Source organism: Pollutimonas rozaliensis (genome assembly GCF_048751585.1).
Taxonomy (GTDB): Bacteria; Pseudomonadota; Gammaproteobacteria; order Burkholderiales; family Burkholderiaceae_B.
Genome location: NZ_JAZHOB010000003.1, coordinates 341582 through 397714, shown reverse-complemented (window position 1 = coordinate 397714; position 56133 = coordinate 341582). Strand labels below are relative to the sequence as shown.

Here is a 56133-nt window from a genome sequence, read left to right as displayed (position 1 = left end):
ACGCGGGCCAGATTGGCCCGGGCGGCGTCCGGCGAGAGATCCGCTATGCCGACCAGGTGAACCCCCGGTGTACGCGGAATCTGCGCAAGATACATGGATCCGAACTTGCCCGCCCCTATCAGGCCCACGCGTATGGGCTTGTTATCGGCGGCGCGTTGCCGCAGCTGTGCGTAAAGACTCATGTGCTCCTCTCTCTTTGCATAACGGCGCCGCGTTCAGGACGGGAGCCTGGGTTTGGTTTTTCTCTTGCCTTGGCGCTTGATCTTGATGACCGGCTCCGGCGTGCCCGACCACGTCAGGCGACATGCCGCGTCGCGGCGCACATTGTTGACCAGGGCGGGACGAAAGCACGCCAGGTTGATGCCTCCGGCCCGCCGAACGCTAGGGTACACCACGCCCAGCGATCCGTTTTCCAGCAACAATTCAGCCAGCGCCTGCGAGGCCACATAGCTTTTGGGATCCAGGCACTGCTTGAAACCCGACGCCTGGCGCAGATCGTGGAACTGGCCGCTGAAGTCGGCCAGCATAAGCTGGTAATCGACACTGTCGTGGAAATAGCCGATTTCCGCATACTCCACCGTCTTGTGAAAGACGATTTCGGCGATGGCGGTGTCCAGGTCGAAAGCGCAATACCAGGCGCCCCGAAGGCCGCTGTTGAAGCGGCTGCCCTCGGGGCGCGGATAGGCGTAGGCGGCATTCACGATGCGAAAGTTCGGTACCCCGAAGACCAGCTCGTCGATGCCTATGCCAGGCAACAGGCCCCGTTCGGCGGCCAGCCGCTGATTCGTGGCATTGTCCAGCGCGAACAGGTCGGCCAGGTGTTCCGGGCTGCCGGCCAGCGGGGCCAGCACGGAGTCTTCCGCATCCGCAAAGCGCGATGGCAGCAGGCGGCAGGTATCCAGTTGCCTAATCTGCGACAGCGGCGGCAGGCGCACTTACATCCCGCCCCGGCGCGCGTCCAGCAATTGCCGAACCGTTTGCATGGCCAACAAGCCCCCTTCCTGCATGTATTCCAAAGGCGTTTTGCCCTTGAAGATAATGTTGCGATTGGGCATGCCCGCCCACTGGTCGGCCAGTTTGTCGCCGTACAGGATATGCAAGGCCTTGTAGATGCCCAATAGATATGAAATACGCGTGATGCGATCGACCTCGAGCACGCGGTCGGGCTTTTTCTTCCATTCGTAGAACGCGCTGCTGGACAGCCCGCCCAAGAGGTTGCAGGCCTCTTCGTCGCGCAGGTTCCAGGCCTCGGACAGCTTGAAAAACCCCTTCAGGGCGGAGCCGGACAGGCGCTCGCGCGTGGGCTTGTCGTTCAGGTCGACAAGCGGAGCCGGTTCGAAGCGGCTAAGGGGATAAGCGTAGGCCAGGCTCATGGTGTTCTCCGTTTATGGACATTTTACACTCCATTTATGGAATTTCATACCCTGCTTCCAGAGAAGCCCGTGTTGATGGCGATATTGGTCTTATAGCCGCCAGGCATTATGCGCGCCGCTTATAAACATGGACGAAAGAAATCGTTCTATTTCCGATCTCCAGTCCGTAGTCTAGAGCCTGATCAGAAGCCACTCATAAACAAAGGATGCAAGCATGGCATTACCCGCTATTCTGAAAACCCTCATCGTCGCCGGTTTCTTCGCCGCCCAGGCCGGGCAGGCGGCGGAGATTTCGCTGTTGAATGTTTCCTACGACCCCACCCGCGAGCTCTATCAGGAATTCAACCAGGCTTTTGCGAAGGAATGGCAGGCCAAAACCGGCGATACCGTCACCATCAAGCAGTCGCACGGCGGATCAGGCAAGCAGGCGCGCTCTGTCATAGATGGGCTGCAAGCCGATGTCGTGACGCTGGCCCTGGCCTCGGATATCGACGCCATAGCGGCTCGCGGCGCCATCAGCCCGGACTGGCAGAAGAAATTCGCCCTGAACAGCTCCCCTTACACGTCGACCATTGTCTTTCTGGTGCGCAAGGGCAATCCCAAGAACATCAAGGATTGGGACGACCTGATCAAGCCGGGCGTGGCCATCATCACGCCCAATCCCAAGACCTCGGGCGGCGCGCGCTGGAACTATCTGGCGGCGTGGGGCTATGCCCTGGGCCTGCCGGGCGGAAATGAAGAAAGCGCCAGGAAGTTCGTTGGCCAGCTGTTCAAGCAGGTGCCGGTACTGGATTCCGGCGCACGCGGATCGACCACCACTTTCGTCGAGCGGGGCATAGGAGACGTGCTGCTGGCCTGGGAAAACGAAGCGCTGCTGGCCATCAAGGAACTGGGACCGGACAAGGTCGAGATCGTAGCGCCGTCGGTCAGCATCCTGGCCGAGCCGCCGGTGGCCATCGTGGACAAGGCCGTCGATAAAAAAGGCACCCGCAAAGTGGCCGAGGCCTACCTGCAATACCTGTATTCGGACCAGGGCCAGGAGATTGCCGGCAGGAACTACTACCGTCCCACTTCGGAAAAAATCGCTGAAAAGTACTCGGCGCAATATCCCAAGATCAAGCTGTTCACCATAGACGAAGTGGCGGGCGGCTGGACCAAGGCGCAAAAACATCACTTTGGCGATGGCGGGATCTTCGACCAAATCTACCAGCCGGCGGCTAAATAAGCCTATGTCCGGCATAGCCCTTCCACTGGCGGGAAGCCCCAGGCCTTTCCGGGTCATACCCGGTTTCGGCATCACCCTGGGCTTCACCCTGCTCTACCTGGCCCTGATCGTCCTGATTCCCCTGTCGGCCGTCTTTCTGAAGACCTTCACCCTGACGTGGGAAGCGTTCTGGCAGGCCATCACCTCGCCCCGGGTCGTCGCCTCGTATCGCCTGAGTTTTGGCGTCTCTCTCCTGGCCGCGGCGATCAATCTGGTTTTCGGCGCCATCGTGGCCTGGGTATTGGTGCGCTACCGCTTTCCCGGCAAGAAGCTGGTGGATGCCTTGGTGGACCTGCCCTTCGCCCTGCCCACCGCCGTCGCCGGGATCGCCCTGACGGCGCTGTACGCGCCCAACGGCTGGCTGGGCCGATATCTTGAACTGGCTGGCGTGAAGGTGGCATTCACCCCCTTGGGCGTGATGGTGGCGCTGACTTTCATAGGGCTGCCGTTTGTGGTGCGCACCGTGCAGCCGGTGCTGGAGGAGGCGGAGCAGGAACTGGAAGAAGCCGCGGCCAGCCTGGGCGCCAATCGCCTCCAGACTTTCCTGCGGGTGATTTTCCCGGCCATACTGCCGGCCTTGCTGACCGGCTTCGCCATGGCGTTCGCCCGCGCCACTGGCGAATACGGCTCGGTCATCTTCATTGCCGGGAACATGCCCATGATTTCGGAGATCACCCCGTTGCTGATCGTGACCAAGCTGGAGCAATACGACTATGCGGGCGCCACCGCCATCGCGGTGGTCATGCTGACGATTTCCTTCGTCTTGCTTCTTGCCATCAACCTGCTGCAGGCCTGGACGCGCCGAGGCAAGCAGACGGCCAGGAGCTGACATGAGCACCCTTCCCGCCGCGATGGCCGCCGACGAACAGGCTGCTAAGGCGCCCTCCGCTTCAAGCCGCGGGGCTGCGCAAGCGCCTTCGGCCACTCAGGAGCCGCCCTGGGTGCGAGGCCTGTTGATGCTGGCCGCTTTTCTTTTCCTCGGATTATTCCTGTTCGTGCCGCTGTTCGCCGTCTTCGCCGAGGCCTTCCGCAAAGGCTGGGATGCCTACATTGCCGCCATCGTCGAACCCGATGCGCTGGCGGCCATCAGGCTGACCCTGCTGACCGCCGCCATCGCGGTGCCGCTGAACCTGGTGTTCGGCGTATCCGCCGCCTGGTGCATCGCCAAGTTCGAATTTCGCGGGAAAAACCTGCTGATCACCCTGATCGACCTGCCCTTTTCGGTGTCGCCCGTGATTTCCGGCCTGATCTATGTGTTGATATTCGGCGCCCAAGGGTGGATGGGCGAATGGCTATACCAGCATGACATCAAGATACTGTTTGCCGTGCCGGGCATTGTGCTGGCCACCGTCTTTGTCACCTTTCCCTTTGTCGCCCGCGAACTGATACCTCTGATGCAGTCGCAAGGCAGCGAAGAAGAGGAAGCGGCCCTGGTACTGGGCGCGACGGGCTGGCAAACCTTTCTTCACGTTACGCTGCCCAACATCAAATGGGGGCTGCTGTACGGCGTGATTCTTTGCAATGCCCGCGCCATGGGCGAGTTCGGGGCGGTATCGGTGGTGTCAGGCCATATCCGCGGCTTGACGAACACCATTCCGCTGCACGTGGAAATTCTCTACAACGAATACAACTTTTCGGCCGCCTTCGCCGTGGCATCGCTGCTGGCGATGCTGGCGCTGGTGACGCTGGCCTTGAAATCGTGGGTCGAATGGCGAGCCCACGCCGCCACGCCCTTGCATGCAACCCGGGAACATTGATCATGAGCATAGAAGTACGCAATATACAAAAGCGGTTCGGCGGCTTTACGGCCCTGGACGACGTGTCCCTGAAATTTCCCGACGGCAAGCTGACGGCCCTGCTGGGTCCTTCGGGCTGCGGCAAGACCACATTGCTGCGCATCATCGCCGGCCTGGAACATCCCGACTCCGGCGACATACTGCTGGACAATGAAAGCGCCACCGAACGCCATGTGCGCGAGCGCCAGGTGGGGTTCGTGTTCCAGCACTATGCGCTGTTCAAGCACATGAGCGTGTTCGAGAACATCGCCTTCGGCTTGCGCGTGAAGCCGCGCAAAGAACGGCCGTCCAACGCCGCCATCCATGAAAAAGTCAGCCGGCTGCTGGAACTCGTACAACTGGACTGGATCGCCGACCGCAAGCCCTCCGCCCTGTCGGGCGGGCAGCGCCAGCGCATCGCCCTGGCGCGGGCCCTGGCCGTGGAGCCGCGCGTGCTGCTGCTGGATGAACCCTTCGGCGCGCTGGATGCCAAGGTGCGCAAGGAATTGCGGCGCTGGCTGCGGCGCCTGCATGACGAACTGCGGGTAACCAGCATCTTCGTCACGCACGACCAGGAAGAAGCGCTGGAAGTGGCCGATGAAATCGTGGTGATGAATCAAGGCAAGGTGGAACAGGTCGGCGCGCCCGCCCATGTCTATAACGAGCCCGCGACACCGTTCGTCTATGGCTTCCTGGGCCATGTGAACCTGTTCCATGGCCGCCTGCGCGACGGCCTGCTGGAAACAGGCGACACCGCGCTGGAAGCCCCCGGCCATGGTGAGCCGGGCGGCGCGCAGAGCACCGCCTATGTGCGGCCGCACGACATCGACATCGATCGCTATACGCCGGATGCCCAGGGCATAGTCGTGCACCTGGAACACATCCACGCCATAGGTCCGCTGGCGCAACTGGAGCTCAGGCGCGCCGATACCTCGGAGCGGATCGAGGCTGTGATTTCAGCTGAGCGGTTCTCGCAGTTGAAACTGAAGGAAAAAGAAACCCTGATAGCCCGTCCCCGGCAATTGCATATCTTTGCCGAGCGGACCGCCTGACGGGCCCCGCCCGGCGTGCGCGGCCGGACATAAGGATTCGCCGTCCTATTGCGTCAGCAGCACCACGCCGGCGACGATCACGGCGCAGCCCAGCACCCGCGCGGCCGATGCCTTTTCCTTCAGTATGAAAAATCCCGCCACGGTCGCGATCATCAGCGACGTTTCGCGCAGCGGCGCCACCAGGCTGACCGGACCGCCCAGCTGCAAGGCATAGAGCACCAGAATGTAGGCCATGGGCGACAAGGCTCCCACGGCCAAGGCATAGCCCCACTTTCCCCGCATTTGCGCCACCATGTCCGCCCGGCGCACCCAGGCCCGGGGCGCCATGATCAGCGCATTGCCGGTCGCGGACAGCCAGTCCAGTATGACCGGCGCAACCAGCAGAACCTTCACGCTGTACGCATCCGCCACGGTATAGGCGGCAATGAACAGGCCAATGAAAAAACCCCAGCGCACGCCGGCCCAGGCTTGCGGATTGGCGAAACGGCGCAGATTGCCGCCGGAAGCGATCAGCAAGATGCCGGCCACCACACAGACTATGCCCAGCACGCCGAATGTGGACGGCCGCTCGCCCAGCAAAATGAAGGCCGCCAGACTGGACAGCAATGGCCCCGTGCCGCGCGCGATGGGATACACCACCGACAGGTCGGCGGCCTGGTACCCCCATTGCAGGCAAAGGCTGTAGCAAAGGTGCAGGATGCTGGACAGGGCAATGAACAGCGCCGCCGTCAATGTCCAATCCATGCCGTCCGCCCAGAAAATATAGATGACCCAGGGCGCGTACAGCAGGGAAGACAGCAGCCGGTAGGAAAATACAAAATGGCCCGCGGCGGCGGAGGCTTTTTTGGAAAGCAGATTCCATGCCGCGTGCAGGATGGCCGCGGCAATGACCAAGGTAAAGGTCTCCAGCGTCATGGGACCCTTGGCCCAAGCCTGTCAGCGTTGACGGACCGCGCTGTTCCCGGCTTCATTGATGCTGCTTAAAGGATTTCGTCGACTATCGTGGCCGGCCGGCAAAGACGCGTGCCCTTGGCCGTTGTGACGAAGGGCCGGTTCATGAGCACGGGATGCTGCGCAATGACCTGCAGCAACTGCTCATCGTCCAGTTCCGGATCGTCCAGCTTCAACTCCTGGTACAGCGGCTCTTTGCCGCGCATCGCCTCGCGCACGTTCAGGCCGGCGGCGGCAATGAGGGCGGCCAATTGGTCGCGGGACAGCGGCGTTTTCAGATATTCCATGATTTCGGGCTGCATGCCGCGCTCTTGCAAGGTTTGCAATACTGTTCGCGAGGTGCCGCAGCGGGGGTTGTGATAAATCGTGGTCATTGCTGTGGACTGACATAGGCTTGTAACGAGAATGACATAGTAGCCGAGTTTGACAGCGGTTCTTGTGGAAACGCGTGGACTGGATGAAAATGGCTATTCCATCGCTGACGGCTCGCGCCGCGAGCCCGCATAGACAGCTTGAAGGAGTAAATCATGACTCATTTTCGCCGGGCCGCCCTGGCCGCATCCACCGCGCTGGCTCTTTCCTGCCTGGCCCCGCCCACGGCACATGCGCAATTGAAGGCTGGCGATCCGGCGCCCGCCTTTACGCTGGACGCCACGATGGCCGGAAAGGCCTTTCCTTTTTCCCTGGAGCAAGCCTTAAGCAAAGGCCCTGTGGTGCTTTACTTCTATCCCGCGGCCTTCACCAAGGGCTGCACCATCGAGGCACATAATTTCGCCGAGGCCATCGATGAATACAAACAGTACGGCGCCACGGTGCTGGGTGTTTCCGCCGACAAGCTGGACAAGCTGAAGGAATTCTCGGTCAGCGAATGCCGTGGAAAATTCGCCGTCGGCGCCGATCCCGAAGGCAAGGTCATCAAGGCCTACGATGCCAAGATGGCCTTCATGCCCGCCATGGCTAATCGCGTTTCCTATGTGATTACCCCCGACCGGAAAATCTATTACGAATACAGCAGCTCTGACCCCGACGGCCACGTTCCCAACACCCTGGCCGCCGTCAAGAAATGGGCCCGGAATGGTAAAGTACACTGAAGCCCGGCCAGGAACACGATAGCCCATGACCACCCTTCATTCTTTTTCAGCGACATCGCTGCAAGGCGAGCACATCGATTTGTCGCGCTACGCCGACCAGGTGCTGCTGGTCGTGAACGTCGCCTCCGAATGCGGCTTCACGCCGCAATATGCGGGCCTGGAAACCTTGTATCGGGAATACCGCGATCGCGGGTTTGCGGTTCTGGCTTTCCCATGCAATCAGTTCGGCCGCCAGGAACCCGGCGACCCGGATCAGATCTCCGCTTTCTGCTCCACCAACTATGGGGTCGATTTTCCCCTATTCGAAAAAATCGAGGTCAACGGTCCGCAAGCGCACCCTTTGTACAACTGGCTTAAAAACGAAAAGGCCGGCGTGCTGGGCAGCCAGGCCATCAAGTGGAATTTCACGAAATTCCTGCTGGGGCGCGATGGCCGGGTGCTCAGGCGCTACGGCCCCGCCACCAAACCGGAAGCACTGCGGGCCGATATCGAAAAAGCGCTGCAGGCCAAGCCGGCTGCCGCATGATGCAAGGATATCCATGATCGATCTGTATTACTTGACCACGCCCAACGGACGCAAGATCACGCTGTTTCTGGAAGAAGCGGGGTTGCCTTATACGATTTTCCCGCAACTCAAGCGCTGGTTCAACGCCATCGCCGCCCGTCCGGCGAGGCTGCGCGCCTACGAAAAAGCCGAGCAGATCAACGCCCTGCCTTCCGTCAGCGATGAAGAGTCGCGCAAAATCCTTTTCGGCCAAAGCGCCACGACAGTCAAATGAGCCTATCCCTGTTTTTCACCCGTGCCGCGCATGGCGCCGCCCTGCTGTCCGCCGCCATGCTGCTTGCCGCCTGCGCCAGTCGCCCCGCCGACAACATTTCGCTGATACCCGCCGAAACGGCTCAGCAAACCGGTAAGGAGGGGCTGTTCACGCAGGGCGTCAAATGGGAGCGCCGCAAGCCCGGCTGCACCGGCGACTGCCCCACCCTGAAGCTGGACTCCATCGTGTTCCCGGGGCAAACGCGGCTTAACGAATTGGTCGATCACGCCCTGGCCGTCATGACGGGTGTGGACAGTGCTGCGCCTCCGTACGCCACGGTGGCCCAATACGAGGATTATTTCTGGAAAACGGCGGCGCCGCGCGACTCGACCCTGCTGGCCGCCAAGGCGCGCTATCGAAATCGCGATCTGACAGTCGTCGAACTGAACACCTGGCAATACTATACGGGCGCGGCGCATGGTATTTCGGCCACCCAATTTCTTAATTGGGACAACAGCGCCCGCAAGGTGCTGGGCCTGGCCGACATACTGGAACCCGGCAAGGGCGACGCCTACGTTGCCGCTCTCAGGGCAGCCCATCAACGCTGGCTGGCCACCAATCCCGATGCCCAGAACGACCCCGACACCTATCATCGCATCTGGCCCTTCCAGGTCAGCCAGAATTTCGGCTTCACCGATCAGGGCCTGGTCGTGAAATACGACTCCTATCTGATTGCGCCCTATTCATCGGGACAGCCCGAACTGCTGCTGCCCTACAGCGAATTGCGGGGCGTCCTGAAGCCGGTCTACATGCCGGCCTGAGGCCGGCGCCGCCCGCAAGGACCCTGTGCAAAAACCAGGGTCAGGGCTGAGCCGGTTCGTTGAAGCGGTCCAGGTCGAAATAACGCGAGGTGGATGACGCATCCTTGGCGGGCTCCTTCTTCGCCTGTCCCTGCCCCGCTCCGGCGGCGTCATCGCCCGCGGCATGCAGATCCACCGTCTTGACCTGATCGCCAGAGGCGGCGGCCTGGCCTTCGGAACGGTTCCGATTGCGCTGCGCCGACCGTTGCGCAAGAACACCGGCCGAAAGCTCGTCCAGCTTGGCCGCCAGCGCCGTATGCTTCTTCATGCGCGCCCAATCGGCCGCATCCTGTTTTTGCAGATTCTGCATGGTCGCATCCGCCCCCGAATCCAGCAGGAAGCGCACCACGGGCTCGCTGCCGCCGTAAGCGGCCATCATCAAGGCCGTCGTGCCGTCGGGGCCGGGCGCGTTGATCAGCGCCTTGTTGGCAACCAGCATCTTGACCGTATCCAGATGCCCTTTCGAGGCGGCATACTGCAAGGGCGTCCAGCCCAAGCGGTTCACCATGGCTCCGCGCCGGATGAGTTCCTGGGCGCGTTTGGTTTCCCCGACCACTGCCAGGTACATCAACGGCGTTTCGCGGTTGGCGTTGATGGCGTTCAGGGCGGTTTTCGGATGGGCCGCCAGGATGTCGTAGACCTTCCAGGCGCCGTCGCGTATGGCCTGCATGATGGCCGGCTGCCCTTTGGCGCTGATTTCGTTGGGATCGGCCCCACGCGCCAGCATGGTCTTGACGTTGGCGGCGCGATCGTTGGCAATATCCACCCACCAGTTGGCAGGATTGGCCGCATGGGAGGCCACGGTCAACAGCAGGCCGGCCAAAGCCGCAACCAGGCGCAGGCCTGTGCGCGGCCGGCGCACAGGGCCCGTTCTACCGCGTGGAAAAGAATCGTTCAGCATTCCGTACTCCTGAATGTGAGTCGTCTCCAAGTCACATTGATAAATAGCTTTAAGTAAATTACTTTTAATTAGTCACTTTAAGTAAATTACTTTAAATAAATCACTTTAGATAAAATACTTTAAATAAATTACCTTAATTTATCGTTCTATTTTATTGAAAAGATTGAAAAAATTATCCGTTGAATGCTCTGCCACCTGAGTGGCCGGGATGCCTCTGAGATCCGCTATCTTCTCTGCCACGTGCATTACTTTGGAAGGATCGTTTATTTTCCCCCGGTGTGGAACCGGCGCCAAGTAAGGGGAATCCGTTTCGATCAGCAGTCGGTCCAGCGGAAGCTTTTTTGCCAATTCCTGCAGGTCCGCCGCTTTCTTGAAGGTGACTATGCCGGAAAGCGAGATATAGAAATTCAATTCCATGGCGGCCTGGGCGACTTCCCAGGACTCGGTGAAGCAATGCATGACGCCGCCGTACTGGTCCGCGCCCTCTTCCTTCATGATGCGCAAAGTATCCGCACTGGCCGAACGCGTATGTATGATCAGCGGCAGTCCGCTTTTTCGGCTGGCCCGGATATGGGTGCGGAAACGTTCGCGCTGCCATTCCAGCGGCTCGGCCAGGCGGAAGTAGTCCAGCCCCGTTTCCCCTATGGCAACCACTTTGGGCGACTGCGCCAGTTTAACCAGCTCGTCCACCGTGGGTTCGGGCGTATCCTCGTAATCGGGGTGCACTCCGACCGAGGCATAGAGATTGGGCTGGGGCGCGACCAGCTCCATCAGCCCGGGCCAATCCGGCAGATTGACGCTGACCACCAGCGCATGGCTGACCTGGTTCTGTGCCATTCGTCCGAGAATATCCGGCAAATTTTGGGCGAGCTCGGGAAAATCCAGATGGCAATGGGAGTCTACGTACATGGTCTCGATGGAAATCTATGATGAATAAGCACCACCGGCGTCTGACGCCGGCCTGTGCCTAGTTTAGCGAATTTATGGCGCCGGACTGCACGCCAAGGCCACTCTTTGCAGTGCGCTATGCACGAAGAGCTTCGCGTTCAAGGGATGGCCGGCGACGGCTCGCTGCTGCGCAAGCCATTTGCCGGTTTCGGCCAGACCGGCCGGAGCCGCGCGCAATGCCACGCGGCGTATTTGTTTATCCAGGCTGGGAAAATAACGGACGGGGGCATCGGCGCCCGCAAGCAGCAAATCCAGGAACAGGCGCTGCAAGGCGTCGATCCAGGTTTCGGGAGGCTGTTTTTCCAGTTGATCGGCCAAAGGCCCGATATCGGGCGTCCTGGCGTCGGCCAGCATCGAAATCAATTCTTCCAGCCATTCCGGGCAGGGACGAGCGCCGGTCTGGGCCAACTGCCTTGCCAGCAAGGGCGCCCCTCCCGCCGCGGCCAGCCATTGCTCCGCGGCATCGACACCTTGCTCCTTCAGCCAGACCAGACTCTGAGCCGCATCGGGCACGGGCAGGGGCAGGCGCCTGCAGCGCGATACCAGCGTAGGCAGCAGGCGGTCCGGCGCATCCGCCACCAGCAGGAAGACGGTATGCTCCGGCGGTTCTTCAAGGACCTTGAGCAAGGCATTGGCCGTGATCGCGTTCATGGCGCGCGCCGGATACAGCACGGCCACGCGCCAGCCTCCGCGATGCGTGGCCGTGTTGAACCAGGAACTGAGCGCGCGCAGTTGATCCACCCGTATGTCCTTGGATGGCGCTTTCTTTGCGGGCGAGGCGCCCGCTTCGCCTTCGTCGTCGCCGCTTGCGGCGCCTTCCTCCAGCGCCACGGCTTCGGGGCGGATACGGCGCAAATCGGGATGATTGCCACTGGCCAGCCATAGGCAGGCTGCGCAATGGCCGCAGGCCAGTCCGTGGTCCGGCGACTCGCACAACAGGCTGCCGGCGGCGGCCAGGGCGAACTGGCGCTTGCCGATGCCGGGCAGGCCGTGTATCAGCCAGGCATGGGCGAAACGCTTACGCTGCGACAGCCACTTGGCCGCGAACTCGCGCTGCCACGGAAGGAATTGCGCCAGGTCGCTCATGGAGTCCCGACCGCCATCTGGCCGCCATGGCGCCGGATCAGTTCGTCCACGACGCCCAGCGCATCGGACACCACCTCGGCCAGCGGCCTAGAGGCATCCAGGATGCTGAACATGGAAGGGGAAAGGCGGGCCTGTTCCAGATAGCCTTGCCGGGCCTTCTGGAGGAACTCCAGCTTCTGCGTCTCCATCCGGTCCAGCCGCTCTCCGCGCTGATGCACCCGTTCCAGCCCAAGGACGGGATCCAGATCCAGGATGATGTTCATATCGGGCCTGAAGCCGTCCAGCGCCAACTCATTGATTTGCTTGACCAGGCCGATATCCAGGCCGCGCGCGTAATGCTGGAAGCTCAAGGTCGCCGCGTCGAATCGGTCGGAAACCACCACTTTTCCCGCCCGGATGGCGGGCAGTATTTTTTCTTGCACGTGCTGGGCGCGAGCGGCGCCGAACAGCATCAGCTCGGCGACATCGCACATTTCAGGCGTATCGGGGCACAACAGGATGTCCCGGATTTTTTCACCGATAGGCGTGCCGCCCGGCTCGCGCGTGATGACGGCTTGCAGCCCCCTGCTTTTCAGGTGTTCTTCGATGGCCTTGATCACCGTAGTCTTGCCCGCGCCATTGCTGCCGTCGCAGACAATCATGAAGCCTTTGCCCATTACATCGATTCCCAAAAATCCAGCTTGATTACGCCAAAGACAAGAGGCCGGAAGTCCTGCGCGGCGCGGCGGCAAAGCGGACATTGAACGCTGCGTATCAATTGCGCCGCCCCAGGATGAATTTCGCCACGGCGCGATTGTGCGCCGTGAGATTCGATGAAAATTCGCTGGTGCCATCGCCTCTGGAGACAAAATACAGGAATTTATGCGACTCCGGATGCAGGGTGGCTTCCAGGGCCGCCCTGCCGGCGCTGGCAATAGGGGTGGGCGGCAGACCCGGACGCGTATAGGTGTTCCATGGGGTGTCCGTGGTCAGGTCTTTTTTTCGTATCCGCCCTTGGTAGGCATCGCCCATGCCGTAAATGACGGTAGGATCGGTCTGCAATGGCATGCCGATGCGCAGGCGATTGACGAACACGCCTGAAACCTTGTTTCGATCGGCGCTATGGCCGGTTTCCTTTTCAACGATGGAGGCCAGGATCAAGGCCTCGTACGGCGTCTTCAGCGGCAATTGCGGATCGCGATCGCGCCACAGCGTGTCCAGCAACTGCTGCTGGGCATGGTAGGCGCGCCGTAAGATGTCAAAATCAGTGGTGCCCGGAACGAACACATAGGTGTCCGGGTAAAACAGGCCTTCAGGGCTATCCTGGTTGGCGCCCAGCCGTTTCAGGAGATCCGCATCGCTGGTTTCACCCAATGTCTGCCTGACCTGCGTCGCTTCGCGCAGCGCCTGGCGTATGCGCTGGTAGGTCCAGCCCTCCAGCAACGTCAGCCGGGTCTGGGTCATGTCGCCGTTGGCCATGCGTTCCATCAGGCTGCGTGGCGTATCGCCCCGGACGGCCTCGTAGGCGCCGGCTTGCAATTGTGTGTCATTGCCGGTCAGCCGTGCCAGAATCACGAAGGCGTCTTCGTTGATGCGTATGCCCGCCTTGTTCATCAATTGCGCAATGCTGCGCGGGCGGCTGCCCGGCTCGACCACATAGTCGATGCGCTCGGCGGACAGTTCGACCGGCTGCTCCGTCCAGTACCAGGCGGCGGCGCTCAAGGCCAGCGCCGCCAGGGCGACGATCAGCAGTAAAGAGAGGATGACAGCTTTAAGTTTTTTCATCAGACCTGAAGTTTAGCCCAGTGCGTCGACCGTGTTGCGGCCCCCGGACAGCCAGGGACATCCCGGCAAGGAAGCTGGAAGCCCGTTATCATAAACGCTGTATATATCTGTGTCTTTTGTGGTGAGCCGTATTTCTTATGAACGATTCCAAACGTTTTGCCGCCCTCCTGCCCGATCTGGCCGTCATTGAAGTTTCCGGCGCCGATGCGGCTGACTTCCTGCATGGGCAATTGACCCACGACGTTTCGGGCCTGGCGCCCGATCAGGCCCGGCTGGCGGGCTATTGCACGGCCAAGGGACGGCTGCTGGCCAGTATGGTCGTCTGGCGCCGGGCATCCGCCGAAGCCCCCGCAATACTGATGCTCGTCAAAGCCGACATCGCGGAATCCCTGATCAAGCGTTTGTCGATGTTCGTGCTAAGGGCCAAAGCCAAGCTGCGCCTGACGGACTGCGGCGTGGCAGGCATGACCCAGGCCGACGCCCCTTCCGGCATGCCGGGGCCGGCTTCGCCATGGACCGTCGCCCACGACGAGGCAGGCACATGGATTGCCGCCCCCAGCGCCGACCCCGATATGCGGCGATGGTGGCGGGTCACGCATGAATCCGCTAAGGATTCATGCGGACTCGACGGCGATTCCGCCTCCTGGCGGGCGGGCGATATCGCGGCCGGCCTGCCCTGGATACAGTCGGCCACGCAAGACCTATTCATTCCCCAGACCTTGAACCTGGACCTGATCGACGGGGTCAGCTTCACCAAGGGATGTTACCCGGGCCAGGAAGTGGTGGCGCGCAGCCATTACCGGGGAACGGTGAAACGGCGCATGGCCGGCGGCCTGATCGCTTCCGGCCGCGACTTGAACGCGGAAACGCTGGCCGCGACGGATACCTTCGATGCCTTGCGGCCCGACAATCCCTGCGGACGCATCGTCAATGCCGCCGCGGATCCGGCCGGCATCCGGGTGCTTATGGAGGTGCAGCTTGCCGATCTGGGCAGCGCCGATTTCAGGCTGGGGCAAGCCGACGGGCCGGCCATCGATCTTGCCGCCCTGCCCTATGAAATAGAAAGCGGCGCCTGAACCGCAGCCGCCGCTTTCGTTGCCGGCCATGCGCCAGAAGGCGAACGGCCGGCAATATTCATTTTTTATACAGATTCAGGATGCTGGAGAAATCCAGTGCGCCATTGCCCTGCGCGCTATGCAGCGAATACAGGTTGCGGGCCAGTTCGCCCAGAGGCACCGAGGCGCGCGCATTCAAGGCGGACTCCGCCGCCAGCCCCAGGTCTTTCAGCATCAGGTCCACGCCGAAGCCGCCGGCGTAATGCTTGGACGCCGGTGCCTGCTCCATGACGCCGGGCCAGGGGTTGTATAGCTCGGTCGCCCAGTTGCGGCCCGAGCTCTTGGCGATGATGTCCGACAAGACCTTTGGGTCGAGCCCATTGGCAACACCCAGAGCCAGGGCCTCCGAGGTGCCGGCCATCAGTATGCCCAACAGCATGTTGTTGCAGATCTTGGCGACCTGCCCCGCGCCGGCTTCGCCGGCGTGAAAGATATTCTTGCCCATCTTTTCCAGGTAGGGCCGCGCCGCATCGAGGTCGGCCTCCTGGCCGCCCACGATGAACGTCAGCGTGCCGGCCACCGCGCCGCCCGTGCCGCCCGATACCGGCGCATCGATCATGCGCACCCCTTTGTCTTTTGCCGCTTGCGCAACCTTGCGGGCCGATTCCGGAGCAATGGTGCTGCACTCCAGGACCAAGGTGCCGGCGGCTATGTGGTTCAGCAAGCCGGATTCGCCCAGATACAGGCCTTCCACATGCTTGCTGGCCGGCAGCATCGACACCACCGCGTCGGCCCCCTTGACCGCGTCCTGGGCCGACGGCGCCGCCGTGGCGCCGGCATCGACTGCCGTCTTGACGGCGGCGGGAAGCAGATCGAACACGGTCAGTTGGTGGCCAGCCTTCAACAGATTCAAGGCCATGGGCCCGCCCATGTGGCCCAGGCCTATAAATGCAATGCGACTCATTTTTTTGTCTCCTGTCTTTTTGATGGCAATGAATAATTCTCTACGCCTGGCCCAGGTCCGCCAACGGATGGGGAACCGTGTCCGGCCAGGGCGGCTGGAAGAAACGCTGCACCCAGGCATCGTCGGCTTGCCGCAAGGTGGCGGGATTCCACTTGGGCTGCCTGTCCTTGTCGATAAGCAAGGCGCGTATCCCCTCCTGCAAATCGCCCTGTACGCCGCATTGCAGCGAAACGATATATTCGATCCGGAACACATCCGCCAGGGCAAGCAGGCGAACCCTACGCAGCAAGGTAAACCCAAGGCGCGCCGATCCGGGCGAGCCGGCCCGGAAAGTGGCCGCCGCCCGCTTCAGCCAGGGGTCTTCATGGTCGGCCAGCGCAAGGACATTGGCGCATATTGCATCGAAATCATTGCCATCGCAGGCACGCCGAATCAAGGCATGGTGCTTTTGCAGCGGTCCCGGCGAAGCCGGCTCTGTTGTTTGAAGATCCAGAAGCAGGCGGCGCAGCGCGCTATCGTTATCCCGCCTATCGTCAGACCAGGATGAACCCTTGATACGGGCCACCAGGGCCTCCCATTGGCTCGAATCCAGCGTGTAATCGGCCAAGCCCAGCAACTGACAGTCGCTGGCCCCCAATTGGGCGCCGGTGAGCGCCAGGAACAAGCCTATGCCCCCCGCCAGCCGCGACAGCATCCAGGTGCCGCCCACATCGGGAAAGAGGCCGATGGATATCTCGGGCATGGCGAACCGGGTGGTTTCGCTGACTACGCGATGACTGGCGCCCATCATCAGGCCCACCCCGCCGCCCATGACGATGCCGCTGCCCCAGCACAGCATGGGCTTGGGATAGGTATGTATTTGATAGTCCAGGCTATATTCGGCAGCGAAGAATTCACGCGCATAGCGATTGTTCCAGGCATCGCCGCCGGTATTCTCGCGCATGGCCTTATGCATGCTGTGCAGGTCGCCGCCGGCGCAAAAAGCCTTTTCGCCGGCGCCGTTCAGGATCACCACGGCGATACCGGGGTCGTCGGCCCATAACCGCAACTGCCGTGCAAGCAGCGCACACATTTCCAGCGACAGGCCATTCAATGTTTGAGGACTGTTTAACGTCGCCACCCCGGCCTTCATGCCGTTGGCGGTATCCAGCTCCTGGAACAACACCGGGGAATTCATCGGATATCGGCCCCTTTCTCGAGTAGCTGGCGCGCCACGATGACGCGCATGATTTCATTGGTGCCCTCAAGGATCTGATGGACGCGGGTGTCGCGCACCAGGCGCTCAAGAGGATAGTCCTTGAGGTAGCCGTAGCCGCCATGGATCTGCTGACCGTCCAGGCAGGCCTGGAAGCAAAGGTCGGTGGCCAGCCGCTTGGCCATGGCGCAGTAAGAAGACGCCTGAGGGTCGTTTTCATCGAGCTTGGCGGCCGCCAGCCTGACCATCTGGCGCGACGCCACGATATGCGTCAGCATGTCCACCAGCTTGAACTGCAAGGCCTGGAAGCTTGCCAGAGCCTGCCCGAACTGCCGGCGTTCCCCCATATAGCGCCTGGCCGCCTCGTAGGCGCCCTGGGCCGCGCCCACCGAGCAGGTGGCGATGTTGATGCGGCCGCCGTCCAGGCCTTTCATGGCGAATTTGAAGCCTTCTCCTTCGGTGCCCAGCAGGTTCTCCGCCGGGATCTCGACATTGTCGAAGGTGATGGGCCGGGTGGACTGGCTGTTCCAGCCCATCTTGTCTTCTTTGCGCCCATACGTAATGCCCGGCGTGTCGGCCGGCACCACGAAAGCGGAAATGCCCTTGGCCCCCGCCGCACCGGTTCGCGCCATGACGACCAGCACATCGGTATCGCCCGCGCCTGAAATGAAAGCCTTGGCCCCATTCAGGATGTAGGACGCCCCGCGTTTTTCAGCGCGGGTGGACAATGACGCGGCGTCCGAGCCGGCGCCCGGCTCGGTAAGGCAATACGAAGCCAGCTTTTCGCCAGCCGCCAATACGGGGCCCCAGGCCTGTTTCACCGATTCCGTGGCCCAGGAACCTATCATCCAGGTGGCCATATTGTGTATGGTCAGGAAAGCCGTGGTGGAAGGGTCGTAGGCCGCCATCTCTTCGAAGACCAGGGTGGCATCCAGGCGCGGCAAGCCCAATCCGCCGATCGATTCCGGCGCATAAATGGCGCAGAAGCCCAGTTCGCCGGCGCGGGCAAAGGCCTCGCGCGGGAAAATGCTTTCCGCGTCCCAGCGGGCCGCATTGGGTTCCAGTTCGCCCACGGCAAAGTCGCGCGCGGCTTGGGCAAATGCCTGTTGTTCGTCGCTAAGACGGAAATCCATGATGCAGTCTCCTTCATTGCGGTCGTCATCGAGCCGATGCGCTCCGCATTATCCGTTGTAGCGCCCACCATAGCGCTTTACCGAGTTTTTTTTTGTCATATGCACGACAATCGACGGCTACTCCCCGTCGTTCAGCAGGCCCGCGGCCAGCTTGGCCTTGCGGCGCCTGGGCCGGTTCTTGGGTTTGGTCATGAAAGCTTGCCTGTGCAGCGCGCGGCGGCGGCGCGATTCCATGGGATCGAACACCAAAGGCCGGTAGATCTCCACGCGGTCGCCGTCGGCCAGGACATGGTCCAAAGGGTTTTCCTGCCCATACACCCCAACCTTCAGCTCGTCGTAAGGATAGTTCGGAAAAAGCCGGGCGAACTGACTGGCTTGCAGCGCTTGCCCTATCGTCGATTCCGCCGGCACGCGAAGGTCCGCCTGCCACACCGTGTCCGGCTCCGCGTAAACCACCTGGATCGCGATGGTGTCAGTCACCATATTTTGCCTGGGCGCGCTGCGTGAACGAATCGATGAAACTGGTGGCTATCCGGTTGAATATGGGGCCCACCACCGCTTCGAGCGCGCGGCTGGAAAAGGCGTATTCCATGGTGTAGACCACCTTGCAGGCATCCACCGCCAGTTCCTGGAATTCCCACTTGCCGGTCAGCTCTGAAAACGGGCCGTCGACCAAATGGAAGGTGATCATGCCCGGATAATCGTGCTCGTTGCGGGTGGTGAAGGTTTGCTTGATGCCGGCAATGCTGATGGTGATGGACGCTTCCATTCCGCGCTCGTCATGCCTGTGCACCACGGCTCCGCCGCACCACGGCATGAAATCGGGATAGCTGGCCACATCGGCGACAAGATCGAACATTTGCGCGCGGCTGTGCGGGACCAGGACAGAACGTTGTACTTTATGCATCGAAAGGAGTTAATGGATAGAATGTATTGATTTTACAGTCTACAACCACATTGATTCATGAGCATTGTCGATAACCGCAAAGCAACGCACGATTACTTCATCGAAGACCGCTATGAAGCGGGCCTCGTGCTCGAAGGCTGGGAAGTAAAAGCCATACGGGCCGGGCACGTGCAGTTGAAGGAAAGCTACGTTATCGTACGCGATGGCGAAATATGGATCATCGGGATGCACATCAGCCCGCTGCCCACCGCATCCACCCACATTCATCCCAATGCCACACGCACACGCAAGCTGCTGCTCAAGGCCGAAGAGATCAGCAAGCTGATCGGCAAGGTCGAACAGCGCGGCTATACCCTGGTGCCGCTGAACCTGCATTACAAAAACGGCCGCGTCAAGCTGGATTTCGGCCTGGGTCGGGGCAAGAAGCTGCACGACAAGCGCGATACCGCGCGCGACAAGGACTGGCAGCGCGAAAAAGAGCGTGTCATGAAGCACGACACGCGCAACAAAAACTAGCCCAGGATCAGGCCTTCCAGTTCGAGCAGCGCGAACTTGCGTTCCAGGCCGCCGGTATAGCCATTCAGCCGGCCGGCGCTGGACAGGACGCGATGGCAGGGAACAATCAGGGTGATGGGGTTGCGCCCCACAGCCGTTCCCACCGGGCGCCCGTGCCCTGCCGTCAGCCCGGCCGCCAGCGCGACGTCGCCGTACGAGACATATTCGCCATAAGGTATGGCCAGCAAGGCCTTCCAGACTTTTTTCTGAAAAGCCGTGCCCTCCAGATGCAAAGGCACTGAAAATGTCCGTCGCCGGCCGGCAAAGTATTCGCCCAGCTCGCCATGGGTCTGTTCGAAGACGTCCGCAGCGGCCGAAGGGGTGGCCTCCTGCATTAGAGACAAAGGGCCTAGGCGCAAGGCCTCAGTGTGACCAGCTTTGCCATCGGCGTCGCCGAACAGATCAAGTTCATCCTGCCGCCGGCGCACGCGGATATCCTTGATGGGGGCGCCGCCCATCAGGCCCGCCGTGGGATCGGCCTTGGGCGAAGGTTGCGGCAGGCCCTGCAAGGCGGGGCAGTCTTTCTGCCCCACGAAATACAGGCCGGTCAAGTGGGCGCCGTCGGAACAGAGCAGAATCCGCCCCAAGGGCGAAGCCATCTGGGCATGGAAGGTCATAGGCAAATCCGTAACGGCCCCGCCAGACGGCGGAGCTAAAATCTCATTCTAGAGCCTGCCATCTCTGAAAGGGAAGCCGCAAGGCCGGCTATCGGCCACTCCTAATGCAGCTTGACGCGCGGCGCGCCCCGCTTCGTCAGCAGGCGTCCCAGCGCCAGGGAGCCGGTGCGTAGCGGCCCCAGCACCGCCAGGTGATGCATAAGATGCAGGCTCATATACATCAAACGAGCCAGCAGGCCTTCCACAAACCAGTTCTTGCCCGACAGCACGCCCATCAGGCTGCCCACGCCGCGGCTATGGCCCACCGACACCAGGGAACCATAGTCGCGGAAACGAAATGTGCGCTCTCCGGCATCGGCGCCGCCCCTGATGCGCTTTGCCATCGCCGCCAACAGAAAATCGGCCTGCTGGTGCGCCACCTGGGCGCGGGCCGGCAAGGCCTGCTGCGCCTCGGATCCATGCCAGGGCGCCTGCGCGCAATCGCCCATGGCATATATATCGGGATCGCTTGTGCGCAGGCCGGCATCGACCACAACCTGATTGATGCGATTGACCTCCAGGCCCAGGTTCTTCAGGAACCCCGGCGCTTCAATGCCCGCCGCCCATACGCATAGGTCGACCGGATACTGCCTGCCCTCGCTGTCGATCAGGACATCCTGCCGGACCTCGGAGATGCGCACGGACGTCTTCACCACCACGCCCCGATCAAGCAGCAGCTGCTGCGCCGCCGCCGACATCTTTTCGGGCAAGGCGGACAGTATCCGGCCGCTGCCTTCCAGCAGGGTAATGCGGATGTCGGTGCCGGGCTGCAGCTTGTTCAAGCCATAGAACGCCGCGTCGGCGCAGGCCTCCAGCAATTCCGCGGCCAGTTCCACGCCTGTCGCGCCGCCGCCGACGATGCCGATATCCAGCACATAGCCGGGCTCCGCCAACTTCCGGCGATCGGCCGTCACCAACTGATGCAGCAAACGCTGCCGGAAGCGCTCGGCCTCCTCGGTGGAATCCAGGGCGATGGCGAATTCAGCCGCGCCCGGCGTGCTGAAGAAATTGGACTTGCTGCCCACCGCCAATACCAATGTATCGTAGCGTATCGAGCGGGCCGGGAAGATTTCTTCCCGCGTGCCGGGGGAGCACACCGGCTTCAGGAACAACTGATTCTGTTGACGGTCCATCGACTCGAGTTCGCCGAAAATGAAGGTGAATCCGCAATCCTTGGCCAGCATGAAGTACGACAGCCCTTCGCGGTGGATATCCAGGGTGCCGGCGGCGACCTCGTGCAGCGAGGGCTTCCAGATATGGCCGTCGGCCTTGTCCACCAGCCAGACATGATTGGGGCCGAACTTGCGCCCCAGCTTGGCGGCCAGCTCCAGGCCTCCGGCGCCGCCGCCAACAATGACTACCCTGTGGGCGTCGATATCCGTCATGGTCCTCTCCTTGCTATGGCCTTAAGGGTTCCGCGCCGCTATATGGGCCGAGACTGGCAACGCCGGCCGGCCCGGATACATGAATATCACAGACACCCGGCAAACAGGGAAACTTTTTGCTACATAGCCGCCGATGCCCGGGAGGCGCCGGCCGTCCAACCGCCGCCCAATGCCTTGTACAGGGCGATCTCGCTGCTTAGCTGGGCAAGGCGGTCCTGCACCAGTTGCTGCTGGGAATTGAACAGTAGCCGCTGAGCGTCCAGCACATTCAGGTAGCTGTCCACCCCTTCCTGATAACGCTGGTCGGCCAATTGATAGTACTCGGCAGTGTTGCTGACCAGATCGCGCTGGGCGGCTAGCTGCTTTCCGTAAGTGCCGCGCGCGGCAAGGCTGTCCGATACTTCCTGGAAGGCCGTTTGTATCGCCTGTTCATACTGCGCGATGCGTATGTCCTTCTGGATTTCGGCGTAATCCAGGTTGGCTCCAAGCCGGCCGGCCTGGAAAATAGGCAGCGTGATGCTCGGCATGAAGCTCCATGAACCCGATCCGCCCTCGAACAGGCCGGACATTTCGGCGCTGGCCGTGCCAGCCCCCGCCGTCAGCCGGATGCTGGGGAAGAAGGCTGCGCGCGCCGCGCCAATACTGGCGTTGGCGCCGATCAATCGATGCTCGGCCGCAAGCAGGTCAGGCCTGCGCTGCAAGAGATCGGACGGCAAGCCCGCCGGCACATCGGCCAGCACCGGGCCGTGAATATCCAGCGCAGGCGGCAAATTTTCCGGCAAGGCGCCTCCCACCAGCAGCCGCAATGCATTCACGTCAGTGGCGATCTGCCGGGTGTAGCGCTGCAACTGCGCCCTGGCTTCGTCCACAGCCGTCCTGGATTGCCGGACTTCCATGGCCGACGCAATGCCCACATCGAAACTGCTTTGCACCAAGGACAGGGTGTGTTCGTATGCCTTTAGCGTATCGCGTGTCAGGCCCAGCAACGCCCGGTCGGCCTGCAACAGTAAATAGGCATCGGCCACGCTTGCCACCAGGCTGATGTGCGCGCTGCGCCGCGCCTCTTCAGTGGCCAGATAGGTTTCCAGCGCCTGGCGATTCAGGCTGCGCACACGGCCGAAGAAATCAAGCTCGTACGACGTGGACAGCCCCACATCGTACTGGCTGCCGATGTCCGCCGCACCGGTGGGCGACAGGTCGGACGGCAGGCGCTGGCGAGCGCCATTGCCCACCGCATCGACCGACGGAAACAGATCCGAGCGCTGTATGCGGTACTGCGCCCGATAGGCTTCCACATTCAGCGCGGCAACGCGCAGATCGCGATTGTTGTCCAATGCCGCCCCGATCAGCCGCCGCAGGGCCGGATCCTTGAAGAAGGTTTCCCAACCGATATCGGCGGCGCTGCCGGCCAAGGTATCCGCCGCGTAAGCCTCGCCCTGAGGCCATGCAGCGTCAATGGGCGCCTTTGGCCGCTCATAGCGAGGGGCCAAAGCACACCCCTGCAGGATCAGGGTCAGCAGCACACCCGCGCCCAGAGTTCTTGTAGTCAACGTCATGATCAGATTCCTTGTTCCGCGCTTTCATTCAATGGCGCCGCCGGCGCCTGGTTTTGCCGGCGAAAGCTCAGCTTGGCCACCACCACATAGAACAGAGGGATGAAGAACACGGCCAGCACGGTGGCGGTTATCATGCCGCCGACCACGCCGGTGGCAATGGCGTGCTGGCTGCCCTGCCCCGCGCCGCTGGCCAACGCCATCGGCAAGACGCCAAAGGTAAAAGCCAGCGACGTCATCACGATGGGCCGCAGGCGCAGCCTGGCCGCCTCAAGCGCCGCTTCGACCAGGGTCCTGCCCTCTTTCTCGTAGAGCAGCTTGGCAAACTCGACAATAAGAATGGCGTTCTTGGCCGACAGGCCTATGGTCGTCAGCAGGCCGATCTGAAAGAACACGTCGTTGGACAGGCCGCGCAGCAAGGTGGCCACGACCGATCCAATCACCCCCAGCGGCACCCCAAGCATCACGGCGGCGGGTACCGACCAGCTTTCGTACAGCGCAGCCAGGCTCAGGAAGACGATCAACACCGTCAGGGCATACAGCATGGGCGCCTGCGAGCCGGTTTGCCGCTCCTCGTAGGAGGTGCCGTTATAGGCCACGTTGATGCCGTCGGGCAGCTGGGCTGCGATCTCTTCCACCGCCAGCATGGCTTCGCCGCTGGTATAGCCCGCCGCGGGCTGGCCCATGATCTGCATGGCGGGCACGCCATTGAAGCGCTGCAGCTTGGGGGAACCATAGATCCACTCGCCGCTGGCAAAGGCCGAGAACGGCACCATTTCGCCCTGGGCATTGCGCACATACCATTTGCCGAAGTCTTCCGGCGCCAGGCGCGAATCCATATTGCCTTGTAGGTAGACGCGCTTTACCCGCCCGCGATCGATGAAGTCGTTGACATACATCGAGCCCCAGGCCGTGGACATGGTCTCGTTGATGTCGGCCAGATTGACCTGCAGCGCACGCGCCTTCTCGTCATCGATCAGCACGCGGTATTGCGGCTCGTCATCCAGTCCGTTGGGCCTCACCATGAACAGCCGCGGATCCTGGCCGGCAAGGGCCAGGAATTGATTACGCGCCGCCATCAACTCGTCGTGGGTCAAGCCGCCTTGGTTCTGCAGGTAGAAATCGAATCCTGTGGCGTTACCCATTTCAGGAATGGCCGGCGGAACGAATGCAAACACCGTCGCATCCTTGATCCGGGCAAAGCGGGCGCTGGCGCGCTGCGCCAGGCTGAATGCATCGGCCCCGTCCGCGCCGCGCTCTTCCCAGGGTTTGAGCAGCACGAAGGCCATGCCCGAGTTCTGGCCGCGTCCGGCGAAGTTGAAGCCGCCAAGGCTCATCACCGACTGGACGATGCCGCCCTCTTCCTGCAACAGATACTCATTGATCTCGTCCAGCACGGCTTGGGTGCGCTCGGCGCTGGAGTTGACCGGCAACTGCACCTGTACGAACACCGAGCCCTGATCCTCTTCGGGAAGAAAGGAGGTGGGCAGGCGCGTGAACAATAAGGCCAGGCCGCCGACGATGAGCAGGAAGATCAGCATATAGCGCCCACGGCGGCGCAGCATGCCGGCCACGCCGCGCTCATAGCGCGCCGTGCCGCGATCGAACATGCGGTTGAACCAGCCGAAGAAACCTTTCTTGTCCTGATGGTCTACGTCGCCGGGCCTGAGCATGGTGGCGCACAAGGCGGGCGTGAACACCAGAGCCACGATGACCGACAGTGTCATGGCCGACACGATGGTGATGGCGAACTGCTTGTAGATGATGCCCGCCGAACCGCCAAAAAACGCCATGGGCACAAACACGGCGGACAGCACCACCCCTATTCCCACCAGGGCGCCCTGTATTTGCCCCATGGATTTGCGTGTGGCCTCGCGGGCGCCGATCTTTTCCTCGGCCATGACCCGCTCGACGTTCTCGACCACCACAATCGCATCGTCCACCAGCAGGCCGATGGCCAGCACCATGGCGTACATGGTCAGGATATTGATGGTGAAGCCGAAGGCCGACAATATCCCGAAGGTGCCCAGTATCACCACCGGCACCGCCATGGTCGGTATCAGCGTCGCCCGCAAGTTCTGCAGGAACAGATACATCACCAGGAAAACCAGCACTATCGCCTCGATCAGCGTGTGCACCACCGAGTTGATGGAGGTCTCGACCATGGGCGAGGTGTCGTAGGGGTAGACCACCTTCACGCCTTCGGGCAGATAGGGTTCCAGCTTGCTGATGACGCCGCGCACGTTCTCGACCGCGTCAAGCAGATTCCCGCCCGTGGCCAGGCGCAGCGCCATTCCCGAAGCCGGCATTCCGTTGTACTCGCCCGCAATGGAGAAGTTTTCGCTTCCCAAGCCTACTTCGGCTACGTCTTTGATGCGTACCTGCGAACCATCCGGATTCATTTTCAACAGGATGTTTTCAAACTGTTCCGGAGTCTGCAGGCGAGTCTTGCCGATTACCGTGGCGGTCAGCTGCACGCCCTGGTTGGCCGGCAGGCCGCCCAACTGACCGGACGATACCTGGACGTTCTGCGTGCGTATCGCATTGGCGACGTCGCCGGGGGTCAGTTGGAAGCTGTTCAGCTTCTCCGGATCGAGCCAGATGCGCATGGCGTATTGCGAACCGAACAGCATGAAGTCGCCCACCCCGCTGGCGCGGGATATCGGATCCTGCAGATTGGTGGCTATGTAATCGGCCAGGTCGGCCTGGCTCATGCGGCGGCTTTCATCCACCAACGCCACGACCTGCATAAAGTTGATCTGGTATTTGGCGACGCGCACGCCCTGGCGCTGCACCTCTTCCGGCAGCAAGGGCGTGGCAAGCTGCAACTTGTTCTGCACCTGTACTTGGGCGATGTCGGGGTCCGTGCCTTGCTCGAAGGTCACGATGACGCTCATGCTGCCGTCGGAGTTGCTCTCGGACGACATATAGCGCAAGCCATCCAGGCCGTTCATCTGCTGCTCTATCACCTGCACCACGGTGTCCTGCACCGTTTGGGCCGATGCGCCCGGATAGGTCACGGAGATGGAGATGGCGGGCGCGGCGATATTGGGATACTGGTTGACGGGCATGCCCACCACGGCCAAGGCGCCGGCCAGCATGGTCACAATGGCCAGGACCCAGGCAAAAATCGGGCGGTCGATGAAAAAGTTGGACATTGACAGACCGCCTTTAGTTGTTGAGAGCGATTTGCTCGGCGGTGCCGGCGGCATCGGGACTGGCTGTGGCGGCGCCGGCGGGGCCGGAGTCAAAATCATCTACCACGGCCACATTGCCTGCCTCGCGGGCGACAACTTCGGTGCTGCCGCGCAGGCGTTGCAAGCCTTCGGTAACCACCCGATCCCCGCTCTTCAGGCCGCTGCCGACCAGCCACTGATTGCCCACAGTGCGCTCCGTCTTCACCATGCGGCGCTCCGCCTTGTTCTGGTCATCCACCACCCAAACGCTGGCCTGCCCCATCGGATCGCGCTGAACGGCCTGCTGAGGCACCAGAATGGCGTTGTTGCGCACACCTTCGCCAAGCTTGGCCTTCACGAACATGCCCGGCAGCAGGCGGCCATCCGGATTCGAAAACTCGGCCCGCAAAGTCACAGAACCGGTGCTTTGGTCGACCGTGACTTCCGAGAACTTCAGGGAGCCGGCAAGGGGATAGCGGCTGCCGTCCTCAAGCTCAAGCGTGACCTTGGCCTGATCCTCTCCGCTGCGTTCCAGCCTTCCGCTGGCCATTTCGTTCTGCAGGCGAAGGACTTCCGACACGGGTTGGGTCACGTCGACGAAGATGGGATCCAGTTGCTGCACGGTTGCCAGTGCCTGAGGCTGGCTTTGAGTCACCAGGGCGCCCTCTGTCACGGCGGATCGCCCGATACGGCCCGATATGGGAGAAAGTACTTTTGTGTAGACCAGATTGATGCGGGCCAGCTCCGCCTGGGCCTGGGCCTGCTTCCAATTGGAATAGGCATCGTCGTACTGCTGCTTGCTGATCGCGCTGGTTTTCTGCAAGCGCTCGTAGCGCTTGGCCAGCCGCTCGGCAGCGACCAGATTGGATTTGGCCCGGTTGTACTCGGCCTTATAGATCGCATCGTCGATCTGATACAGCTGCTGCCCTTTCTTGACCTCGGCGCCTTCCTTGAACATTCGTTTCTGGATGATCCCGTTCACCTGCGGGCGCAGTTCAGCGACGCGATACGCCGCCGTGCGCCCAGGCAGGTCAGTGGTCAGCGTCAGGGCCTGCTCCCTAAGGGTATACACCCCGACTTCAGGCGCGGCCGCCGCACTAGGGGCCTGTGTGGATTGGCCGCAGCCGGCCATGGCGACGGCGGCGGCCAGCAGGACGGCTGCCTTTGCCAGGGAAAATCGAGGAGTAGGATGCATTTCTAGCCTATTTATAACTGTACGGTACGGTCAGTTTACACTTGACAAAAAAACCGTGTCAAGCAAAACTGTACGGATCGGTTCAGATACGTGAGGCCATAATGAGAACGAAAAGCGAAGCCCGAAGAGACGCCATACTTGGCGTCGCCTTGGAAGTATTTCGCGAAGTGGGTTTCGACGCCGCTTCCATGTCGCAGATATCGGCGCGCGTGGGCGGGTCGAAGGCAACGCTGTATAACTACTTCACCTCCAAAGAGGAACTTCTTCTGGAGGCCATGCTTGATTCGGCCCACAAGCACGCCCGGGACGTCATGCAGCTATTGCAGATCCAGGGCGACCTGCCCTCGCAACTGCATCGCTTCGTCGCCTCGCTGCTGAAATTGATCGATGCGGACGAAACGATACAGGTGCTGCGCGTGGCCATTTCCGTAGGGGGCACGACCGATATAGGCCGGCGCTTTTATGAGCTCGGCACTCACGAAGTATGGCTGACCATCGGCGATGTCCTGCGCGAGGAAATCGACAAGGGAACACTCGCGAAAGCCGATCCCGACATGATGGCGACGCACCTGCGCTGCTTGTGCGAAGCCGAGCTTATACGCAACCTGCTGGGCGCGCGCGAGCCCGCCAGCGACCAGGAAATCGGCCGCAAGGCGCAGTGCATCGTGGATGTGTTCCTTAAGGTCTACGGCAAACCGGCCTAGCCGACGGGCGGCCGGAAAACCAGCTACGACCTAAATGGGGCAGGCCTTTGCTTGCGTCCGGCGAAAAGGTTCCCCCGGAAACGCACATGGGGCGCCAACAAGTGGCGCCCCATGTGTTTTACAGCCCGCCGGGACTACTTGGCCAGGCGCTGCCAGGTATCGACCACTGTATCCGGATTGAGCGACATGGACAGGATGCCCTCGTCGCGCAGCCAGTTGGCCAGGTCGGGATGGTCGCTGGGGCCTTGGCCGCAGATGCCCACGTACTTGCCCGCCTTGAGGCAGGCCTGTATGGCCCTGCGCAGCATGAATTGCACGGCCTCGTCGCGCTCGTCGAAATCGGCCGCCAGCAATTCCATGCCCGAATCGCGATCCAGGCCCAACGTCAGCTGGGTCATGTCGTTCGAGCCGATGGAGAAGCCGTCGAAATGCTCCAGGAACTGATCGGCCAGGATGGCGTTGGAAGGAACCTCGCACATCATGATCAGGCGCAAGCCGTTATCGCCGCGCGCCAGACCGTGCCTGGCAAGAAGGTCGACGACCTTCTTGGCCTGGGTGGTGGTCCGCACGAACGGCACCATGATCTCGACGTTGGTCAGGCCCATTTCGTCGCGAACTTTCTTCAATGCCTCGCATTCCATGCGGAAGCATTCTTCGAATTCCTCGGATATGTAGCGCGACGCCCCGCGGAAACCCAGCATGGGGTTTTCCTCTTCGGGCTCGTAGCGCGAACCGCCCACCAGCTTGCGGTATTCGTTGGACTTGAAGTCGGACAGGCGCACGATTACGGGCTTGGGATAGAAGGCGGCGGCCAGAGTGCCCACGCCTTCTGCCAGCTTCTCGACGAAAAAGGCGCGCGGGCTGGCATAGCCGCGGGCGGCGGACTCGACAGCCTGCTTGAGTTCGCCATCGACGTTCGGGTAGTCGAGCACGGCCTTGGGGTGGACATTGATGTTGTTGTTGATGATGAATTCAAGGCGGGCCAGGCCGACGCCATGATTGGGAATCTGCGAAAAGTCGAAGGCCAATTGCGGATTGCCCACGTTCATCATGATCTTCAGTCCGATCTCGGGCATTTCGCCCCAGCGAACCTCTTCGATTTCGGTCTCGATCAGACCGTCGTAGATGCGCCCTTCGTCGCCTTCGGCGCACGATACGGTGACTTCCCGGCCATTGCCAAGGACATCGGTGGCGTTGGCGCAACCGACCACGGCGGGAATGCCCAGCTCGCGCGCGATGATGGCGGCGTGGCAAGTGCGCCCGCCACGGTTGGTGACGATGGCCGAAGCCAGTTTCATGACCGGTTCCCAGTTGGGGTCGGTCATGTCGGTCACCAGAATGTCGCCTGCCTTGACCTGGTCCATTTCGGATATATCGGCCACGACGCGCACCTTGCCCGAGCCGATCTTCTGGCCGATGGCGCGGCCGGTGATCAGGACTTCGCCGGTCGCCTTCAGGCGATAGCGCTCTTGTACATCGTTGAGCCCGCGCTGGGATTTGACGGTTTCAGGGCGGGCCTGAAGGATGTAGATCTTGCCGTCCAGGCCGTCGCGGCCCCATTCGATGTCCATGGGACGCTGGTAGTGCTTTTCGATGATGACGGCATAGCGCGCCAGCTCGATGACTTCCTCGTCGGTCAGCGAATAGCGATTGCGTTCGGAAACCGGCACATCGACGGTGCGCACGGCGTGGCCTGAAACACGCTCGGCATCGAACTCCATCTTGATGAGCTTGGAACCGATGCGGCGGCTGATGATGGGATAGTGTCCCGAGGCCAGCGTGGGCTTGAACACATAGAATTCGTCGGGATTGACCGCGCCCTGCACAACGGTTTCGCCCAATCCGTAGGACGAGGTAATGAATACGACATCGTCAAAACCGGATTCGGTATCCAGGGTGAACATCACGCCGGCGCTGCCGCGATCGGAACGCACCATGCGCTGTATGCCCGCCGACAAGGCGACATCCGCATGCGCATAGCCTTTATGGACACGATAGGAGATGGCGCGGTCGTTGTACAGCGACGCGAATACGTGGCGGATTTTTTCCAGGACGTCGTCGATTCCGACCACGTTGAGAAAGGTTTCCTGCTGGCCGGCAAAGGAGGCATCGGGAAGGTCTTCGGCGGTCGCGGACGAGCGCACGGCGAACGAGCCCTTTCCGTCGGCATCGAGCTCGGCGAATGCGGACTTGATGGCGTTTTCGAATTCGGCCGGGAACGGCGTTTCGATGATCCATTGACGGATTTCCGCGCCGGCGGTCGCCAGTTCGCGCACGTCTTCGGAGTCGAGGGTTTCCAGCCTGTCGGCTATACGCTTGTCGAGTTGGGTGGATTTCAGGAAATCGCGAAATGCGTCGGCCGTGGTCGCGAAACCGCCGGGAACCCGGACTCCGGCCCCTGCCAACTGACTGATCATTTCACCTAGCGATGCGTTTTTACCCCCTACCGAGTCGACGTCCGTCATGCGGAGCTGCTCGAAAGACACTACATAAGACATAAAGTCACCTTTAACTATATAAAAGAAAGCGTGTTTGCTTAATGCGCCAGGTCCGCCTGCCTTGTGGGCGGGGAAAGTAGCGGTGTACTAAGCAAACCAGCCTTGCTTGCTGGTACGGTGACTGTTAACCTTTGCGATTGTACAGTTTCTGATGCCTTCTGCACTCAATTTATTCCATGCCCGCCACCCTTATCGAACGCACAGTTTTCGTCGTCTCCGACAGCACCGGCATTACCGCCGAAACGTTCAGCAATTCGGTGCTGTCCCAGTTCGAGCAGGTCAAGTTCCAGGCCATACGCATTCCGTTTCTGGACAGCATAGAGAAAGCCACAGCGGCAGCGCTGCGGATCAACCAATGCGCCCAGGAGCAGAACGAGCCGCCGCTGGTATTCAGCACGCTGGTCAATCCCGATATCGCGCAAAAGATACGGGATGCCAATTGCACGTTCCTGGATTTGTTCGGCACTTTTGTGCAGCATATCGAGACGGCGCTGGGCTTGAAGTCCAGCCACTCGGTGGGCCGTTCGCACATGGGCGGCTTATCCAAGCAGTACAACAATCGTATCGAGGCGATCAATTTCAGCCTGGCCCACGACGATGGGCAGTTCGTGCACGGACTGGAGCAGGCGGATGTGATCCTGGTGGGCGTGTCGCGCTGCGGCAAGACGCCGACCAGTCTTTATCTGGCGATGCAGTACGCAGTGAAGGCGGCCAATTTCCCTTTGATTCCGGAAGATTTCGATCGAGGTTCGCTGCCGGCAACGCTGGCGCCGTACCGGAAGAAGCTGTTCGGCCTGTCGATACAGCCGGGGCGCCTGGCCGAAGTGCGCAATGAACGGCGGCCCAATAGCCAGTATGCGTCGATCAAGCAGTGCCGGCACGAGGTGGCCGAGGCGGAGCGCCTGATGAGGATGGAAAACATCCCCTGGCTGTCGACGACGACCCGGTCGATCGAGGAGATCTCGACGAAGGTGCTGGATGCGGTGGGGCTGGATCGGCGGACTTATTGATTTGTTGGGCTGAATGGTCCTCGGATTTCATGGTTTCTTGAACGGCGCGGCTGGCAGGCCGAAGCCGTGCTCCCATCGCTGCGGCCCCTACGGGGCTACCCTTGCCCTCGCTTAGCAGCGGGGGACGGGCGCGAACTCATGATTTTTCAGCCGCCTGTGGGCTGAAAAATCATTCAGACAGCGCGCCCTCTTACGCCCCCGCCGCAAAGCAAGGGCCGCGGCTTGCTCAAAGGTCGCCCGGCCCCGGCCTGCCAGCCGCGCCTTGAGGCAATGGCATGATGAGAAGCTCACCAGAGGTTCTTGGGTGCGTAGTCAGCAACAAGATACGGCAGCTATCGACTGCGGATTCAACCGGTGGATGCAACGGTTGAATCCGCAGCCGCAAGTTGCCCGTCATGGCCAGCCCTCGACACCAGTAGATCCAATGATCGTAAAAAGGCGGGATCATGGTTCCACTCGCCAAATGCACTCATCTAAAGATGAGCAATTAAACGACATCAAGCTACTTCTATACATTCACAACTGCATATTCAGTATTCTCAGTTGAAATACTGTCAGAGATGTTTGCTACTTCGATCCGATTGCGTCCAGCCGCTTTCCCTCTGTAGAGGGCGGAATCGGCTTGTCGAAGAGCATCCTCCAGGGCGTGCGCGCCATAGAAATGGGGTGAAATTCCAATGGTGACCGTGCAGCGTAGCTGATGATCAGAACCAGCAACTTTGATCGCTTGGCCTTCAACGCCGGCACGCAGACGCTCTGCCAGGTGCACGACACCCTCGCTGTCGGTCTCCAAGCAGATAGCCACAAACTCCTCTCCGCCAATACGACTTGTCAAATCGCCACGACGCACTGTGGAGCGAAGTAAATCTGCAACCTGGCATATCACTTCATCCCCGGCTTGGTGGCCATAGGTATCGTTGATTCGCTTGAAATGGTCGACATCCATCAGCAGCAAGTAAGCAGGCGCGGCATTGCGAGCCTTGAAATACAGTTGCAGCGCTTCCGAAAGCCCTCTGCGATTGAGCAGATCCGTCATGGGATCACGCGCCGCCATATTGCGCAGATTATCTGTCAGCCGTCGCAGCACCAGCCAGACAATGGAGGGCGGCACTATGGTAGCCAGGGTTGACATGTAGATGTAGAAGATCATTTGAAAGCGGCTGGCCATGTGCAGCGCATCCAGGCCATCATCTACAATTTTCAAGAACTTTAGTGCGTTCAGAACACAAATCCCGCCAATCAGAAGCGCAAAAAAAATCATCTCTCCATGCAAGTCTTTTGCAAAGGTGCGTACACCGTAGATCACGGTTATTGTCATTGCAAAGAAAAGCATGGTCGCCGTCGCCGCAAGCATTGCGTAACGTGCGGTGGGTCCGACACTCCACTGCATCAACAGTTGCGCAACGCCGTAGACCACCGAAAACACAATCAACCAACGCCACAGTCGAACCTGACGTCCAAAAAAACGCATGGCGCCAAGCCAGTATGCGATTGGGGCAGCCAGCGTGAGGGTGTGGTTGACTACGCTCATCACGCTCCAGGCGGGGACCCCTTCGACCAGTTGCAGGATATAGGCCGACGCCAGCAGGAGGTTCCCTACGGCAAAATAGTCCATCCCCATCCTGTTGCCAGGCAGCCGTCGACTGATAAGCAGAAACATGCCTGAAAAGCACAAGAGATGTGCACACAGCATGCCGACGAGAATGGATGCAACCATAATATGGACGTTCAAAGGGGAAGCAGAATTGCAGCGTCGTAGTCAACGATGCATCAACTGCGAAAACCATAGCCTGGCCAATTGCGATTTCTCGCTTGGTCGAGATCGCACTTTATCTCAAAGCGGCACGCGCCACAGCGGAAAAACGTGAGGCACCCGGATCGCCCCGGCTAGTGGCACATTTCCACGGTGCAGCCTGCGAGGTGGCGGGGGTGGGCTTTGCTCCTCGTGACCGGTTCGGCGCCTGCGCGCCGAACATCGCATTGCCTTGCTCGTCCGCACGTGCGTGCTTCCTTCGCCTACGGCTCGCTCGGCCCCGAAAGTCGCCGCAGCCCACCCCAGCCACCTCGCAGGCGTCAATAGAAAACGCAAACACGGCGGAAACAAAAACCACCGTTCAGGAAACCGGTGATCCATGCTGCCGCCGCTGCTCGAACAGGCAAACCCCCGCCGCCACACCCACATTCAGCGATTCCACATTTTCCGCCTGTGGAATGAACACGCGCATGTCCGCAGTGAGCAACAGATCCGCATCCACGCCCTGCCCTTCATTTCCCAACACCCAGGCGCAATCCCGTGGCAGCGCGGCTTCGTACAACGACCCTGCATCCTCCAGAGCCGTCGCCACCAAAGGCACCGCAAGCAAGCTGCGGGCGGCCTTCAGATCCACCCGCTCGTATATTGTCATCACGAAATGCGCGCCCTGCGCGCTGCGCAGCACCTTGGCCGACCAGGCCGCCGCGCAGCCCTCGGACAAATAGGCCTGGCTTATGCCCGCCGCCGCCGCCGTGCGCAGCAAGGTGCCCACATTCCCCGGATCCTGGATACGGTCCAGCCACAGGCAATTGCGGTCGATCCGCGCGGGCAAGCTTGGCGAGGGAACCGGCACGACGAAATACACGCCCTGCCCATGCTCCACCTGCGACAGGCCCTTGGCCAGCCGCGGATCGCAACTCAGGCATATGGATGGGTCCAGCGCAAAGGCCAGATCCCTCAGCTCCGCATGCGTCTCTAGCTTGTCGGCATCGAACAAGGCCAGCTCGGGCGGTCCCGCGTAGCGCAGCCAGGCCTGGCAAAGATGAGCCCCCTCTAGCACGACGCGATGCGTGGCATCCGCCGCCTCCGTGTCGCGCTTGCCGCCGGCAAGCCGCAGGGCGCGCTTGTACAAAGGGTTGTCCCGTGAAGAAATGTGTTTCATCCAACGCTTCCGGTTCGGCGGGAAATTCCGCGAAATAAGCAGATATCAGGCGACCAGCAAGCGCCTGACCGGCGCGAAGCTGCGCCGATGCGCCGGACAAGGGCCGTAAGACTCCAGGCGCTGCAAGTGCAGGACCGTGCCATAGCCCTTGTGCTGGTCGAAGGCGTAATCGGGATAGACTTCGTGCAGCAACCGGCAATCGGCGTCGCGCGCCGTCTTCGCAAGGATGGATGCCGCCGAAATGGAAGCCACCAGCGCGTCGCCGCCGACGATGGCTTCGGTCAGGCAGGCAAGCCCTTTGGGCAGGCAATTGCCGTCGATCAGCGCCTTGCCCGGCTGTACGGTCAGGCCCTCGCAGGCCCTGCGCATGGCCAGCATGGTGGCCTGCAGGATATTCAGGTTGTCGATCTCCTGCACGCTGGCGCTGGCCACGCACCATGCCACAGCCTGCTCGCGGATGATCAGGGCCAGCTCTTCCCGGCGCGCCGCCGTCAGCTTCTTGGAGTCGTCCAGCCCGTCAATGGCGCGGGCGGGGTCCAGGATGACCGCCGCGGCGAATACCGGGCCGGCCAAGGGGCCGCGTCCCGCCTCGTCGATTCCCGCCACATGCATGCCCGGCGTCTGGATGCCGGCGAACAGATCAGGCTGACGCATGGCCGGCCTGCTCGATAATGGCGCGCGCGGCCAGGGCCGGCGTATCGCGCCATAAGGATTGATGAATGTCGGTGAAGCTTGCGGCCACCCGCTGGGCGTAATCCGCATCGGTCAGCGCCTTCCATGTCGCCTCGGCCAAGGCCTGGGGCGTGGCGTCATCCTGCAGCAATTCGGGCACGACGAAGTCGCGCGCCAGTACATTGGGCAGGCCCACCCACGGAACGTAGGGCCGGGCCTGGCCGGATTTCCATTCCATCATGCGCTTCATCATGGGCGAAAGTACATATGAAATCACCATGGGACGCTTGAACAAGGCCGCTTCAAGGGTTGCCGTGCCGCTGGCCACCAGGACCGCATCGGCCGCTTCCATGACGTTCCAGGCGGCTGGACGCGCCTGAAAAGCGATATCTTGCGCCGACAGCGCCAAGTCCGGCGAAGCGCCGACGGCGGCCCGCATGCCGGAGGAACCGGCGGATCCCTGGTCAATGATACGGCAATTGGGAACCGGATACTGCTCCAGCAGGGCCTGAAACTCGCGGCGGCGGTCCGCGTTGACCATGGGTACCAGTATCTGTAGATCGGGATCCTGTTTCAGCAAGATCTGTGCGGCTTGCAGGAAGCGCGGCGCCAGCAGCTTGATTTCGGAAGCGCGGCTGCCCGGCATCAGGGCCAGCACGCGCGCACCCTCGTCCACGCCCAGATAGCGGCGGGCGGCGGCCTTGTCCGGCTCCATGGGAATGACTTCGGCCAGGGGATGGCCCACATAGGTGACCGGCACGCCCTCTTTCCGGTAGATTTCCTCTTCGAAGGGAAACAGCACCAGCATGTGCGAGACGGCTTCGCGTATCTTGTGTATGCGCTCATAGCGCCAGGCCCAGATGGAGGGCCCTACGAAATGCACGGTGGGTACGCCCGCCTGCTTCAGCTGGTGCTCCAGGCGCAGATTGAAATCGGGCGCGTCGATGCCCACGAATACGTCCGGCTTGTCGGCCAGCCAACGCTTCTTGACATCGAAATAGGTGGCCATCAGGCTGGGCAGGCGCTTGAAGGCGTCCACATAACCGAAAACGGTCAAGGCATTCATGGAATGCCAGGCATCGAAGCCTTGGCCCTCCATGGCCGGCCCGCCTATGCCCTGGCACAGGCTATCCGGCTGATTCGCACTTATGCCCCGCATGACCCTGGCGGCCAGCAGATCGCCCGAGGGCTCACCCGCCACCATGCCTACGCGCAAAGTCATGAGCGCGCGATGCCCCGTGTCGAGGCGGCCAGGAAATCGATCATCACTTGCAATGCGTCGTGTTCGGCGGGCCTGTCCTGCTGAAGGGCGCGAATCTGCTCGCAGGCTTCTTCGACTTTCAGATTACGGCGATAAAGCAGCTTGTAGGCTTCCTTCAGCGCGGCCACGGCTTCGGGGGTGTAGCCGCGCCGGCTCAGGCCTTCCGAATTGATGCCGACGGGACGGAAGGGATCGCCCGCGCCGATAAGGTAGGGAGGAATGTCCTGGCGCACAGCGCTGGTGCCGCCTATCATGGCGTGCGCGCCTATGCGCACGAACTGATGCACGGCGGTCAGGCCGCCCAATATGGCCCAGTCGCCGATATGGATGTGGCCGGCCAATTGCACGCTATTGGCAATGACGGTGTGGCTGCCTATCTGGCAGTCATGCGCGATATGCACATACGCCATGATCCAGTTGTCGTCGCCCAGCCGGGTAATGCCCACGTCCTGTGCGGTGCCGGTGTTGATCGTGACATACTCGCGCACCGTATTGCCATCGCCGATTTCAAGCTTCGTGGGCTCGCCGTTGTACTTTTTGTCTTGCGGCATGCCGCCGATGGAGCAGAAGCGATAAAAAGTGTTGTTGGCGCCAATGCTGGTGTGGCCGTCGATGACGCAATGCGGGCCGACCACCGAGCCGTGGCCGATCGAGACATGCTCGCCGATGATGCTGTAGGGGCCTATGCTGACGTCATCGGCTATTTTTGCGCCGGCGGCGACGATGGCAGTAGGATGAATCAAACTGGCCATTGCTACTCTTCCAATACGCGTATCGCACACATGATTTTTGCCTCGGCCGCCACTTGGCCGTCTACCGTGGCCTGGGCCGTGTACTTGCAAATCGAGCGGCTGATGCGGTCGGCCGTGACTTCCAGGCGCAACTGATCGCCCGGCACGACGGGCCGTCGAAAGCGCGCGCCGTCGACGCCAACCAGGTAGTAGGCGATTTTCTTGTCGGCCGGGTTCACACCGCTGTCGTCCTCGAAGGAGAACAAGGCGGCCGCCTGAGCCAGGGCTTCAATGATCAGCACCCCCGGCATGACCGGATGATGCGGAAAATGGCCTGTGAAAAAGGGCTCGTTCATCGACACATTCTTGATGGCCACGATGCTCTTGCCCGGAACCATTTCAAGCACACGATCGACCAGAAGCATCGGGTAGCGATGCGGCAAGCGATCCATGATCTGTTTTATGTCGAGTTCCATCTTGTTTATATCCTGCATGCAATAACCGGTAATACGATTATCTGGGTTGCTGTTCGTTTCTTTCGATTGATTTGAGCCGACGCCGCAATTGGGCCAGTTGCGACAGGACCGCGGCGTTGCGCTGCCACTGGATATGCTCCGCAAAGGGATACACGCCGGTGTAGCGGCCCGGCTTGGCAATACTGGACGTAACCGCCGTACCGCCGGAAACATGGACATCGTCGCCCAGAACCAGATGGCCGGACAACATGGCCGCGCCGCCTATGGTGCATCGCTGCCCGATGATCGTGGACCCGGCGATGCCTACGCAGGCCGCCATGGCGGTGTGATCGCCGATCTGGACGTTGTGGCCTATCATGATCTGGTTATCCAGCTTCACGCCGTTGCCGACCACGGTATTTTCAAGAGCGCCGCGATCGACCGTGGTGTTGGCGCCGATTTCAACATCGTTGCCCACGGCCACACCGCCGATTTGTGCGATCTTGGCCCAAGCGCCGGGCGCCTGGCCTGGATCGGGGGCAAAACCGAAGCCGTCCGCGCCAAGAACGCAGCCCGAATGAAAAATGGCCCGATCACCCACGCTGACGTTGTGATAAAGGGTTACGCGGGCATGCAGCAGACAATCCCGGCCTATGGCGGAATTGGCGCCCACGATGCAGGCCGGCCCCAGGCGCGTCCCCGAACCGATGCGCGCGCCCTCTTCGATAACGCAATGCGGCCCTATGCTGACCCCGTCGGCGATCTGCGCCGACGCGGCAACGACTGCGCTTGGATGAATGCCCGTTTCCAGGCGATCCAGCCGATGCCGGTCGAACCACTGAGCCAGCAAGGCATACATCAGATAAGGTTGACTGCAAAGCACCGGCAGGAAGGAGTAGCTGCCGGCCTTGAGCTCTTTGAAAGCCGATTCCGTCATGATGACGGCCGCAGCCCTGGACTGCGGCAACTGGGCTTGCAGTTTCGGATTCGACAGAAAGCTGATCTCGTCCGGCCCTGCGGAAAGCAAAGAGCCCAGGCCCCGGATGCGGGGCGTAGGCTCATGTTCTGCATCGGCCGGTTTGCAATCCAGGTGGACCGTGTTGGCCTGGGCCAGCAGCTCCTGCAAGGTAGGCGCCTGTTCAGGCGCTAGCAATACCGGCATTTTCCTTTAGCCGCCAAGCGCTTTCATGACCTGGTCGGTGATATCGACTTTAGGACTGACGGTAACGGCATCCTGGATGATCAGATCGTAGCCTTGCTGCTCGGCGATTTTCTTGATGGCGGCGTCGGCTTTTTCGACGATGCCGGAAAATTCTTCGTTGCGGCGGCGGTTGAAGTCCTCTTGGAATTCGCGGCGCTTGCGCTGCAAGTCGGAATCCAGGTCGGCCAATTGCCGCTGGCGCTTGACGCGCTCGGATTCGGACAGCACCGGAGCGTCCTTGTCGAATTTCTGGGCTTCGCTGCGCAGCCTGTTTGCAAGGTTTTGCAGCTCGTCGTCACGCTTCTTGAATTCGGACTCGATCTTGGTCTGGGCTGCCTTTGCGGGTTTGGAGTCGCGCAAGATACGCTCTGTGCTCACGAAGCCTATTTTGGTTGCCTGCGCATACACGGGTGCGGCCACCATGGCACCCGCCCCAAGTGCTGCCGCCAGCACCAGGCTGCGATTGCCGCGGCCGATACTACGGGTTAATGCAGAAAGTTTTAATGCGAATTGAGACTTCATGGAAAAATCTACCTTGCGAAATTGCAGAGATAAAACAGTTATTGTGCCATTAAACGGCGTACATCAAAAACCGGTTCCGATCTGGAACTGGAATGCCTGCTTGTCGTCGCCTTCCTTGGCATTCAGTGCCCGGCCAAAGGAAAGTTGCAGCGGCCCCAGCGGCGACTGCCACGACAGACCGATACCGGCCGAATACTTCCAGCCGCAGGGGTCTTCCGAGTGGTTGTTTATGCCGCGCGAGCAACTGCCGCCGCTGGTGTTGGCCACCTGGCCGGCATCGGTGAACAGGAACCAGCGCAAGGTGCGATCGCGCGAAGCGCCGGGGAAAGGCAGGTATAGCTGCACGTTGCCGACGACGCGGCGCGAGCCGCCCAGGTAGTCGTTGGTCAGCGTATCGCGTGGGCCCAGCGAGGCGCCTTCGTAGCCGCGCACCGAGCCTATGCCGCCGCCATAGATGTTCTTGATGACGGGGAAAGTCTTGCCGCCATAGGTCTTGCCCCAGTCGGCCAGGCCGTTGAAGGCCAGCGTATAGGCCCGGCCCAACGGCAGATAGTATTGCTGCTGGGCGCTGAACATATAGTAGCGCAGGTCCATGGTGGACAGGTCGGCCGACAAGCGGGTGTAGCTGCCCTTGGTCGGGGCGATGGCGCTGTCGCGCGTGTCCTTGGACCAGCCCACGTTGAAGATGACCGAGTTGGTGGCCTCGCCGTACTCCTTGACGAAGTCCTGATAGGCCTGCGGCGTGTACAGGGTGCTTAATTCGCTGAGCTTGTTGTGCTCGAAGCTGACGCCCGTGAAAACGCGGTCGAATTCGGAGATGGGCACGCCGAAGTTCAAGCCGCCGCCAAAGGCCGTGACGCGGTAGCTGCCGAAGGAATCACGGCTGTCGTAAGGCGTGGTGCGGCGATAGTAGATGGACGTGGTCTTGCTGATGCCGTCGCGGGTCCAGTACGGATTGGTATGCGAAATGATGGCGGCGCGATTGGTCTTGCTGGTGTTGACCTGCAAGGATAGCGTGTTGCCGCTGCCGAAGATATTGTCCTGGCTGATGCCGGCCGACAGAATGAGCTTGTCGGTCGATCCGTAGCCCACGCCCAGGTTGATCAGGCCGGTGGGCTTTTCCTTGACGTCCACATTGACGTCGACCTGGTCGGGCGAGCCGGCGACAGGCGTGGTGTGCACATTGACGTCGTTGAAATAGCCCAGGCGGTCGACGCGGTCGCGCGAAGACTTGATGCTGGCCGAGTCGTACCAGGCCGCTTCCTGCTGGCGCACTTCGCGGCGTATGACTTCGTCGCGGGTACGGGTATTGCCGCCGATCTGAATGCGGCGCACATACACGCGGCGGCCCGGGTCGACATAAAAGGTAAGGTCTGTTTCGTGATTTTCACGATCGAGCACAGGGTTGGGATTGACGTTGGCGAAAGCATAACCCAGGGTGCCCAGGTATTCGGTAATGGCCTTGACCGTGGCGTTGGTCTTGGCGGCGGAGAACTTCTCGCCTTCCTTGATGTCGACCAGCGGCTGGATCTTGTCGTCCAGGCCCAGAAGGTCGCCCGCCAGCTTGACGCTGCGCACGGTGTAGGGTTCGCCTTCGTGCAGTGTCAGGGTAATGAAGATATCGTGGCGGTCCGGCGAAATCGTGACCTGGGGAGGCTCGGCGGAGTACTCCAGGTATCCGCGGTCCAGATAATAGGAACGAATGCGCTCGACATCGCCTTCAAGCTTTTCACGCGAGTATTTGTCGGTGCCTGTGTACCAGGTCATCATGCCCGAGGTGGTCAGTTCCATTTCGTCCAGCAAAGTGCCTTCCGAGACGGCCTTGTTGCCCACGACGTGGATTTCGCTGATCTTGGCCAGATCGCCCTCGAAGATATCGAAGCTGACCCCGACCCGGTTGCGCGGCAGGGGCGTGATGATGGGGTTGACCTCGATGCCGTACTTGCCCTTGGACAGATACTGCTGCTTAAGCTCGAACTCGGCCCGCTCGAGCATGGAACGGTCGAACACCCTGCCCTGGCCGAAGCCGACTTGAGCCAGCGATTTCGTGATCGCCTTGGCGTCGAATTCGCGCATGCCGTTGAAGCTGATCGATGCAATGGTGGGCCGCTCTTGCACGGTCACCACCAGCACATTGTTGCTGGTGTCGATCTTTACGTCGCTGAAGAAGCCGGTTGCGTACAGCCGCTGGATGGCTTCAGCGGCCTGGGCGTCGGTGAACTGCTCGCCCACCTTGACCGGCAAATAGCTGAATATCGTGCCGGCGTCGACCCGCTGGATGCCGTTGACCTGGATATCGCGCACTACAAAAGGCGTAAACGCGTTTGCAATACTGGGAGCAAGCAAGGCCGCCAACAAAACAGGCATGGCGCGCTTGGCAAAATTGAACTTCCGGCTAAACGACATCCTGGTGGATCCTTGGGCGATTAAATGGTGGAAGATTGTAAGGCACAAAAGCGCTAACTGAAAAGACGGGTGAAATCATTGAAAAATGCCAGACTCATGAGTGCGGCCAGCAGTCCCAGACCGATGCGCTGGCCATTTTCCAGCCATTTGTCGGGTATGGGCTTGCCGCGCACGGCCTCTACGGCGTAATACAGCAGATGGCCGCCGTCCAGCATAGGTATGGGTAGCAAATTTAACACGCCGATACTAACACTTATCAGTGCCAGAAACCCTATGTAGGCGGCCAGCCCGATGCGGGCGGTCTGGCCGGCGTAGTCGGCTATCGTGACGGGGCCGCTTATATTGCGCAGCGAAACGTCGCCGACCACCATGCGGCCCATCATCTTGAGGGAAAACCATACAGTATCGGCCGTACGGGACAGCCCCCGCCCGATACTGTCCAGCAGTCCGTAGCGCACCTCGACCATGGGGAAGTCCGCGCCCAGAACGACACCGATACGCCCTATGACGCTGCCATCATCCTGTGTGTGGGATGCGGGCGTAACGGTAAGCGTCAAAGGAGTCTTGTCCCGCAGCACAGTGATCGCCAGGGGCTGTCCGGCACTTTTCTGGATTTCAGCCACCATGGCGCCGGCCGACGGCTTGTCCAGGGCGCCCACGGCAATCACGGTATCGCCCTTCTGCAGGCCGGCCTGCTGACCCGGCCCGCCCTCGTTCACCTTGTTGAGCAAGGGCGTGGGCGCGGCCAGGCGAAGGCCGGCATCGGCCATAGGGTCGGCGGCGTCGGACTCGATCGCGCCAGGCTCGGTTTGCAAAATACGTTCGCGCCGCATGCCGTTGGCGGCATCCACATCGATCTGCGCCTGGCCGCCGCTGGTCAATACATCCAGTAATTGCCAGCGCGCCTCGCCCCAGGATTGCACGGACTTCCCGTTGACCGCCGCAATGCGGTCGCCGGCCTGGAAGCCGGCCTGAGCGGCCGCCGTGCTGGCGGGCGGCGTAGCCAGGATCGCCGCCGGTTCTTGCGTACCGGCCAGGTTCAGCGCTGTATACAAGACCGCGGCCAGCAGCAGATTGGCGACGGGCCCGGCCAGGACGATGGCGCTGCGCTGGGCCAGGCTTTTCCGGTTGAAGGCCTGTCCGGCCTGTTCAGCCGGCGCACCGGGCTCGGGGTCGTCCAGCATTTTCACGTAACCGCCCAGGGGGATGGCGGACAGCGCCCATTGCGTGCCGTGGCGATCGACGCGCTGCACAAGAACCTTGCCGAAACCGACGGAAAACTTCAGTACCCGGACTCCGCAACGACGGGCCACCCAATAATGTCCGAGCTCATGAAACGTGATCAGGACGCCAAGGGCGACGGCAAAGGCAAGCAGGGTAAAAAACATGAAATTCCTGGAAAACGGCGGACTCAGGCTTTAAGCAGGCAAAGTTCCGATGCAATGTGACGGCTGTGGGCATCAAGCGCCAATACCTCATCGAGCGAATCCAGCGAGGTAGCGGGTAGACCCGCCATCCTGTCCAGGCAAGCTTCGATAACCCGGGCAATTTCAGTATAGCGAATCTGTTGCTTCAGAAAGCAGTCGACGGCGATTTCATTGGCGGCATTCAGGGCCACGCATGCCGCCTGTCCGGTTTCAAGCGCATCGAAAGACAGGCGCAAGCAGGGAAAACGTGCAAAATCGGGCTCTTCGAAATCCAGGCGGCCCAAGGCCGTCAGGGCAAGCAAGCCCACTCCGCTGGCGATGCGTTCGGGAAACCCCAAGCCGTAAGCGATGGGCGTGCGCATATCGGGCTGTCCCAACTGCGCAAGAATGGACCCGTCTTCGTACTCGACCATGGAATGGACCATGCTTTGCGGGTGGACCACGACCTGGATCTGATTGACAGGCATGGCGAAAAGCCAGTGCGCCTCGATGACTTCCAGGCCCTTGTTCAGCATGGTGGCCGAATCGACGGAAATCTTCCTGCCCATGCTCCAGTTTGGGTGGGCGCAGGCCTGGTCCGGGGTGACATCGGGCAACTGATCCAGTGCCGTGCTGCGGAAAGGCCCGCCGGAGGCGGTAAGCAGCAGTCGCCTAACTCCCTTTGCCGGCGTTGCCGGCGCATGCGCCCCGCCCGATTGCGGCATGCATTGGAAAATGGCATTGTGTTCGCTGTCTATGGGCAGAAGCTCGGCGCCGGATTCGCGCACTGTACGCATGAACAGGCCGCCGGCCGCGACCAGCGCCTCTTTGTTGGCGAGCAGCACGCGCTTGCCCGCGCGCGCCGCCGCCAGCGCGGAAGGCAGGCCGGCGGCGCCCACGATGGCCGCCATGACGGTGGTCACCTGAGGATCGGCCGCCGTGTCGGCCAGAGCCTGGGCGCCCACCCGGATTTCAGGCAAGGGCAGCGAGCCGGGCCAGGCATTGCGGAAACGGGAGCGCGCCTGGTCGGTCGGAACGATCACGACCTTGGCGCCGGTGGCGGCGGCCTGCGCGGCCAATTGCTCTATGCGGCTGTGCGCGCTGAGCGCATAGACGGAAAGCGTGTCCGGATGCCGGGCAATGACGTCCAGCGTATTGACACCGATCGACCCCGTGGAACCCAGTACGCAAACGCGTTGCTCTTTCATTAGCCTCAGACCCCCGTCAACAATAAAGCCAGGGGAGCAACGGGCAGCAAGGCATCGATGCGGTCATACACGCCTCCGTGGCCGGGCAGCAGCCCGCTGGAATCCTTCACTCCGGCGCGGCGCTTGAGAAGCGACTCGAACAAATCGCCGACGATGGACAAGGCGGCAAGAAAAATGGCAATGAGCAGCATCAGCCACCATGGCCAGCGCTGAGCCAGGGCTTCGCCGAAACTGCCGGGCCAGTATGCGCTGGCCATGACCCAGACGGCTGCGGCCAGCACACCGCCCGCCGCGCCCTCCCAGGTCTTGCCGGGACTGACCTTGGGTGCAAGCTTGTGCCGGCCCAGCGCCTTGCCGGTAAAGTAGGCCGCGATATCGGCAAACCAGATCAGCGCCAGCAAGGAAACCAGGAACCAGGCGCCATGGCTAAGAAACAATTGAACCAGCGCCGCCCACACTGCCGCCACGGCAACGATGCCGAACAAGCTAAGGCAGGCCCCGCCCCGCCGAACCTGCGCCTGGCCCTGATAGACCATGGCGCTGGCTCCGGCCACCCAGGCGGCGGCAATGATGGGCAACAACCATTGGTTTATGACGGCCTGCAGACCCTGAGACCAGGGAGCCGGCGATGCCGACAGCCATTGCTGCGCGATAAGCAACATCCCCAGGCCCGCCAGCACGGCAACGATAAGCGGCCATGGCGTGCCGCCATGCGGCCAGGTCAGCCGCAGCCATTCCCAAAGGGCGCAGCCCGCCATCAGAGTGAACAGCAGAACCAGGGGCCACGGACTGGGCGCCAGCAACGTTCCGAGCAATACGGCGAGCAGGACTATCGCCGTCATGACGCGCTGCTTTAACATGGGCGCTCCTTAAAAAGCCCTAGGCCAGACCGGAAACCTGAGCGCTGGTGCGTCCGAATCGACGCTCCCGGGTCTTGTACCACTCGAAGGCGGCGTCGATTTCCTTGGCACCGAAATCCGGCCAGTAATCTTCCGAGAAATACAGCTCAGTATAGGCCAGTTGCCATACCAGGAAGTTGGAAATGCGCTGCTCACCGCCCGTGCGGATGAAAAGATCCGGCTCGGGCGCATAAGCCATGGACAGGTGTTCGGCCAGCAGGTTTTCTTCTATGGCCTGCGGATTTGTCGCCAGATCGGGACGGCTCTCGAGCAGGCGGCGCATGGCCTGCAGGATGTCCCAGCGGCCGCCGTAGTTGGCGGCGATGGTCAGGTTGAGCGCACTGTTATGCTCGGTGCGCTGCTCCGCCAGGCGGATCAGTTCCCGCAGCTTGGGCTCGAACGGCTCCAGATCGCCGACGATGCGCAGGCGCACCCCCTGCTCCTGGAGCTTGTCGACTTCTTTTTCCAGCGTCTGGATGAACAGGCGCATCAGCAGCGAGACCTCTTCCTTGGGACGGCGCCAGTTCTCGGAACTGAAGGCGAACAGCGTCAGGTATTCGACCCCGCGCTTGCCGCAGGCCTCGACCACGCGGCGCACCGCCTGCACGCCGCGCACGTGTCCGGCCGTTCTTGGAAGAAAGCGCTTGGTGGCCCAGCGGCCATTGCCGTCCATAATGACGGCAAGATGACGCGGGATGTCAGTGCAGGAAGGTATGGAAAGCGTTGAGCTGCTGAGCATGAACAGTTATCCGAAGCGCTCGACCGGCGGCTAGACCGTCATGATCTCGGCTTCTTTTTGCGCAACGAGCTTGTCGATCTCGGCCACGTGCTTGTCGGTCAGTTTTTGGATCTCGTCCTGCATGCGGCGCTCGTCGTCCTCGGAAATTTCCTTGTCCTTGACCAGTTTCTTGAGCGTGTCGTTGGAGTCGCGGCGCAAATTGCGCACGGCGATCTTGGCGTCCTCGCCTTCGGTGCGAACCACTTTGGTGAGATCGCGACGGCGCTCTTCGGTCAGCGCGGGCATGGGTACGCGGATGTTGTCGCCCATGGAGATCGGGTTCAGGCCAAGGTCGGATTCGCGTATGGCTTTCTCGACGGGACCCGCCATGTTCTTTTCCCACACCTGCACGCTGATGTTGCGGGCGTCGACCAGATTGACATTGGCGACCTGGCTGACGGGAACGGGTGAACCGTAATATTCCACCATGACATGATCGAGTATGCCGGCATGGGCGCGGCCGGTGCGAATCTTGGACAAACCGGACTTGAGCGTTTCAATCGACTTGCCCATGCGCGATTCGGCCGATTTCCTGACTTCTGAAAGACTCATTACTATTCCTTTAATCAAACGTGTACCAGTGTACCTTCGTCTTCGCCCGAGACGGCGCGCTTCAAGGCGCCTGGCTTGTTGATGGAGAAAACCTTGATGGGCAGCTTCTGGTCGCGGCACAGCGCGAACGCCGTGGCATCCATGACTTCCAGGCGGCGCACGATAGCCTCGTCGAAACTGATGCGCGCATAGCGGGTGGCGCTGGGATCCTTGTTGGGATCGGCGCTATAGATGCCGTCGACCTTGGTGGCCTTCAGGACGATTTCAGCGCCGATCTCGGCGCCGCGCAGCGCGGCGGCGGTATCGGTGGTGAAGAAGGGATTGCCCGTTCCGGCCGCAAACACCACGACTTTGCCTTCTTCAAGGTAGCGCAATGCCTTGGGACGGATGTAAGGCTCGACGACCTGATCGATATTCAGGGCCGACTGGACCCGGGTGTCGACGCCGCGATGCTTCAAGGCGTCTTGCAGCGCCAGCGCATTCATGACGGTCGCCATCATGCCCATGTAATCGGCCGTGGCGCGATCCATGCCTTGCGCACCGGGGGCAACCCCCCGGAAAATGTTCCCGCCACCAATGACGATCGCCAATTCCACGCCCAGCGTGGCAACCTCGGCGATCTCTTCCGTCATGCGCAGTATGGTAGAGCGATTGATCCCAAAGGCGTCTTCCCCCATCAGCGCTTCGCCGGAGAGTTTGAGAAGAACACGCTTATACGATCTGGTGGTCATAGGTAGTATCCCAGGTAAACAATCCAACGAAAGTGTAAGCCAGAGTCGGGCCTGCGTGGCAACGCAAGCCCGACTTTTTTACTTAATGCGATATTAAGCGTTGCCGGCTGCCGCGGCGGCGACTTCCGCAGCGAAATCTTCCGATTTCTTCTCGATGCCTTCGCCTACGACATACAGTGCGAAACGGGCAACGGATGCGCCCTTTTCCTTGAGCATCTGCTCGACGGATTGCTTGTCGTTCTTGACGAAAGGCTGGGACAGCAGTGTGACTTCCTTGAGGAACTTCTGCACAGAACCTTCGACCATCTTGGCCACGATCTCGGCGGGCTTGCCCGATTCGGCAGCCTTCTGCTCGGCCACGGAGCGCTCGGTGGCGATATCGGCGGCGGGCACGCCGCTGGCATCAAGCGCCTTGGGCTTGGTGGCGGCGATATGCATGGCCACATCCTTGCCGATTTCTTCGGGACCGGAGAATTCCACCAGCACACCGATCTTGCCGCCGTGGACATAGCTGGCCAGTTGGTTGGCGGTCTCGAAACGCTCGAAGCGGCGGATGGACACGTTTTCGCCGATCTTGCCGACCAGGGCGGTGCGGGTGCTTTCGACCGTGCCCTCGCCCATGGGCAATTCGTTCAGTGCCGCGATATCGGCCGGGTTCTTTTCAGTAACCAGGTCGACCAATTGATTGATGAAGCCGATGAAGTCGTCGTTCTTGGCCACGAAATCGGTTTCGCAGTTGACTTCGATGACTGTGCCGCGCTTGCCGTCAGCCGTCACGTGCAAGCCGATCAGGCCTTCAGCCGTGACGCGGGCAGCCGCCTTGCTGGCCTTGTTGCCCAGTTTTACACGGAGAATCTCTTCGGCACGGACCAGATCGCCTTCGGCTTCGGTCAGTGCCTTCTTGCACTCCATCATGGGCGCGTCGGTCTTCTCGCGCAGTTCTTTAACCATGGATGCGGTAATTTGAGTCATTCTTTTCTCCAGTTCTTTAAAACACGCCCCGGCGGGCCGGGGCAGGTGCGAAACGATATGAGCGGCCGCTGCCGGCGTGCGGCGGTGGCCCCTGGCCCCGGACCAGCCGGGGCCAACGTTTATTCGCGGCCTTCTTCGTCGACCTCGACGAACTCTTCGTCGCCTTCGGCGATTTCCTCGACCAGACCGTTCAGGTTCTGTTCGCGGCCTTCCAGGACAGCATCAGCCATGCCGCGGGCATACAGCGCGATAGCCTTGGCGGAGTCGTCGTTACCCGGAATGATGTAATCGACGCCGTCGGGCGAGTGGTTGGTATCGACCACGGCGACCACGGGGATGCCCAGGGTGCGCGCTTCGGCGATGGCAATCTTGTGATAGCCGACGTCGATGACGAACAAGGCGTCGGGCAAGGTGTTCATGTCCTTGATGCCGCCGATGGCCTTGTTCAGCTTTTCGAGTTCGCGATCGAACATCAGGGCTTCTTTCTTGCTCATGCGCTCGGTGGCGCCATCGGCCAGCTGCGCTTCCATTTCCTTCAGACGCTTGACCGAGGTCTTGACCGTCTTGAAGTTGGTCATCATGCCGCCCAGCCACCGGCTGTCGACGTAGGGCATGCCGCAACGGGCGGCTTCGGCCGCGACGAGCTCGCGCGCCGCGCGCTTGGTGCCGACGAACAGCACATTACCGCCACGGGCGGCAATCTGGCGAACGAACTTGGACGCTTCCTGATATTTGACAACCGTCTGTTCGAGGTTGACGATATGAATCTTGTTACGTTGACCGAAGATGAACGGAGCCATCTTGGGGTTCCAGTAACGGGTTTGGTGGCCGAAGTGGACACCGGCTTCCAGCATTTCACGCATCAAAGACATAATTGTTCTCCAAGGGTTTAGTCTTGTACCCCGCTTGTATCGCATGGTTCGCGCCCATTAGGGCTACACTTCCAACCACGCGACACCCTTAAGTGGCAGGGCACGCGATTTACTACACTGATGGTTTAAAACCACCGATCCGCTTTTCCTGTCTATCCCTTGTCGCCCTGCTTGTTGTCTAAGCAAAGCCCTAAGGCAATTTCAAGAAAGCCTATAATTCTACTATTTTTAGCCCACCTTATTCAAGTTGCCATGAGTAGCCTAGTTACCGACCCCTCCGATCTGAACAAAATGCGCGCCGCCTGCCAGGCGGCTGCGGCCACCCTGGACTACCTGGAGCCCCATGTGCGCGCCGGAGTCAGCACGGGCGAGCTCGACAGGCTGTGCATGGATTTCATCACCAACGAACTCAAGGTCGAATCGGCCACCGTCGGCTATGCGCCGCCGGGCTACACCCCCTTCCCGGCGTCCATCTGCACCTCGGTCAATCATGTCATCTGCCACGGCATACCCGGCGACAAGACGCTGAAGAACGGCGACATCATGAATATCGATGTCACGGTCATCAAGGATGGCTGGTTCGGCGACACCAGCCGCATGTACTACGTGGGCGAGCCGTCCATCCTGGCCAGGCGCCTGACTGAAACCACCTACGAGTGCATGTGGCTGGGCATCGAGCAAGTGCGGCCCGGCGCCACGCTGGGCGATATCGGCCATGCCATCCAGAAGCATGCCGAAAAACAGGGCTTTTCAGTGGTGCGCGAATATTGCGGCCACGGGGTGGGACGCAAATTCCACCAGGATCCCCAGGTATTGCACTATGGCAAGCCCGGCACAGGCGTCAAGCTCGAACCCGGCATGATCTTCACCATCGAGCCCATGATCAATGCCGGCCGCAAGGAAATCCGCACCTTGGCCGACGGCTGGACGGTGGTCACCCGCGATCACAGCCTGTCGGCCCAGTGGGAACACAGCATCCTGGTTACCGACAGCGGCTACGAAGTCCTGACCGTGTCCGAAGGCATGCCCAAGCCCCCCGCACTCGTCGGGGCGGCCTGATTTTACGCCGGGGCGCCACCATGCACGCGCAGGCCTTCACCACCTTGCGCAATCAGTTGGCGGCGAAACGGGCCGAGGCCATCGCCGCCTTTCGCGGCCACCTTCGGCCCGATACGCTGTTGACCGCCCTGCGTCGCATCACCGACCAGGTCCTGCGCGAACTGGTGCGCCTGCACCCTTTGCCGCCCGGCTCCACGCTGGTTGCGGTCGGCGGCTACGGGCGCGGCGAACTCTATCCCTACTCGGACGTCGATATTCTGGTGTTGCTGCGCGACCCGCCCAGCCGGAAAGAGACCGCCATGATCGAGGCCCTGGTTGCCTCGATGTGGGATCTGGGCATCGAGCCCGGCCACAGTGTGCGTACCCTGGAAGACTGCCGGCGCGAATCGGCCAATGACATCACCGTCGAGACCGCGCTGATGGAAGCCCGATGGCTGGTCGGCAGCAAGAGCCTGCTTCAGGAACTGCGCGGCCTGATGGCCGAGCAATTGGATGTCCAGACATTTTTCCAGGCCAAGCGCTCGGAAATGCAGCAGCGCCATGCCCGCCATCAGGACACACCCTATGCGCTGGAGCCCAACTGCAAGGAATCGCCCGGCGGCCTGCGCGACCTTCAAGTGGTTCTGTGGCTGGCCCAGGCGGCGGGCCTGGGCAGCACCTGGCGCGAGATCGTCAAGACCGACTTGTTGACGGCTTCGGAGTTCCGGGCTCTGCGCCGCGCCGACCAGGCCTTCAAGCGCTTGCGTATCGAGCTGCACCTGATGACCGGCAGGCGCGAGGACCGCGTGCTTTTCGATCTTCAGCCCGGCCTGGCGGCAACCTACGGCTTCGAAGCCACCCGGAATCGGCGGCCCAGCGAAATCCTGATGCAGCGGTATTACTGGGCGGCGCGCGTGGTCAGCCAGCTCAATGCCATTTTGATGCAAAGCATGGAGGAACTGCTGTTTCCCCTGCCCGGCGACCAGATCCGCATCATCGACGACGATTTCTGCATGGTGCGCGGCCGGCTGGGCATACGCCGCGACGATGGCTTCGAGCGCAACCCCGCCCTGCTCTTCCGGGCTTTCCTGGTGATGCAGGAAAGGCCCGAGATCGTCGGAATATCGGCGCAGGCGCTGCGCGCCATGTGGCATGCCCGCCGCCGCATCGATGCACAGTTCAGGCACAATCCGGTCAACCGCCGCCAGTTCATCCAGATACTGCAGCAGCCGCGCGGCATCGTTCATTCCCTGCGGCGCATGACCATGCTGAACATACTGCCCCGCTATCTGCCGGTGTTCCGCCGCATCGTCGGCCAGATGCAGCACGACTTGTTCCATGCCTATACCGTGGACCAGCATATTTTGATGGTGGTGCGCAATCTGCGCCGCTTCACCATGCCCGAGCACGCCCAGGAATACCCCTTGGCCAGCCAGTTGATCGCCGATTTCGATCGCCATTGGCTGCTGTACGTGGCGGCCCTGTTTCATGACATCGCCAAGGGGCGCGGCGGGGATCATTCCGAGCTGGGCGCCATCGAGGTGCGGCGCTTTTGCGCCGATCATGGGATAGAAGGCGCCGACAAGGATCTGGTCGAGTTCCTGGTGCGCCAGCACCTGACCATGTCCATGGTGGCGCAGAAACGCGACCTGAGCGACCCCGGCGTCGTCCATCAGTTCGCCCAATGCGTCCAGGACGAACGGCGCCTTACCGCTCTCTATCTATTGACGGTGGCCGATATACGCGGCACCAGCCCCAAGGTCTGGAATTCCTGGAAGGGCAAGCTGCTGGAAGATCTGTACCGGCAGACGATTTCCGCGCTGGGTGGCGCCCAGCCCGATACCAGCACCGTGCTGGCCCAGCGCAAAGAGGCCGCGGCCAACGAGATCCGCCTGATGGGCTTGCGCGATGAAAGCCGCGACGAGTTCTGGAATCAGTTGGATGTGGCCTACTTCCTGCGCCATGAGGCCACCGAGATCGCCTGGCACACGCGGCATCTGTACTACCGCGTCAACTCACCCGATCCCGTGGTCAAGGCGCGCATCGTGGGGCAGAACGAAGCCCTGCAAATCATGGTGTACACACGGGACCGCAAAGATCTCTTCGTGACCCTGTGCCGCTATTTCAACCGCCGTTCCTTAAGCGTGCAGGACGCGCGCATACACACCACCCACCATGGCTGGGCGCTGGACAGCTTCATTGTGCTGCTTCCTGCGCATGAAAAAGACTACCGTTCCAATGCGACGCTGGTGGAACACGAGCTGGACGAGCAGCTAAGGCTGGCGCCGGGCGCCGGACCCGCCGAGCCGGCCAGCGCCGGAGCATGGCAGCCGGGATCGCGGCGCTCGCGCGTATTTCCCATCATTCCCAATGTCGAGCTGCAGCCCGACGAGCGCAGCGCGTCCTGGCGCCTGTCCATCATCGCGGCGGACCGCCCCGGCCTGCTGCACAGCCTGGCCCGGGTCTTCGCGGCCAATTCCGTCAGCCTGAAGATGGCCAAGATCATGACCCTGGGCGACCGGGTCGAAGATATTTTCATTATCGAAGGCGATGTGCTGGGACATCCTCGCAGCCAATTACAATTCGAACGCAACGTACTCGCCACGCTGGACGGCGCGAGCTCCTGACTCCAACAAGAATCCACGACATGGCATTCAACGACTTCATCATCAATTTTGGACGCAGCTTCCTGTTCGCCCTGGCAACCCTGCTACCCATCCTGAATCCGCCCGCCGTGGCGCCGATTTTCCTTACGCTCACCGAGGGCGCCAGCGCGCAAGTGCGCACTCAATTGGCCAAGCGGGTCGCCATCAACATACTGATCATGCTGGCGATCGCGATGTTCGCGGGCAATGTGGTGCTGGACTTCTTCGGGATATCGCTGCCCATCGTGCGGATAGGCGGAGGCTTGCTGGTGATCGCCACCGCGTGGCGCCTGGTCAGCGCCTCGGATTACGATGCCGAACATGCGCAGAACATGGCTGAAGCCTATTCCTTCGACCAGGTGCGATCCAAGGCTTTCTACCCCTTGACCTTTCCCATGATTTGCGGACCGGGCGCCCTGTCGGCGGCCCTGACCGTGGGCGCCACGCTGCACGACGAACGGGCCTGGGCCACCACCATCAAGCTGGCCGGCTCGCTGCCGGCCATTGCCGTGGCCTCGCTGGTGGTCTACCTTTGCCTGCGCTTCGCCGCGCAGTTCCTGCACAAGCTGGGGCGCAACGGCACGGCCGTGCTGATGCGCCTGTCGGCCTTCATTCTGCTGTGCCTGGGCGTGCAGATTGTGTGGGACGGCGTGCACGAGCTGCTGCTGGGCCTGATGCGCGAAGCCGCCCGCTGAGGCGACCGGCACTTTTCCCGCAGCCGCCTGTCATACCATTCCGCTCATACCCCATTACGACTTGATCACCATGACGAACACGACCTCCCGCATTCTTCACCTTATAGCCCTGCTTTGCCTGACCGCCGTCGCCATAGCGCTGGTCTCTCAGCATGTCTTTGACATGCAGCCTTGCGCCTGGTGCGTCTTGCAGCGCCTGATTTTCATCGTCATCGCAGCCGTATGCTGGATCGGATTGCTGGCGGGCCGCATTGCCGCCAACCTGCGCCGGGTGGCGGCGCTGGCCGTCGTGCTGCTTGGCGCGGCCGGCGTGGCGACCGCCTGGTATCAATACAGTGTCGCGGCCAGCCTGTTCTCCTGCGATATGACCTTCGCCGACCGGCTCATGGTTCAAAGCGGCCTGGATGCCGCCCTGCCCTGGCTGTTCGGCATCTATGCCTCGTGCATGGACGCACGCGTCGACTTGCTGGGCATGGAATACGCCTTGTGGGGTCTGGGCCTGTTCGCCGTCATTGGCGTGATGGCCCTGTTCGCGCTGCTGCGACGCCTGGGCTAGGCGCCACGCAGGCCTACTCGTCGTTTTCGCGAGTGGCCATTTCCCCTGCGGCCGGGCGCGCGCCGCGCGTCTGGCTAAGGCGCTCCAGATAAGCCTGGTCGATGTCGCCCGTCACGTAGCGGCCGTTGAAGCAAGACGATTCGAATTGCTTCATGGCGGGATTCAGGTCGCGGATAGACTGTTCCAGGTCGTCCAGCTCTTGGTAAACCAGTCCGTCGGCGCCGATTTCGCGCGCAATCTCGGCCGTATCCCGGCCCGTGGCGATCAATTCGGCCTGCGTGGGCATGTCGATGCCGTAGACGTTGGGAAAGCGCACCGCCGGCGCCGCCGACGCGAAATACACCTTGTTGGCCCCGGCTGCGCGCGCCATGTCGACGATCTCCCGGCTGGTGGTCCCGCGCACGATGGAATCGTCGACCAGCAAGACGTTCTTGCCCCGGAATTCCATGTCGATGGCGCTCAGCTTCTGGCGCACCGATTTCTTGCGCACGGCCTGGCCGGGCATGATGAAAGTGCGGCCTATATAGCGGTTCTTGATAAAGCCTTCGCGGTAGCTCAGGTCTAAGCGTGCCGCCAATTGCATGGCTGACGGCCGGGACGAATCGGGTATCGGCATGACCACGTCGATATCGCCAAGGCGCAGGGCCTTGGCCACGTTATCACCCAGGTATTCGCCCATGTTCAGGCGCGCATCGTAAATCGATACGCCATCCATCAATGAATCGGGGCGGGCGAAATAAACGTATTCGAAGACACAGGACGTAAGCGCCGGCTGATCGGCGCACTGGCGGCTGGACAGCTTGCCGTCCAGGTCGATGAAGATCGCTTCGCCGGGAGCGACATCGCGCACCAGGGTGAAGCCGCAGCCGGTAAGGGCGACCGACTCGGACGCCACCATCCATTCGGTGCCGGTCTCGGTCTCCACGGAACCCAGGCACAAAGGCCTTATGCCGTAAGGATCGCGGAAAGCCACGAGGCCGTAGCTGGCAATCTGCGCAATGACCGCGTAGGCGCCCTTCGCGCGGCGATGCACCGAGGAGACGGCCGTGAAGATGGCATCTTCGTCCAGCGAGCCTCCGTTGGCCGCAAGCTGCAGCTCGTGGGCGAACACATTAAGCAGGACTTCCGAATCGGAGTTGGTGTTGATATGGCGCCGGTCGACCTTGAACAGGGCTTCGCGCAATTCGCGCCAATTGGTCAGGTTGCCGTTGTGCACAAAGGTAATGCCGAACGGCGCATTGACGTAGAACGGCTGTGCTTCGTCGACACTGTCGCTGGAACCCGCCGTGGGATAACGAACCTGGCCCAGGCCGCTGCTGCCGGGCAGGGAACGCATGTTCCGCGTGCGGAATACATCGCGCACCAGGCCGTGAGCCTTGTACATATTGAAAAATTGATCGTGCGAGGTGGCGATGCCCGCCGCATCCTGTCCTCGGTGCTGCAATAGCAGCAGGCTGTCGTAGATCAGCTGATTTACGGGGCCGGAGCCCGAGACCCCTACAATTCCACACATGTTTGCTATTCCTGTGAATCAATCAAATCAATACGGCAGCCATGACGACAGCGACGGCGGCAGCAGTTGCTTGACCTGCTGCACCCCTTTTACGGCGGTGCCGGACAATCGGGCCTCGCTCCACCAGGACTCCTTGGGAAGCTCGGTGTAGCCTGCCAGAGCCACCAGCACCAGAACAATCAGCATGCCCCGCAGCAGGCCGAACAGGGCGCCCAGGCCGTGGTCGGCGGGCGTCAGGCCGGTTTTCTCGATGAGCGTCGCCAAGGCCAGATTCAGCAGCCCGACCAGCAGCAGCA

The 56133-nt window shown here is 61.3% G+C and carries 55 protein-coding genes and 1 pseudogene (2 of these 56 only partly in view); 16 read left to right on the top strand and 40 right to left on the bottom strand.

The genetic code is table 11. From position 1 onward, the window contains the following. The 3 genes in view from V0R37_RS07810 to V0R37_RS07800 are tightly spaced (at most 33 nt apart) and all read right to left on the bottom strand, a layout consistent with a single transcriptional unit that may run on beyond the window. Positions 1-182, bottom strand: partial view of an NAD(P)H-dependent oxidoreductase gene (locus tag V0R37_RS07810; RefSeq protein ID WP_420373991.1) — the beginning only. 1168 nt of this gene lie to the left of the window's left edge; 182 of the gene's 1350 nt are visible here — the first part of the coding sequence; the start codon lies at positions 180-182; its stop codon lies beyond the left edge, outside the window. A gap of 33 nt (positions 183-215) precedes the next feature. Next, positions 216-935 carry an RES family NAD+ phosphorylase gene (locus tag V0R37_RS07805; protein ID WP_420373990.1) on the bottom strand — a complete coding sequence of 240 codons (720 nt, stop codon included), beginning with the start codon at positions 933-935 and terminating at the stop codon, positions 216-218. Next, on the bottom strand, positions 936-1373 hold the full coding sequence (locus V0R37_RS07800; protein WP_420373989.1) for an MbcA/ParS/Xre antitoxin family protein: 438 nt from the start codon (positions 1371-1373) through the stop codon (positions 936-938). It abuts the gene before it with no gap. A gap of 214 nt (positions 1374-1587) precedes the next feature. On the opposite strand from V0R37_RS07800, the gene V0R37_RS07795 reads away from it, so the two are divergent. Genes V0R37_RS07795 through V0R37_RS07780 form a run of 4 tightly spaced genes read left to right on the top strand, consistent with a single transcriptional unit; the run spans position 1588 to position 5464 of the window. Further along, positions 1588-2598 carry a sulfate ABC transporter substrate-binding protein gene (locus tag V0R37_RS07795; RefSeq protein WP_420373988.1) on the top strand — a complete coding sequence of 337 codons (1011 nt, stop codon included), beginning with the start codon at positions 1588-1590 and terminating at the stop codon, positions 2596-2598. A gap of 4 nt (positions 2599-2602) precedes the next feature. Further along, on the top strand, positions 2603-3466 hold the full coding sequence (gene cysT, locus V0R37_RS07790; protein WP_420373987.1) for a sulfate ABC transporter permease subunit CysT: 864 nt from the start codon (positions 2603-2605) through the stop codon (positions 3464-3466). A gap of 22 nt (positions 3467-3488) precedes the next feature. Further along, positions 3489-4394, top strand: a complete 906-nt coding sequence (gene cysW, locus V0R37_RS07785; protein WP_420374043.1) for a sulfate ABC transporter permease subunit CysW — start codon at positions 3489-3491, stop codon at positions 4392-4394. Positions 4395-4396: 2 nt separating this feature from the next. Further along, positions 4397-5464 carry a sulfate/molybdate ABC transporter ATP-binding protein gene (locus V0R37_RS07780; protein ID WP_420373986.1) on the top strand — a complete coding sequence of 356 codons (1068 nt, stop codon included), beginning with the start codon at positions 4397-4399 and terminating at the stop codon, positions 5462-5464. A 45-nt stretch (positions 5465-5509) separates the two neighbouring features. On the opposite strand, the gene V0R37_RS07775 is transcribed toward V0R37_RS07780, so the two are convergent. Together V0R37_RS07775 and arsC are read right to left on the bottom strand one after the other, a co-directional pair. After that, positions 5510-6379, bottom strand: coding sequence for an EamA family transporter (locus V0R37_RS07775; RefSeq protein WP_420373985.1), 870 nt, complete (start codon positions 6377-6379; stop codon positions 5510-5512). Between the two features lie 65 nt (positions 6380-6444). Then, complete coding sequence (gene arsC / locus V0R37_RS07770) at positions 6445-6789, bottom strand: arsenate reductase (glutaredoxin) (protein WP_420373984.1); 345 nt, start codon at positions 6787-6789, stop codon at positions 6445-6447. 153 nt (positions 6790-6942) lie between these two features. Here arsC and V0R37_RS07765 point away from each other — a divergent pair, with 153 nt between their 5' ends. The 4 genes and pseudogenes from V0R37_RS07765 to V0R37_RS07750 all read left to right on the top strand — a co-directional run bounded on the left by V0R37_RS07765 (position 6943) and on the right by V0R37_RS07750 (position 9085). After that, complete coding sequence (locus V0R37_RS07765; protein WP_420373983.1) at positions 6943-7506, top strand: peroxiredoxin; 564 nt, start codon at positions 6943-6945, stop codon at positions 7504-7506. Positions 7507-7531: 25 nt separating this feature from the next. Further along, positions 7532-8032, top strand: coding sequence for a glutathione peroxidase (locus V0R37_RS07760; protein ID WP_420373982.1), 501 nt, complete (start codon positions 7532-7534; stop codon positions 8030-8032). A 97-nt stretch (positions 8033-8129) separates the two neighbouring features. Beyond that, positions 8130-8285, top strand: a pseudogene (locus V0R37_RS07755) (thiol:disulfide oxidoreductase); the annotation flags it as partial. After that, positions 8282-9085 (top strand): RsiV family protein, encoded by an 804-nt coding sequence (locus V0R37_RS07750; protein ID WP_420373981.1) that lies wholly within the window; start codon positions 8282-8284, stop codon positions 9083-9085. The pseudogene V0R37_RS07755 and the gene V0R37_RS07750, both read left to right, overlap by 4 nt. 40 nt (positions 9086-9125) lie before the next feature. Here V0R37_RS07750 and V0R37_RS07745 read toward each other — a convergent pair whose 3' ends face one another. The 5 genes from V0R37_RS07745 to mltG form a co-directional block, all read right to left on the bottom strand. Continuing rightward, on the bottom strand, positions 9126-10025 hold the full coding sequence (locus tag V0R37_RS07745; protein ID WP_420373980.1) for an ankyrin repeat domain-containing protein: 900 nt from the start codon (positions 10023-10025) through the stop codon (positions 9126-9128). Positions 10026-10163: 138 nt separating this feature from the next. Beyond that, positions 10164-10934, bottom strand: a complete 771-nt coding sequence (locus tag V0R37_RS07740) for a TatD family hydrolase (protein WP_420373979.1) — start codon at positions 10932-10934, stop codon at positions 10164-10166. Positions 10935-11006: 72 nt separating this feature from the next. Beyond that, positions 11007-12059: a DNA polymerase III subunit delta' gene (holB, locus tag V0R37_RS07735; RefSeq protein ID WP_420373978.1), complete on the bottom strand. Its 1053-nt coding sequence runs from the start codon at positions 12057-12059 to the stop codon at positions 11007-11009. Beyond that, complete coding sequence (gene tmk, locus V0R37_RS07730) at positions 12056-12715, bottom strand: dTMP kinase (protein WP_420373977.1); 660 nt, start codon at positions 12713-12715, stop codon at positions 12056-12058. The genes holB and tmk overlap by 4 nt, the downstream gene beginning before the upstream one ends. A 97-nt stretch (positions 12716-12812) precedes the next feature. Next, positions 12813-13823, bottom strand: a complete 1011-nt coding sequence (mltG, locus tag V0R37_RS07725; protein WP_420373976.1) for an endolytic transglycosylase MltG — start codon at positions 13821-13823, stop codon at positions 12813-12815. Between the two features lie 137 nt (positions 13824-13960). Between mltG and ygfZ the strand changes: the two genes are divergently transcribed. Beyond that, positions 13961-14899, top strand: a complete 939-nt coding sequence (gene ygfZ / locus V0R37_RS07720) for a CAF17-like 4Fe-4S cluster assembly/insertion protein YgfZ (protein ID WP_420373975.1) — start codon at positions 13961-13963, stop codon at positions 14897-14899. 58 nt (positions 14900-14957) lie between these two features. On the opposite strand, the gene mmsB is transcribed toward ygfZ, so the two are convergent. The 5 genes from mmsB to V0R37_RS07695 all read right to left on the bottom strand — a co-directional run bounded on the left by mmsB (position 14958) and on the right by V0R37_RS07695 (position 19077). Continuing rightward, positions 14958-15842, bottom strand: a complete 885-nt coding sequence (gene mmsB, locus V0R37_RS07715; RefSeq protein ID WP_420373974.1) for a 3-hydroxyisobutyrate dehydrogenase — start codon at positions 15840-15842, stop codon at positions 14958-14960. 40 nt (positions 15843-15882) lie between these two features. Further along, positions 15883-17019, bottom strand: a complete 1137-nt coding sequence (locus tag V0R37_RS07710; RefSeq protein WP_420373973.1) for an enoyl-CoA hydratase/isomerase family protein — start codon at positions 17017-17019, stop codon at positions 15883-15885. Next, positions 17016-18170 carry an acyl-CoA dehydrogenase family protein gene (locus V0R37_RS07705; RefSeq protein WP_420373972.1) on the bottom strand — a complete coding sequence of 385 codons (1155 nt, stop codon included), beginning with the start codon at positions 18168-18170 and terminating at the stop codon, positions 17016-17018. The genes V0R37_RS07710 and V0R37_RS07705 overlap by 4 nt, the downstream gene beginning before the upstream one ends. A gap of 117 nt (positions 18171-18287) precedes the next feature. Continuing rightward, a complete protein-coding gene (locus tag V0R37_RS07700) occupies positions 18288-18653 on the bottom strand; it encodes an RnfH family protein (protein ID WP_420373971.1) in 366 nt (121 codons plus the stop codon). Beyond that, the gene (locus V0R37_RS07695) at positions 18643-19077 is read right to left on the bottom strand and encodes a type II toxin-antitoxin system RatA family toxin (protein WP_420373970.1); all 435 of its coding nucleotides are present in this window, start codon (positions 19075-19077) and stop codon (positions 18643-18645) included. Before V0R37_RS07695 ends, V0R37_RS07700 begins: the two co-directional genes overlap by 11 nt. A 57-nt stretch (positions 19078-19134) precedes the next feature. Between V0R37_RS07695 and smpB the strand changes: the two genes are divergently transcribed. Further along, positions 19135-19593: an SsrA-binding protein SmpB gene (gene smpB, locus V0R37_RS07690; RefSeq protein WP_420373969.1), complete on the top strand. Its 459-nt coding sequence runs from the start codon at positions 19135-19137 to the stop codon at positions 19591-19593. Here smpB and V0R37_RS07685 read toward each other — a convergent pair. The 5 genes from V0R37_RS07685 to V0R37_RS07665 form a co-directional block, all read right to left on the bottom strand. Next, the gene (locus V0R37_RS07685; RefSeq protein ID WP_420373968.1) at positions 19590-20249 is read right to left on the bottom strand and encodes a methylated-DNA--[protein]-cysteine S-methyltransferase; all 660 of its coding nucleotides are present in this window, start codon (positions 20247-20249) and stop codon (positions 19590-19592) included. The two genes, smpB and V0R37_RS07685, sit on opposite strands and share 4 nt — an antisense overlap. A 101-nt stretch (positions 20250-20350) precedes the next feature. After that, a complete protein-coding gene (locus V0R37_RS07680; RefSeq protein ID WP_420373967.1) occupies positions 20351-21673 on the bottom strand; it encodes an NAD(P)/FAD-dependent oxidoreductase in 1323 nt (440 codons plus the stop codon). A gap of 119 nt (positions 21674-21792) precedes the next feature. Further along, positions 21793-23229, bottom strand: coding sequence for an AdeC/AdeK/OprM family multidrug efflux complex outer membrane factor (gene adeC / locus V0R37_RS07675; protein WP_420373966.1), 1437 nt, complete (start codon positions 23227-23229; stop codon positions 21793-21795). Positions 23230-23231: 2 nt separating this feature from the next. After that, entirely contained in the window at positions 23232-26384 is a 3153-nt protein-coding gene (locus V0R37_RS07670; protein WP_420373965.1) for an efflux RND transporter permease subunit, read from the bottom strand. 13 nt (positions 26385-26397) lie between these two features. Then, positions 26398-27597: an efflux RND transporter periplasmic adaptor subunit gene (locus V0R37_RS07665; RefSeq protein ID WP_420373964.1), complete on the bottom strand. Its 1200-nt coding sequence runs from the start codon at positions 27595-27597 to the stop codon at positions 26398-26400. 101 nt (positions 27598-27698) lie between these two features. Here V0R37_RS07665 and V0R37_RS07660 point away from each other — a divergent pair, with 101 nt between their 5' ends. Continuing rightward, positions 27699-28301, top strand: a complete 603-nt coding sequence (locus tag V0R37_RS07660) for a TetR/AcrR family transcriptional regulator (protein ID WP_420373963.1) — start codon at positions 27699-27701, stop codon at positions 28299-28301. A gap of 134 nt (positions 28302-28435) precedes the next feature. Here the strand turns inward: V0R37_RS07660 and ppsA are convergent, their stop codons facing one another. After that, complete coding sequence (gene ppsA / locus V0R37_RS07655; protein ID WP_420373962.1) at positions 28436-30799, bottom strand: phosphoenolpyruvate synthase; 2364 nt, start codon at positions 30797-30799, stop codon at positions 28436-28438. 176 nt (positions 30800-30975) lie between these two features. Here ppsA and ppsR point away from each other — a divergent pair, with 176 nt between their 5' ends. Next, entirely contained in the window at positions 30976-31809 is an 834-nt protein-coding gene (gene ppsR / locus V0R37_RS07650) for a posphoenolpyruvate synthetase regulatory kinase/phosphorylase PpsR (protein ID WP_420373961.1), read from the top strand. A gap of 508 nt (positions 31810-32317) precedes the next feature. On the opposite strand, the gene V0R37_RS07645 is transcribed toward ppsR, so the two are convergent. The 17 genes from V0R37_RS07645 to rpsB form a co-directional block, all read right to left on the bottom strand. Beyond that, positions 32318-33526, bottom strand: coding sequence for a GGDEF domain-containing protein (locus tag V0R37_RS07645; RefSeq protein WP_420373960.1), 1209 nt, complete (start codon positions 33524-33526; stop codon positions 32318-32320). 397 nt (positions 33527-33923) lie between these two features. Continuing rightward, positions 33924-34724, bottom strand: a complete 801-nt coding sequence (locus V0R37_RS07640; RefSeq protein ID WP_420373959.1) for a TrmH family RNA methyltransferase — start codon at positions 34722-34724, stop codon at positions 33924-33926. Between the two features lie 45 nt (positions 34725-34769). Beyond that, positions 34770-35378, bottom strand: coding sequence for a ribonuclease HII (gene rnhB, locus V0R37_RS07635; RefSeq protein ID WP_420373958.1), 609 nt, complete (start codon positions 35376-35378; stop codon positions 34770-34772). After that, positions 35365-36618: a lipid-A-disaccharide synthase gene (lpxB, locus tag V0R37_RS07630; protein ID WP_420373957.1), complete on the bottom strand. Its 1254-nt coding sequence runs from the start codon at positions 36616-36618 to the stop codon at positions 35365-35367. Before lpxB ends, rnhB begins: the two co-directional genes overlap by 14 nt. Next, positions 36615-37409 (bottom strand): acyl-ACP--UDP-N-acetylglucosamine O-acyltransferase, encoded by a 795-nt coding sequence (gene lpxA / locus V0R37_RS07625; RefSeq protein ID WP_420373956.1) that lies wholly within the window; start codon positions 37407-37409, stop codon positions 36615-36617. Before lpxA ends, lpxB begins: the two co-directional genes overlap by 4 nt. Positions 37410-37411: 2 nt before the next feature. Continuing rightward, positions 37412-37864, bottom strand: coding sequence for a 3-hydroxyacyl-ACP dehydratase FabZ (gene fabZ, locus V0R37_RS07620; protein ID WP_420373955.1), 453 nt, complete (start codon positions 37862-37864; stop codon positions 37412-37414). 37 nt (positions 37865-37901) lie between these two features. After that, positions 37902-39005, bottom strand: coding sequence for a UDP-3-O-(3-hydroxymyristoyl)glucosamine N-acyltransferase (gene lpxD / locus V0R37_RS07615; RefSeq protein WP_420373954.1), 1104 nt, complete (start codon positions 39003-39005; stop codon positions 37902-37904). Between the two features lie 6 nt (positions 39006-39011). Further along, positions 39012-39566: an OmpH/Skp family outer membrane protein gene (locus V0R37_RS07610; protein ID WP_420373953.1), complete on the bottom strand. Its 555-nt coding sequence runs from the start codon at positions 39564-39566 to the stop codon at positions 39012-39014. A gap of 63 nt (positions 39567-39629) precedes the next feature. After that, positions 39630-41972, bottom strand: a complete 2343-nt coding sequence (bamA, locus tag V0R37_RS07605) for an outer membrane protein assembly factor BamA (RefSeq protein ID WP_420373952.1) — start codon at positions 41970-41972, stop codon at positions 39630-39632. Between the two features lie 53 nt (positions 41973-42025). Then, the gene (rseP, locus tag V0R37_RS07600; RefSeq protein WP_420373951.1) at positions 42026-43360 is read right to left on the bottom strand and encodes an RIP metalloprotease RseP; all 1335 of its coding nucleotides are present in this window, start codon (positions 43358-43360) and stop codon (positions 42026-42028) included. A gap of 23 nt (positions 43361-43383) precedes the next feature. Beyond that, positions 43384-44586: a 1-deoxy-D-xylulose-5-phosphate reductoisomerase gene (dxr, locus tag V0R37_RS07595; protein ID WP_420373950.1), complete on the bottom strand. Its 1203-nt coding sequence runs from the start codon at positions 44584-44586 to the stop codon at positions 43384-43386. 5 nt (positions 44587-44591) lie between these two features. Then, the gene (locus V0R37_RS07590) at positions 44592-45446 is read right to left on the bottom strand and encodes a phosphatidate cytidylyltransferase (protein WP_420373949.1); all 855 of its coding nucleotides are present in this window, start codon (positions 45444-45446) and stop codon (positions 44592-44594) included. A 19-nt stretch (positions 45447-45465) separates the two neighbouring features. Further along, on the bottom strand, positions 45466-46224 hold the full coding sequence (gene uppS / locus V0R37_RS07585; RefSeq protein WP_420373948.1) for a polyprenyl diphosphate synthase: 759 nt from the start codon (positions 46222-46224) through the stop codon (positions 45466-45468). A 30-nt stretch (positions 46225-46254) separates the two neighbouring features. Continuing rightward, entirely contained in the window at positions 46255-46815 is a 561-nt protein-coding gene (gene frr, locus V0R37_RS07580) for a ribosome recycling factor (RefSeq protein WP_420373947.1), read from the bottom strand. Positions 46816-46829: 14 nt separating this feature from the next. After that, a complete protein-coding gene (pyrH, locus tag V0R37_RS07575; protein WP_420373946.1) occupies positions 46830-47546 on the bottom strand; it encodes a UMP kinase in 717 nt (238 codons plus the stop codon). 93 nt (positions 47547-47639) lie between these two features. Next, on the bottom strand, positions 47640-48518 hold the full coding sequence (gene tsf / locus V0R37_RS07570) for a translation elongation factor Ts (protein ID WP_420373945.1): 879 nt from the start codon (positions 48516-48518) through the stop codon (positions 47640-47642). A gap of 119 nt (positions 48519-48637) precedes the next feature. After that, a complete protein-coding gene (rpsB, locus tag V0R37_RS07565; RefSeq protein WP_420373944.1) occupies positions 48638-49390 on the bottom strand; it encodes a 30S ribosomal protein S2 in 753 nt (250 codons plus the stop codon). 252 nt (positions 49391-49642) lie between these two features. On the opposite strand from rpsB, the gene map reads away from it, so the two are divergent. From map to V0R37_RS07545, 4 genes are all read left to right on the top strand, one after another. Further along, positions 49643-50449 (top strand): type I methionyl aminopeptidase, encoded by an 807-nt coding sequence (gene map / locus V0R37_RS07560; protein WP_420373943.1) that lies wholly within the window; start codon positions 49643-49645, stop codon positions 50447-50449. Between the two features lie 20 nt (positions 50450-50469). Further along, positions 50470-53055, top strand: coding sequence for a [protein-PII] uridylyltransferase (locus V0R37_RS07555; RefSeq protein ID WP_420373942.1), 2586 nt, complete (start codon positions 50470-50472; stop codon positions 53053-53055). A gap of 20 nt (positions 53056-53075) precedes the next feature. Continuing rightward, positions 53076-53768, top strand: a complete 693-nt coding sequence (locus V0R37_RS07550; protein WP_420373941.1) for a MarC family protein — start codon at positions 53076-53078, stop codon at positions 53766-53768. A 70-nt stretch (positions 53769-53838) separates the two neighbouring features. Beyond that, complete coding sequence (locus V0R37_RS07545) at positions 53839-54324, top strand: disulfide bond formation protein B (protein ID WP_420373940.1); 486 nt, start codon at positions 53839-53841, stop codon at positions 54322-54324. Positions 54325-54337: 13 nt separating this feature from the next. Here the strand turns inward: V0R37_RS07545 and purF are convergent, their stop codons facing one another. Together purF and V0R37_RS07535 are read right to left on the bottom strand one after the other, a co-directional pair. Then, complete coding sequence (gene purF, locus V0R37_RS07540; protein ID WP_420373939.1) at positions 54338-55837, bottom strand: amidophosphoribosyltransferase; 1500 nt, start codon at positions 55835-55837, stop codon at positions 54338-54340. A 27-nt stretch (positions 55838-55864) separates the two neighbouring features. After that, positions 55865-56133, bottom strand: partial view of a CvpA family protein gene (locus V0R37_RS07535; protein ID WP_420373938.1) — the 3' portion only. Its footprint extends 220 nt past the window's final position; the window shows 269 of its 489 coding nt (coding positions 221-489); the start codon falls outside the window, past its right edge; it ends in the stop codon at positions 55865-55867.

Coding starts and splice junctions, on each gene's coding strand:
- V0R37_RS07705 (WP_420373972.1), bottom strand. CDS start 18,170: ATGGATTTCCGTCTTAGCGACGAACAACAGGCATTTGCCCAAGCCGCG.
- V0R37_RS07665 (WP_420373964.1), bottom strand. CDS start 27,597: ATGCATCCTACTCCTCGATTTTCCCTGGCAAAGGCAGCCGTCCTGCTG.
- V0R37_RS07740 (WP_420373979.1), bottom strand. CDS start 10,934: ATGTACGTAGACTCCCATTGCCATCTGGATTTTCCCGAGCTCGCCCAA.
- V0R37_RS07775 (WP_420373985.1), bottom strand. CDS start 6,379: ATGACGCTGGAGACCTTTACCTTGGTCATTGCCGCGGCCATCCTGCAC.
- V0R37_RS07745 (WP_420373980.1), bottom strand. CDS start 10,025: ATGCTGAACGATTCTTTTCCACGCGGTAGAACGGGCCCTGTGCGCCGG.
- V0R37_RS07545 (WP_420373940.1), top strand. CDS start 53,839: ATGACGAACACGACCTCCCGCATTCTTCACCTTATAGCCCTGCTTTGC.
- V0R37_RS07780 (WP_420373986.1), top strand. CDS start 4,397: ATGAGCATAGAAGTACGCAATATACAAAAGCGGTTCGGCGGCTTTACG.
- ppsR (WP_420373961.1), top strand. CDS start 30,976: ATGCCCGCCACCCTTATCGAACGCACAGTTTTCGTCGTCTCCGACAGC.
- adeC (WP_420373966.1), bottom strand. CDS start 23,229: ATGACGTTGACTACAAGAACTCTGGGCGCGGGTGTGCTGCTGACCCTG.
- bamA (WP_420373952.1), bottom strand. CDS start 41,972: ATGTCGTTTAGCCGGAAGTTCAATTTTGCCAAGCGCGCCATGCCTGTT.
- V0R37_RS07640 (WP_420373959.1), bottom strand. CDS start 34,724: ATGAAACACATTTCTTCACGGGACAACCCTTTGTACAAGCGCGCCCTG.
- V0R37_RS07680 (WP_420373967.1), bottom strand. CDS start 21,673: ATGACGGATATCGACGCCCACAGGGTAGTCATTGTTGGCGGCGGCGCC.
- V0R37_RS07800 (WP_420373989.1), bottom strand. CDS start 1,373: ATGAGCCTGGCCTACGCTTATCCCCTTAGCCGCTTCGAACCGGCTCCG.
- V0R37_RS07765 (WP_420373983.1), top strand. CDS start 6,943: ATGACTCATTTTCGCCGGGCCGCCCTGGCCGCATCCACCGCGCTGGCT.
- V0R37_RS07670 (WP_420373965.1), bottom strand. CDS start 26,384: ATGTCCAACTTTTTCATCGACCGCCCGATTTTTGCCTGGGTCCTGGCC.
- V0R37_RS07550 (WP_420373941.1), top strand. CDS start 53,076: ATGGCATTCAACGACTTCATCATCAATTTTGGACGCAGCTTCCTGTTC.
- ppsA (WP_420373962.1), bottom strand. CDS start 30,799: ATGTCTTATGTAGTGTCTTTCGAGCAGCTCCGCATGACGGACGTCGAC.
- V0R37_RS07710 (WP_420373973.1), bottom strand. CDS start 17,019: ATGAATTCCCCGGTGTTGTTCCAGGAGCTGGATACCGCCAACGGCATG.
- map (WP_420373943.1), top strand. CDS start 49,643: ATGAGTAGCCTAGTTACCGACCCCTCCGATCTGAACAAAATGCGCGCC.
- V0R37_RS07590 (WP_420373949.1), bottom strand. CDS start 45,446: ATGTTAAAGCAGCGCGTCATGACGGCGATAGTCCTGCTCGCCGTATTG.
- rseP (WP_420373951.1), bottom strand. CDS start 43,360: ATGTTTTTTACCCTGCTTGCCTTTGCCGTCGCCCTTGGCGTCCTGATC.
- purF (WP_420373939.1), bottom strand. CDS start 55,837: ATGTGTGGAATTGTAGGGGTCTCGGGCTCCGGCCCCGTAAATCAGCTG.
- ygfZ (WP_420373975.1), top strand. CDS start 13,961: ATGAACGATTCCAAACGTTTTGCCGCCCTCCTGCCCGATCTGGCCGTC.
- uppS (WP_420373948.1), bottom strand. CDS start 46,224: ATGCTCAGCAGCTCAACGCTTTCCATACCTTCCTGCACTGACATCCCG.
- V0R37_RS07750 (WP_420373981.1), top strand. CDS start 8,282: ATGAGCCTATCCCTGTTTTTCACCCGTGCCGCGCATGGCGCCGCCCTG.
- pyrH (WP_420373946.1), bottom strand. CDS start 47,546: ATGACCACCAGATCGTATAAGCGTGTTCTTCTCAAACTCTCCGGCGAA.
- smpB (WP_420373969.1), top strand. CDS start 19,135: ATGAGCATTGTCGATAACCGCAAAGCAACGCACGATTACTTCATCGAA.
- V0R37_RS07760 (WP_420373982.1), top strand. CDS start 7,532: ATGACCACCCTTCATTCTTTTTCAGCGACATCGCTGCAAGGCGAGCAC.
- cysW (WP_420374043.1), top strand. CDS start 3,489: ATGGCCGCCGACGAACAGGCTGCTAAGGCGCCCTCCGCTTCAAGCCGC.
- tmk (WP_420373977.1), bottom strand. CDS start 12,715: ATGGGCAAAGGCTTCATGATTGTCTGCGACGGCAGCAATGGCGCGGGC.
- V0R37_RS07700 (WP_420373971.1), bottom strand. CDS start 18,653: ATGGTGACTGACACCATCGCGATCCAGGTGGTTTACGCGGAGCCGGAC.
- holB (WP_420373978.1), bottom strand. CDS start 12,059: ATGAGCGACCTGGCGCAATTCCTTCCGTGGCAGCGCGAGTTCGCGGCC.
- lpxB (WP_420373957.1), bottom strand. CDS start 36,618: ATGACTTTGCGCGTAGGCATGGTGGCGGGTGAGCCCTCGGGCGATCTG.
- V0R37_RS07610 (WP_420373953.1), bottom strand. CDS start 39,566: ATGAAGTCTCAATTCGCATTAAAACTTTCTGCATTAACCCGTAGTATC.
- V0R37_RS07645 (WP_420373960.1), bottom strand. CDS start 33,526: ATGGTTGCATCCATTCTCGTCGGCATGCTGTGTGCACATCTCTTGTGC.
- mmsB (WP_420373974.1), bottom strand. CDS start 15,842: ATGAGTCGCATTGCATTTATAGGCCTGGGCCACATGGGCGGGCCCATG.
- frr (WP_420373947.1), bottom strand. CDS start 46,815: ATGAGTCTTTCAGAAGTCAGGAAATCGGCCGAATCGCGCATGGGCAAG.
- tsf (WP_420373945.1), bottom strand. CDS start 48,518: ATGACTCAAATTACCGCATCCATGGTTAAAGAACTGCGCGAGAAGACC.
- fabZ (WP_420373955.1), bottom strand. CDS start 37,864: ATGGAACTCGACATAAAACAGATCATGGATCGCTTGCCGCATCGCTAC.
- cysT (WP_420373987.1), top strand. CDS start 2,603: ATGTCCGGCATAGCCCTTCCACTGGCGGGAAGCCCCAGGCCTTTCCGG.
- dxr (WP_420373950.1), bottom strand. CDS start 44,586: ATGAAAGAGCAACGCGTTTGCGTACTGGGTTCCACGGGGTCGATCGGT.
- V0R37_RS07685 (WP_420373968.1), bottom strand. CDS start 20,249: ATGACCTTCCATGCCCAGATGGCTTCGCCCTTGGGGCGGATTCTGCTC.
- V0R37_RS07555 (WP_420373942.1), top strand. CDS start 50,470: ATGCACGCGCAGGCCTTCACCACCTTGCGCAATCAGTTGGCGGCGAAA.
- arsC (WP_420373984.1), bottom strand. CDS start 6,789: ATGACCACGATTTATCACAACCCCCGCTGCGGCACCTCGCGAACAGTA.
- lpxA (WP_420373956.1), bottom strand. CDS start 37,409: ATGGCCAGTTTGATTCATCCTACTGCCATCGTCGCCGCCGGCGCAAAA.
- rnhB (WP_420373958.1), bottom strand. CDS start 35,378: ATGCGTCAGCCTGATCTGTTCGCCGGCATCCAGACGCCGGGCATGCAT.
- lpxD (WP_420373954.1), bottom strand. CDS start 39,005: ATGCCGGTATTGCTAGCGCCTGAACAGGCGCCTACCTTGCAGGAGCTG.
- V0R37_RS07795 (WP_420373988.1), top strand. CDS start 1,588: ATGGCATTACCCGCTATTCTGAAAACCCTCATCGTCGCCGGTTTCTTC.
- rpsB (WP_420373944.1), bottom strand. CDS start 49,390: ATGTCTTTGATGCGTGAAATGCTGGAAGCCGGTGTCCACTTCGGCCAC.
- V0R37_RS07695 (WP_420373970.1), bottom strand. CDS start 19,077: ATGCATAAAGTACAACGTTCTGTCCTGGTCCCGCACAGCCGCGCGCAA.
- mltG (WP_420373976.1), bottom strand. CDS start 13,823: ATGAAAAAACTTAAAGCTGTCATCCTCTCTTTACTGCTGATCGTCGCC.
- V0R37_RS07660 (WP_420373963.1), top strand. CDS start 27,699: ATGAGAACGAAAAGCGAAGCCCGAAGAGACGCCATACTTGGCGTCGCC.